Origin of the sequence: Flavobacterium sp. (genome assembly GCF_044369455.1) — a bacterium.
Taxonomy (GTDB): Bacteria; Bacteroidota; Bacteroidia; order Flavobacteriales; family Flavobacteriaceae; genus Flavobacterium.
In genome coordinates this window covers 1-41,936 of sequence record NZ_JBIPLW010000016.1, presented here as the reverse complement: position 1 = coordinate 41,936, position 41,936 = coordinate 1, and the positions used below count along the sequence as shown (strand labels likewise).

At 34.1% G+C, this 41,936-nt stretch carries 33 protein-coding genes and 1 other RNA gene; 22 read left to right on the top strand and 12 right to left on the bottom strand.

The genetic code is table 11. The features are described from left to right. Window positions 1-4,500, bottom strand: a 4,500-nt coding sequence (locus ACIQ2L_RS12490) for an Ig-like domain-containing protein (RefSeq protein ID WP_396159296.1), incomplete at its 3' end; no start/stop codon positions are given. 14 nt (window positions 4,501-4,514) lie between these two features. After that, entirely contained in the window at window positions 4,515-5,054 is a 540-nt protein-coding gene (locus ACIQ2L_RS12485; RefSeq protein ID WP_396159294.1) for a hypothetical protein, read from the bottom strand. 666 nt (window positions 5,055-5,720) lie between these two features. Between ACIQ2L_RS12485 and ACIQ2L_RS12480 the strand changes: the two genes are divergently transcribed. From ACIQ2L_RS12480 to ACIQ2L_RS12470, 3 genes are read left to right on the top strand one after another with little or no spacing between them, the layout of a single operon-like run. Next, window positions 5,721-6,206: a SixA phosphatase family protein gene (locus ACIQ2L_RS12480; RefSeq protein WP_396159292.1), complete on the top strand. Its 486-nt coding sequence runs from the start codon at window positions 5,721-5,723 to the stop codon at window positions 6,204-6,206. A gap of 2 nt (window positions 6,207-6,208) precedes the next feature. Continuing rightward, window positions 6,209-8,344 (top strand): polyphosphate kinase 1, encoded by a 2,136-nt coding sequence (ppk1, locus tag ACIQ2L_RS12475; RefSeq protein ID WP_396159290.1) that lies wholly within the window; start codon window positions 6,209-6,211, stop codon window positions 8,342-8,344. A gap of 13 nt (window positions 8,345-8,357) precedes the next feature. Continuing rightward, a complete protein-coding gene (locus ACIQ2L_RS12470) occupies window positions 8,358-9,248 on the top strand; it encodes a Ppx/GppA phosphatase family protein (RefSeq protein ID WP_396159288.1) in 891 nt (296 codons plus the stop codon). 11 nt (window positions 9,249-9,259) lie between these two features. Here ACIQ2L_RS12470 and ACIQ2L_RS12465 read toward each other — a convergent pair whose 3' ends face one another. Continuing rightward, window positions 9,260-11,080 (bottom strand): DNA polymerase III subunit gamma/tau, encoded by a 1,821-nt coding sequence (locus ACIQ2L_RS12465; protein ID WP_396159286.1) that lies wholly within the window; start codon window positions 11,078-11,080, stop codon window positions 9,260-9,262. 141 nt (window positions 11,081-11,221) lie between these two features. Between ACIQ2L_RS12465 and rnpB the strand changes: the two genes are divergently transcribed. Then, an RNA gene (rnpB, locus tag ACIQ2L_RS12460) (RNase P RNA component class A) lies at window positions 11,222-11,599 on the top strand. Between the two features lie 152 nt (window positions 11,600-11,751). On the opposite strand, the gene rsmD is transcribed toward rnpB, so the two are convergent. Together rsmD and ACIQ2L_RS12450 are read right to left on the bottom strand one after the other, a co-directional pair. Next, window positions 11,752-12,330: a 16S rRNA (guanine(966)-N(2))-methyltransferase RsmD gene (gene rsmD, locus ACIQ2L_RS12455; protein WP_396159284.1), complete on the bottom strand. Its 579-nt coding sequence runs from the start codon at window positions 12,328-12,330 to the stop codon at window positions 11,752-11,754. Further along, complete coding sequence (locus ACIQ2L_RS12450) at window positions 12,327-13,139, bottom strand: DUF3822 family protein (protein WP_396159282.1); 813 nt, start codon at window positions 13,137-13,139, stop codon at window positions 12,327-12,329. Before ACIQ2L_RS12450 ends, rsmD begins: the two co-directional genes overlap by 4 nt. Window positions 13,140-13,356: 217 nt before the next feature. On the opposite strand from ACIQ2L_RS12450, the gene ACIQ2L_RS12445 reads away from it, so the two are divergent. Both ACIQ2L_RS12445 and kdsB read left to right on the top strand, forming a co-directional pair. Then, the gene (locus tag ACIQ2L_RS12445; RefSeq protein WP_396159280.1) at window positions 13,357-14,778 is read left to right on the top strand and encodes an ATP-dependent RecD-like DNA helicase; all 1,422 of its coding nucleotides are present in this window, start codon (window positions 13,357-13,359) and stop codon (window positions 14,776-14,778) included. Between the two features lie 41 nt (window positions 14,779-14,819). Then, window positions 14,820-15,545, top strand: a complete 726-nt coding sequence (gene kdsB / locus ACIQ2L_RS12440; protein WP_396159278.1) for a 3-deoxy-manno-octulosonate cytidylyltransferase — start codon at window positions 14,820-14,822, stop codon at window positions 15,543-15,545. On the opposite strand, the gene ACIQ2L_RS12435 is transcribed toward kdsB, so the two are convergent. After that, window positions 15,542-16,264 carry a potassium channel family protein gene (locus ACIQ2L_RS12435; protein ID WP_396159276.1) on the bottom strand — a complete coding sequence of 241 codons (723 nt, stop codon included), beginning with the start codon at window positions 16,262-16,264 and terminating at the stop codon, window positions 15,542-15,544. The genes kdsB and ACIQ2L_RS12435 overlap by 4 nt on opposite strands. Beyond that, window positions 16,261-16,923 (bottom strand): spermidine synthase, encoded by a 663-nt coding sequence (locus ACIQ2L_RS12430; RefSeq protein WP_396159274.1) that lies wholly within the window; start codon window positions 16,921-16,923, stop codon window positions 16,261-16,263. Before ACIQ2L_RS12430 ends, ACIQ2L_RS12435 begins: the two co-directional genes overlap by 4 nt. Before the next feature lie 58 nt (window positions 16,924-16,981). Between ACIQ2L_RS12430 and ACIQ2L_RS12425 the strand changes: the two genes are divergently transcribed. The 5 genes from ACIQ2L_RS12425 (at window position 16,982) to ACIQ2L_RS12405 (ending at window position 22,414) form a co-directional block, all read left to right on the top strand. Further along, entirely contained in the window at window positions 16,982-17,533 is a 552-nt protein-coding gene (locus ACIQ2L_RS12425) for a 1-acyl-sn-glycerol-3-phosphate acyltransferase (protein ID WP_396159273.1), read from the top strand. A gap of 10 nt (window positions 17,534-17,543) precedes the next feature. Next, window positions 17,544-18,683 carry a M14 metallopeptidase family protein gene (locus ACIQ2L_RS12420; protein ID WP_396159271.1) on the top strand — a complete coding sequence of 380 codons (1,140 nt, stop codon included), beginning with the start codon at window positions 17,544-17,546 and terminating at the stop codon, window positions 18,681-18,683. 56 nt (window positions 18,684-18,739) lie between these two features. After that, entirely contained in the window at window positions 18,740-19,222 is a 483-nt protein-coding gene (locus ACIQ2L_RS12415; RefSeq protein ID WP_264521043.1) for an Lrp/AsnC family transcriptional regulator, read from the top strand. A 77-nt stretch (window positions 19,223-19,299) separates the two neighbouring features. Beyond that, complete coding sequence (locus tag ACIQ2L_RS12410; protein WP_396159268.1) at window positions 19,300-21,885, top strand: phosphoenolpyruvate carboxylase; 2,586 nt, start codon at window positions 19,300-19,302, stop codon at window positions 21,883-21,885. Between the two features lie 10 nt (window positions 21,886-21,895). Continuing rightward, entirely contained in the window at window positions 21,896-22,414 is a 519-nt protein-coding gene (locus ACIQ2L_RS12405) for a DinB family protein (protein ID WP_396159266.1), read from the top strand. Window positions 22,415-22,539: 125 nt separating this feature from the next. On the opposite strand, the gene ACIQ2L_RS12400 is transcribed toward ACIQ2L_RS12405, so the two are convergent. The 5 genes from ACIQ2L_RS12400 to aroB all read right to left on the bottom strand — a co-directional run bounded on the left by ACIQ2L_RS12400 (window position 22,540) and on the right by aroB (window position 26,821). Next, the gene (locus ACIQ2L_RS12400) at window positions 22,540-22,959 is read right to left on the bottom strand and encodes a DNA primase (RefSeq protein WP_396159264.1); all 420 of its coding nucleotides are present in this window, start codon (window positions 22,957-22,959) and stop codon (window positions 22,540-22,542) included. Window positions 22,960-22,970: 11 nt separating this feature from the next. After that, window positions 22,971-23,945, bottom strand: coding sequence for a deoxyhypusine synthase family protein (locus tag ACIQ2L_RS12395; RefSeq protein ID WP_396159298.1), 975 nt, complete (start codon window positions 23,943-23,945; stop codon window positions 22,971-22,973). 117 nt (window positions 23,946-24,062) lie between these two features. Continuing rightward, window positions 24,063-25,463, bottom strand: coding sequence for an arginine decarboxylase (locus ACIQ2L_RS12390; RefSeq protein WP_396159262.1), 1,401 nt, complete (start codon window positions 25,461-25,463; stop codon window positions 24,063-24,065). A gap of 53 nt (window positions 25,464-25,516) precedes the next feature. Continuing rightward, window positions 25,517-25,696: a hypothetical protein gene (locus ACIQ2L_RS12385; protein WP_396159260.1), complete on the bottom strand. Its 180-nt coding sequence runs from the start codon at window positions 25,694-25,696 to the stop codon at window positions 25,517-25,519. Window positions 25,697-25,753: 57 nt separating this feature from the next. After that, window positions 25,754-26,821 (bottom strand): 3-dehydroquinate synthase, encoded by a 1,068-nt coding sequence (gene aroB, locus ACIQ2L_RS12380; protein WP_396159258.1) that lies wholly within the window; start codon window positions 26,819-26,821, stop codon window positions 25,754-25,756. Between the two features lie 115 nt (window positions 26,822-26,936). Between aroB and ACIQ2L_RS12375 the strand changes: the two genes are divergently transcribed. From ACIQ2L_RS12375 to ACIQ2L_RS12325, 11 genes are all read left to right on the top strand, one after another. Beyond that, entirely contained in the window at window positions 26,937-27,227 is a 291-nt protein-coding gene (locus ACIQ2L_RS12375) for a TIGR03643 family protein (protein WP_396159256.1), read from the top strand. Between the two features lie 24 nt (window positions 27,228-27,251). Then, complete coding sequence (locus ACIQ2L_RS12370; protein ID WP_396159254.1) at window positions 27,252-27,671, top strand: DUF2452 domain-containing protein; 420 nt, start codon at window positions 27,252-27,254, stop codon at window positions 27,669-27,671. Window positions 27,672-27,695: 24 nt separating this feature from the next. Further along, window positions 27,696-28,340: a flavin reductase family protein gene (locus ACIQ2L_RS12365; RefSeq protein ID WP_396159251.1), complete on the top strand. Its 645-nt coding sequence runs from the start codon at window positions 27,696-27,698 to the stop codon at window positions 28,338-28,340. Further along, a complete protein-coding gene (locus ACIQ2L_RS12360; RefSeq protein WP_396159249.1) occupies window positions 28,337-29,887 on the top strand; it encodes a deoxyribodipyrimidine photo-lyase/cryptochrome family protein in 1,551 nt (516 codons plus the stop codon). Before ACIQ2L_RS12365 ends, ACIQ2L_RS12360 begins: the two co-directional genes overlap by 4 nt. 2 nt (window positions 29,888-29,889) lie before the next feature. Next, entirely contained in the window at window positions 29,890-30,624 is a 735-nt protein-coding gene (locus ACIQ2L_RS12355; RefSeq protein WP_396159247.1) for a YqjF family protein, read from the top strand. Further along, window positions 30,611-30,754: a DUF2256 domain-containing protein gene (locus ACIQ2L_RS12350; protein ID WP_396159245.1), complete on the top strand. Its 144-nt coding sequence runs from the start codon at window positions 30,611-30,613 to the stop codon at window positions 30,752-30,754. Before ACIQ2L_RS12355 ends, ACIQ2L_RS12350 begins: the two co-directional genes overlap by 14 nt. Before the next feature lie 64 nt (window positions 30,755-30,818). Next, the gene (locus ACIQ2L_RS12345; protein WP_396159243.1) at window positions 30,819-32,354 is read left to right on the top strand and encodes a cryptochrome/photolyase family protein; all 1,536 of its coding nucleotides are present in this window, start codon (window positions 30,819-30,821) and stop codon (window positions 32,352-32,354) included. Between the two features lie 90 nt (window positions 32,355-32,444). Next, the gene (locus ACIQ2L_RS12340) at window positions 32,445-33,737 is read left to right on the top strand and encodes a DASH family cryptochrome (RefSeq protein ID WP_396159241.1); all 1,293 of its coding nucleotides are present in this window, start codon (window positions 32,445-32,447) and stop codon (window positions 33,735-33,737) included. A gap of 21 nt (window positions 33,738-33,758) precedes the next feature. Beyond that, window positions 33,759-35,186 (top strand): SDR family oxidoreductase, encoded by a 1,428-nt coding sequence (locus ACIQ2L_RS12335; protein ID WP_396159239.1) that lies wholly within the window; start codon window positions 33,759-33,761, stop codon window positions 35,184-35,186. A gap of 58 nt (window positions 35,187-35,244) precedes the next feature. Then, entirely contained in the window at window positions 35,245-36,414 is a 1,170-nt protein-coding gene (locus ACIQ2L_RS12330) for a proline dehydrogenase family protein (RefSeq protein WP_396159237.1), read from the top strand. A gap of 152 nt (window positions 36,415-36,566) precedes the next feature. After that, a partial coding sequence (locus ACIQ2L_RS12325; protein ID WP_396159235.1) for a beta strand repeat-containing protein occupies window positions 36,567-41,936 on the top strand: 5,370 nt, incomplete at its 3' end.

Sequence of the window (41,936 nt, the reverse complement as noted above, 5' to 3'; positions counted from 1 at the left end):
AGCCAAACCAGTAACATCACTACATTCAAATGTTCTATTTAACGAATTAGCAGCAGTTGTCCATGCAGGTGGAGTAGTATCTTGAATAGTGATTACTTGTGTAAACACAGAAGACGTATTATTACAAACATCTTTAGCCACCCACGTATTGGTATAGGTTCCATTATTAGGACAAGAGCCAGCCGTAAAAGCACCCGATGTTTTGGTATATGTTACGGTTCCGCCACAATTATCAGTTGCAACAGGCGCTAACGCTTGAGCCGCAGCCAAACCAGTAGCATCGGCGCATTGAAAATTAGCGTTCAAAGCATTAGCAGCAGTTGTCCATGCAGGTGGAGTAGTATCTTGAATGGTGATTACTTGTGTAAATACAGAAGATGTATTAGTACAAACATCTTTAGCCACCCAAGTATTGGTGTAGGTTCCATTATTAGGACAAGAGCCAGCAGTAAAAGCACCCGAGGTTTTGGTATACGTTACGGTTCCACCGCAATTATCAGTTGCAACAGGTGCTAAAGCTTGAGCCGCAGCCAAACCAGCAGCATCGGCACATTGAAAATTAGCGTTCAACGCATTAGCAGCAGTTGTCCATGCAGGCGGAGTAGTATCTTGAATAGTGATTACTTGTGTAAACACAGTAGATGTGTTATTACAAACATCTTTAGCCACCCACGTATTGGTGTAGGTTCCATTATTAGGACAAGAGCCAGCAGTAAAAGCACCCGAGGTTTTGGTATACGTTACGGTTCCACCGCAATTATCAGTTGCAACAGGTGCTAAAGCTTGAGCCGCAGCCAAACCAGCAGCATCGGCACATTGAAAATTAGCGTTCAACGAATTAGCAGCAGTTGTCCATGCAGGTGGAGTAGTATCTTGAATAGTGATTACTTGTGTAAACACAGTAGACGTATTATTACAAACATCTTTAGCCACCCACGTATTGGTGTAGGTTCCATTATTAGGACAAGAGCCAGCCGTAAAAGCACCCGAGGTTTTGGTATACGTTACGGTTCCAACACAATTATCAGTTGCAACAGGTGCTAAAGCTTGAGCCGCAGCCAAACCAGCAGCATCGGCGCATTGAAAATTAGCGTTCAACGCATTAGCAGCAGTTGTCCATGCAGGCGGAGTAGTATCTTGAATAGTGATTACTTGTGTAAATACAGTAGATGTATTATTACAAACATCTTTAGCCACCCACGTATTGGTGTAGGTTCCATTATTAGGACAAGAGCCAGCCGTAAAAGCACCCGAGGTTTTGGTATACGTAATATTAGAGGGACCATCAGTATTAGAACAATTATCAGTTGCAATAGGTGCTAAAGCTTGAGCTGAGGCCAAACCAGTGGCATCACTACATTGAATGGTTCTATCTAATGAACCAGCATTTGTAGTCCATGTAGGAGGCGTAGTATCCAAGATAGTAATTACTTGCGTAAACACAGAGGATGTATTGTCACAAGCATCTTTCACAGTCCAAGTATTGGTAATTGTACCTGAGTTAGGACATGACGATGAGGGAATGAAAGCCCCATCAACTTTTATCGGAGCTTCTAAATTGGTATCACAATTATCAGTAGCAACTGGTTCTAAAGCTTGAGCCAAAGACAGACCTTGGGCATCATTACATTGAAGAGTAGTATCTAAAGCATTTGGAGAAGTTATCCAAGTAGGAGCTGTAGAATCTTGAACGATAATGGTCTGTGAAGCCGTTGCCGTATTTCCTGAAGCATCAGTTGCTGTCCAAGTTCTAGTTATAGAATAGGAATTAGGACAATCGCCATTTGTTATAACATTATTTGATGTTAACGTTACAGTACCACATGTATCAGTTGCAGTTGGAGTTGCAAAACTAGGAGTTGCAGGGCAAGAAATTGTAGAAATTCCGGGCAACGCAGAGATTACAGGCGCTGTTGTATCAACAACAGTTATTGATATAGTTGCTATATTACTACAGTTTAATGGATTTAATACTTGACAAATTTTATAGGTAAATGTATACACTCCTGCAGCAATACCTGGTGTAAGATTTACTTCTCCATTTGAACTAAAAGAAATATTTGGATGGCTTCCTGAAAGCAATGTGAAATTTACCAAATTAGCTGGAAATGATACACCATTTAAAGTATCATTTGATAAAACATTACCAATTATTCCCAACGTTGTACAATTTATGTTCGTAAAAGAATCGTTAACAGCAACAATAATTGGAGCACTGACAGTGATTGTTAGCGTTGCTGGGTCACAATTTGTTGTTGGATTTAGTTCTTCGCATAAGTTATACACTATCGTATAAGTTCCAGCAGGTGTTCCAGCAGGTATAGAAACTTGACCTGTATTAGTATCGATAAAAGGAACTGGATTTCCACCAATTGAAGTTGCTGGCGTTGTAACAGTTATGATAACTTGATTTATAGTCGCTTGTATATTATTTAAAGTATCAGAACCACTCCCATTATTGTTTAAAACGTTTCCTGCATTTGGATTTCCTATTGTGCCATTGCCTCCCACTAAAGCATCATCTTGAGCTATAATTAAGGGACATTTTGTAATTGTGAAAGGGAAATTACATCCACTTCCTCCATTTGAAGGAACAGCATAATATGTAATTGTTGAACCCAAGACTAAAGGAATAGGGTTGGCGTCAGTATATTGAATTGAGTCAACAGTTACAGGAAAAGTATCGTAGAATAATGAACCAACCGGAAAATTTGAAGCAATTTGTGATGTTCCTATACTATTGCTAGCACTACAGTAAGAAAAGTGTCTTGTATAATCAGTATTTGTACAGTTTTGAATTTCGTAATTGGTGCTATTAATTGTTATATTAATGGGAGTTGGAATAGGCTCTCCAGAACAGCTACCATTTTGTGTATACCCTTGAATCAAATTTGAATTATTTAGGACTACTTGAGTAATAGCGCCAATGCCAGTGGAATTTCCAACAACAGCTATACTATTTGCACAAGTATCATTATGTAAGATAGAACAATCAGTAGTAGTTAATAATTTAAATGTTAATCTAGCTAACAACGAACTTGAATTAGCAGGCAAAACTAAGGTTCCAAAGTCCCATACTATAGATCCAGTGGCTCCTAAACTAGGATTAAATGAAATATTATTTGGAGTTGGAGTTGTTTGCGGACTAAATATTGTACCCTCAGCACTACCTTGTACATAGGTTGCATTGTATGGTATTGGTACAATTAATTTATAATTATTAATTACTTCTGTCCCTATATTTTTTATATCGACACTATAACCTGCCTCTTGTCCGGGTAATATTGTATAGGGCTGAACCGCTGGTGTACCATTAATACTTGATACCGTGATTACTCCTTCAACTTCCGGTATACTGGCATCAACCGACATAGCAAACATATAAATAGAAAAAGTATCTCCGCTGGTACCATACAAAAAACTAGTTGATGTTTGACTATTTCCAATAATACTGTTGTTAGCATTCGGTATGTTAACAATGCCAATATCAACACCTGTATTATTTACTAAATTTGGATTTCGAATACCTGGTGCTGTTATTGAAGAATTAAAAAAGTTGTCTGGAATTGGGACAACTCCGTTGGTATTTCGACTTAAAGTAGTATAATTATTTGTAGCAAGATTTCTTATTTTAAAAAAATCACCATAAAAACTTACGTCCCCCTCACTAGCCATGAAACCAATTTTCATACCTACGTTTCCAGATTGAACAGTATTAAAGCCTGATAAAGGCAACTCAAAACCTGTAGCCGAATTGCCAGCAGCAACATATGCATATCCATCAAAAATAGTTACATCCCTCCATTTCATTTTATAGTTTTGGTATATGACAATCATACCCCATCCTCCAGAAAAACCAGTTCCGATGGTTTGTCCTCCTTCTAAAAGTGCCATATCAGCAACAGTATATCGGCCTATACCATTCTGTCTTACATAATCAGTTACCTCTGCATATGCTGAATAAATATTGTCTTCTGTACCCGAAGGATAATAAATATCTGAAGCTGCTGCGGTAATATCAGTATATGAACTAGCATTTGGACCTTTAAGTTTAACAATTCTTTTATTAAAAGTTTTTGTGACATTATTTTTTGTTACATTAAATGTTAAGTCTGGTGAACCAGCACCAGTCCAATACAAACCAGCAAAAACAACTGTTGAGCATGATGGGACCGATCCATTTTCAGAAGCATATGTTAAGGTAGAAGACGATGAGTTGAATGTATTTGCATCATTATCTGTATCAACATAAACCATTGCTTGGTTATTATTATTTTGAGTAGCAGAGTAAAATTGAGGTGTTAATGAAGTATTACCTAACATAGCAAAATCTCCTTTCACATTATAAATTGTTCTAGTTGGAGAAGCCGCTGCGGTTCTTTGGGTAAATGCTTTTAATACTTGAGCGTTAATTGTAATAGAAAATCCAAAAAGGATAACTAATAATACAATTATTTGCCTAAGCTTTTTTGCGATTGAGTTGAAGTATAAATTTTCCATAAATTTGCTTTTTATCAATTTCTATCCCCTTTGTCTATTTTATAAAAGAGATTAAATCTACTATCATAATGACCAATGTGACTAGCTATATATTCGCTACTTGTATTGACGTTATATATAAAATAGAGGTATTTCAAATTAGGAAAATTTGAAAAAGGAGCTAAGTCAATAACCGAATTTAATTCATGTTCCGTATTGATTAAAATGGTTACGATTTCAATATTCTGTTTTTCGGTGATGGAATTATTAATTTGTCCCAACGAACTTGCATCTGTGTAGAGATTTGTCGGCGAGTTTCCAAATGTTTTTACTTCACTTTTATAAAAATAGATAGAAGATTGAACTTGAGTTACCAAATCATTTAAACGTTGAAGTTCAATGTTTTTAGAAGGAATAGCAATTGTGCGAGCAGAGCCCGAAGTTCTTGATGATGCTAGCAATGAATTTATTTCAGTCACAACAATTGTTTCATTTTGAACTGATTTTGTGTCTTGTGAAAATACACTAGAATAAATGAAAACTAGCACTACAATGAATAATACTTTTTGTTTCATAGCTTGAGTTGTTTTTTCAAACAAAGAAATTGTTTGATGGTTACTTATTTAGGTTAAATATAAACATTTATTTTATAAAGTCTAGCAAAATCGCTTTAGAATGATAATTTTTTGTTTGATTTTTGGCGCTTATATATTTTGGGCTAAACTATTTTTTCTAAAAATTAATGACAAATTATTAAAAAATAAAATTTTATTCTAAGACATAAATCAAAATGAGAAAAGCATTTTTTTAAATTCTTGAGCATTTTCAACTTTGTTTTTGTGCAAAATTTGCTTGTTTTTTGACATAATAATTTGGGTATTTGGGTTTTTCTTTTTTTTTCTTTCTTATTTTAATACATCGAAATTAAGTCGTTTTATTTAATTGACAAAATAAAACATCGATAAAATGTACAATTATATAGATAAAGTGCATTAATAGGTTATTTTTACAAGAAAAATACTTCAAAAATAAAGAAAATTGTAAACGTTTGTAATATTTTTTATTTATTAACAATACTGATATATACACTTTTTTTTTCAATAAGTTTTTTAAAAGTTTAATTTATTCGAATTTCGATTACTAACATAATAAAATATAATTCAGCACTATTCTTAATGATAGCACTTCATAATAAATATTAATAACCTAAATTTATACTTTCAAAATAAATTAATCAAATCATGAAAGAATTAATTCTTGTTCGGCATGCCAAATCTAGTTGGGAAGCCCCACTTCGAGATTATGATAGACCATTGACAAGCAAAGGTATTCAAGAGGCGCATTTGGTTTCTACATACATTAGTAATCAAATCCCAAATACTTTTTTGATTTGGAGTAGTGCCGCAAAAAGAGCTGCAGAAACGGCAATGATTTTTGCTCAAAACATTTCCTTTCCCTATGAAAGTATTATTTTTAAAGAGGAGTTGTATACTTTTGACGAGATAAAGTTAGAGCAAATCATAAAATCATGTCCTGATCATTATGAACATTTGATTATTTTTGGTCATAATGAAGCGATTACTAATTTTGTCAATAAATTTGGGAGCAGTTTTATTGAAAATGTTGCTACTTCAGGTTTTGTAAGCATTCTATTCGAACAAGAAAGTTGGAAATATATCAGTAACGGAATTACCAAAAAAGTTGTTTTCCCAAGAGATTTAAAATAAGTATGAGCACAGAAAGAGGTTTTCGATATATAGATCGAGAAAAAAGTTGGTTGGCATTTAATGCCAGGGTTTTGCAAGAAGCAGCTGATGAGTCAGTTCCACTATTAGAAAGATTGCGCTTTATTGGTATTTTCTCCAATAATTTAGATGAGTTTTTTCGGGTTCGATTCGCAGCGATTCGGCGTTTAAATTTATCAGGTATTTCAGGAGAAAAAATATTGGGCGGAATTTCGGCACCTCAATTAATCAAAGACATTACGGAAATAGTAATCAAACAGCAAACTGAAAGCCTTAAAATTTTAAATGTAATTGAAAGAGAATTAGTCAAACATAATATTATTATTATAAACGAGAATGAGGTTCTTAGTCAGCACGAGAACTATATAAAAGATTTTTTTATCCAAAAAATAAGCCCTGAACTCGTTACAATCATCTTAAACGACTTAGCAGAATTTCCATTATTAAAAGATGCTTCAGGTTATTTAGCTGTGAAGTTGGTGATGAAAGCAGAATCAAAATCTAAAATGTTAGGTCTGTTGAAAAAAGCTAAATCTGAAACTCGTTATGCTGTTATCGAAATTCCAAAAACCACCAATCGAATAGTAGAACTTCCTCAAATTGAAGGCAAGCAATATTTGATGATGCTCGACGATTTAATCCGTTATAACTTGAGCAGTATCTTCAATATTTTTGATTACGAAAGCATTTCTGCTCATATGATAAAAATTACTCGTGATGCCCAGTTGGATATTGATAGTGATATGAGTAAAAGTATGCTCGAAAAAATTGCAATATCAGTAAAAGATCGACGAATAGGAGAACCCGTTCGCTTTGTTTATGACGAGCATATAGAAAAAGACACACTCAAATTTTTCCTTTCAAAGATGGGAATCGATGCCTCCGATGGAGTAATTCCTGGAGGAAGATATCACAACCGTCGCGATTATATGAACTTCCCAAACTTGGGTAGATTTGACTTATTGTATCCGCCCAGAATGCCACTTCCTGTAGAAGGGTTGTCCTTAGATGGCAGTCTTTTGAATAAAATTGCCCAAAAAGATTATTTGATAAACGCGCCCTTTCAGTCATTTTCCTATTTGATAAAATTTCTTCGTGAAGCCGCTTTAGACCCCAGGGTTACTGCCATAAAAATTACTTTATATCGTTTAGCAAAGAATTCTCAAATCATAAGTTCACTCATTAATGCAGCTAAAAACGGAAAAAAAGTTACCGTTCAAATAGAGCTCCAAGCACGTTTTGATGAAGCTAGTAATATTTCTTATGCAGAACAAATGCAACAAGAAGGGATAGAACTCATCTTTGGTATCAAAGGATTAAAAGTACACAGTAAAATATGCCTGATTGACCGAATAGAAGAAGGCAAACTAAAACGTTATGGCTTTATTTCTACTGGAAATTTTAACGAAACCACGGCCAGAATTTATACCGATTTAACCCTTTTTACAAGCCATCAGCAAATCTTGAAAGATGTTGCTAAAATCTTTGATTTCTTTGATGTTAATTATAGAATTCATCGGTACAAACATTTAATTGTTTCACCTCATTATACACGTTCAAGGTTTAGTAAGTTAATTGATAGAGAAATAAATAATGCAATTATGGGCCGTCCAGCTTACATTAATCTTAAAATGAATAGCATTTCAGATTATCCATTTATTGACAAGTTATACGAAGCAAGTAATGCTGGGGTAAAGATTAAATTGCAAGTTAGAGGTATTTGTTCTCTTATTCCAGGGGTGAAAGGCATGAGCGAAAACATCGAAGCGGTGAGTATCGTAGACTACTTTTTAGAACATACCCGTTCTTATATTTTCTGTAATAATAATAATCCGGAAGTATTCATTTCATCAGCCGATTTTATGACTAGAAACCTAGATGGTCGCGTAGAAGTTACCTGTCCTATTTATGATGACGAGATTAAAAAACAAATTATAGACACTTTCAATATTGGCTGGAAAGGAAATGTCAAAGCACGCTATCATTCAGAAAAATTTGAAAATAAATACCGAATTCGAGAAGATGGAGAGCCTGTTTACCGTGCCCAACACGAAACGTATAATTACTATCGTGATCGTTTGGATTTTTGTGAAATTCCACCCCAAGAAAAAAAGCAATAAGCATTATTAAAGAATGATATCTATAAAAAAATATGCAGCGATTGATATAGGTTCCAATGCTATGCGATTGCTCATCACTAATATTGTTGAACAACAGAACAAAGAAACTCAATTCAATAAGAGTGCTTTAATTCGAGTACCTATTCGTTTGGGGCAAGATGCGTTTACTGTTGGTGAAATCTCAGAAGAAAACATAGACCGAATGGTTGATGCAATGAAAGCATTCAAGTTACTAATGAAAGTTTATAAGGTCGAAAAATACAAAGCGTGCGCTACATCAGCCATGCGTGAGGCCTATAATGGGAAAGAAGTTGTTGGCATAATAAAAGAGCAGTGCGATATAGATATAGATATTATTGACGGAAAAATAGAAGCTACAATAATTGCTTCTTCTGATTTGCACGATTTCTTAAAAACAGACAAAACCTACTTATATGTTGATGTTGGAGGCGGTAGTACCGAATTCTCCTTGTTTACGGATGGTAAAATGATAGCATCCAAATCGTTTAAAATTGGAACTGTTCGTATGTTGAATAATATGGTAACCGACATTGTTTGGGATGAAATAGAAAAATGGATAAAAACAAAAACGGAAGAATTTGAAGAAGTGATTCTTATTGGTTCGGGTGGAAACATAAACAAGCTATTTAAACTATCAGGTAAATTACAAGATAAACCACTTTCATATTTATACTTGAACTCGCAATACCAATATTTAAATTCGTTAACCTACGAACAGCGTATTGCTGAGTTGGCAATGAATACCGATCGTGCCGATGTAATTATTCCGGCAACAAAAGTTTATCTTAATGCTATGAAATGGAGTAAAGCAAGGCAATTATTTGTTCCAAAAATTGGTTTGGCAGACGGAATTGTAAAAGCGATGTATCAAGGAAAGTTGTGACAGAAACTACTTTACTCATTGACCTCCAACCCAAACAAATTACGCATCAATTCCAAATTAGGATTCAGTTCTACCAATCGATTGTATTTTTCCTGAGTGGTATACCTTTTTTTATCAACTAAAGTTTCATTCACTTTAACATGGATGCTAATTTCATGATTGTGTAATTTCCCTCGAAGATAGCCTAATAATTCAGGTTTCTCTTTTTCAAAATCTATTTTAGAACTTTCATTAGGCAATTCATGAATGATGGTTGTACCATCAAGAGTAGGGTCGTTAATTGTTAATAATGATGCTATAATACGAAGCCCTTTGTCTTCCATGCGTTGCGCATATTTTATCCATTGTTCCAACATTTCCGTTTCGCTAAACGGTTCATTTGGCAAATGGATTACCTCTTTCGCTTCCGATTTTTGTGCTTCAGCCATTTCTTTTCTAACACGAATGCTAGCTAAGGATGTAGCGGATACTTTTGCAGTAGTTACAGTAGTGTCGGGTTTCGGGTTTCGGATTTCAGGTTCTTGTACTTTTACAGTTTCGGCTTCTTCAATTCTCAACTCGGAACTTTCAAATCGAATCTCGGAACTCGAAACTTCCAACTCGGAACTTGCAACTTCTATAATTTCTTCAACTTTTGCTGAAGGAGTTTCTGTCGTTTCTTCGACAACAATTTTGGAATTTGGAATTTGGAATTTGGAATTTATTTCAGAAATGGAATAATCATTTCTGCGATAATACGTAGGTGGAATTATAAAGTCAGACTTTTTTTTTTCTCCATCAAAGTTGATAGAGGATATTTGCATCAGCGTGAGTTCAACCAACAAGCGTTGGTTTTGCGAAACTTTGTATTTTAAATCGCAATCATTAGCCAATTCAATTCCTTTTAAAAGAAAATCTTGCGATACTTTTTGTGCTTGTTGTCCGTAGAGCTGTTGTGCCGCTTCACCCATTTCTAATAACGAAAGTGTGACAGGATTTTTGGCAACCAATAAATCTCTGAAATGCGATGCCAAGCCAGCAATAAAATGGTGTCCGTCAAAACCCTTGGCCAATATATCGTTATAGCCCATTAAAACTTCCGGAATTTTATTTTCCAAAATCAAATCGGTCATATTGATATACGTTTCATAATCCAGAACATTCAAGTTCTCAGTTACCGCTTGACGGGTTAAATTGTTCCCACAAAAAGAAACTACTCGGTCAAAAATGGATAAAGCATCACGCATCGCACCATCGGCTTTTTGGGCAATAATATGCAGGGCATCGTCTTCAAATGCTACACCCTGACTTTTCGCTACTTCAGCCAAATGTTCTCTAGCATCTTTCACCGTAATGCGTTTGAAGTCAAAAATTTGACAACGCGATAATATAGTAGGAATGATTTTGTGCTTTTCGGTCGTAGCCAAAATGAAAATGGCGTGCTTTGGTGGTTCTTCTAAAGTTTTCAAAAAGGCATTAAAAGCCGCTAATGATAACATATGTACCTCGTCAATAATGTAAACTTTGTATTGACCCATTTGTGGTGGGATACGAACTTGGTCAATCAAATCCCTAATTCCATCTACACCACTATTAGAAGCGGCATCCAATTCAAACACATTAAAAGCAAAATCTTCATTGGGATCATCATAACCGGGTTGGTTAATTTTACGCGCTAAAATTCGCGCGCAGGTTGTTTTCCCAACGCCTCTCGGACCCGTAAATAGTAGGGCAGAAGCCAAGTGGTTACTTTCTATAGCATTAAGCAAAGTATTCGTAATAGCCTGTTGTCCCACAACGTCTTTAAACGTTTGCGGACGATACTTTCGGGCTGATACTACAAATTGTTCCATAGATTTTTATTGGTTTACAAATATAGAATTTTCAATGACAAATTCAATATCAAAAATCAATAACAATAAGAGAAATTCATATAGTAAATTTTGACTTTGCAATTGTTCTTTGTTATTGCTATTGCAATTGATTACCTTTGCCCCGCAGACCGCCTTATCGTTTTATGCTGAACTCGTTTCAGCATCTTGTGTTTTTAGTTTAATTTCATAAGATTCCGAATCAAGTTCGGAATAAAGAGGAAAGTCCGGACACCACAGAGTAGCATAGCGGGTAACACCCGTCTCTCGTCTTTCGGGACGAGAAGGACCAGTGCAACAGAAAGCAAGTACAGTTCGGCTGTAGTGAAACCAGGTAAACTCTATGCGGTGAAATTCCAAGTATATCGGCATTTAAGGGCTACTCGTCTGTTGTCGAAGGGTAGGAAGCTCGATCTCGTTGGTAACAACGAGACTAGATAAATGATAAGGTCTCGTCCCAAAAGACGAGAACAGAATCCGGCTTATAGGTCTGCTTTTTTTTATATACTACCTCAGTTCGCTGCGCTCGGTTAGGAGCACACGATTTGTCTTTCTTTCATTCATGCTCCCGCCATCCGCACTACATGCCTGCCTGCCGGCAGTCAGGGTAGCTTGCTTCTGTCGGGGCTAAAGAGACGTTTTTTAAACTATCATTATTCCTCTTCATTCTCAACTTCCGTCTGTTCGAGAGCAGTCGAGAACTCAAAAAAAGTAAAAACTGAACCGCCATAGTTTTTTTGGAAAGAATAATTTGCCATGTGGTTTAGCTTTGAATATTTGGAATGTTCTACTACCAGCATTCCTTCTTCGTCCAATAATTCGCTTTCAAAAATCATTTCGATCATTTTTTCAAAATCCTTTTGCGCTAAATTATATGGCGGATCGGCAAAGATAATGTCATAATTACCATGATGCTTTTCTAGAAATTTGAACACATCACTTTTGATGGCAGTAATATCAAACTCAAATTCCTTTGCCGTTTTTTTTATAAAGTTTACGCAACCCATATCGCCATCAACGCACAGAATTGGCGAACAACCTCGTGAGGCAAATTCATAACTTATACTACCAGTTCCTGCAAAAAGCTCCAAAACTTTTAGTTCCGAAAAATTAAAATGATTGTTCAACACATTGAATAACGCTTCTTTGCTCATATCGGTCGTAGGCCTAACGGGGAGGTTTTTGGGAGGTGTTATTCTTCTGCCTTTGTATTTACCCGAGATAATTCTCATGAGTGTAACAAAATAAAATGCTCGCGCTTTTCGGCATCGGTTAAACTACTTTGCATAAAACTCACATCAAACAAATTGGTGTTTCGAACGTATTTATAAGCCATTTTATAAAGTGAATCGTCTACAGCAATTTTGCCTAAAAGCTCTAATTTAAAACTCTCTGGATTCAAATGTAATTGTTCAGCAGTAAATAATATATAGTAAATAAAATCTTCTGGAGTTTTATACTCAAACGTATTGTATAGCTGCAGTTTTTGGTTTTGAATGACTACAATTTCAAAATGAGAATCACTAACGTGAACAAATAGCTGAAGTTCTTCGTTGTTTTTCGAAAAATCTAAAAGTTTGTTCACCAAAATAGTATTGGCATGCTTATAATCAAAAGTACCAAACTGATCAATAAAATAGTTGTTCATATTCACATATGGAATATAGACATTATTCATTTCGTAATTATTCAATTCATCAAAAGCAAAAAAATCGGTTTCAAAAACTTTCGTGTTAAACTGTAGATAACTACCCAAATATTCGGCATCAAACAATGCCGTGGGCACAAAAGTGGAAAGGTTGTTACTATGAATGATAATCACTTGATCATAATCTGCTTTTAACTCTGGATAATTATGAAAAGCTTCTGCAAACAAATCTTCAATTTTAGTCGTAACATTAATTTTGCCCAAGTCAATTTTTTGCAACACCAAAGGCTTATTCATTAAAGTGTCAAACGTAACAAAAGACAAACCGTTCAGCGAAACCTGAATCGCCAGTTTTTTATACATTTTATCAATAACACTGGAGTTTTGCCACATAGTTATTTTGAATTAGTGCGTATGGCAAACTTACAAATTTATACTGAAGCAACATAAGAATTTTAACCACAAAGCGCACTAAGTCATTACACGAGGCGCACAAAGTTTCTTATTGCTTAGTGGCCATTGTGCCTTCTTTGTGTTCTTAGTGTTTAAATTTAGATTTCATTCATTCAAAAAAACTATATTTGAAATTCAATTTCCAGCATAAATCCAAATGACTTCCAGCCAGTTTTACAGTGTATTACAAAAACAGTTTCCGTTTCAACCGACTGTAAAACAGGATATTTTTTTTCAAAAAATTGCCGAATTCTTAACCAATTTAAATTCTGATGAAATTTTTGTGTTAAAAGGATTTGCAGGAACTGGAAAAACAACTGTAATTTCTACCATTGTCAATAATCTGGTTACAATCAATAAAAAGTATGTTTTATTAGCACCTACAGGTAGAGCAGCCAAAGTCATTGCTAATTATTCGAACAAACCTGCGTTTACGATTCACAAGAAAATTTATTTTCCGAAGAAAGGGAAATCGGGTGGCGTTTCGTTTACAATGAAAGATAATAAACACACCAATACGATTTTTATTGTCGATGAATCTTCGATGATTTCGGATGTCAATACCGAATCGAAGTTGTATGAAAACGGATCGTTGCTCGATGATTTGATTTCGTATGTATATAACGGAAATAACTGTAAAATGATTTTGCTTGGCGATACCGCTCAGTTACCGCCAGTGCAACTCGATGTTAGTCCGGCGTTGGATACCGAAAAACTGGCATTACAGTACAATAAAGAAGTTTTTTCTATTGAACTGGATGAAGTGATGCGTCAGGAAGAGTTTTCTGGAATTTTATATAACGCAACGGAATTACGTGAATTAATGAAAAGTCATTTTTTAGATGATTTCAAATTCAACCTCAAAGGGTATAAAGATATTGTTCGACTAACAGATGGTTTTGATATTCAAGACGCCATACAGAGTGCGTATAGCAACTACAGTATTGAAGATACGTGTTTTATCGTTCGTTCTAATAAAAGAGCCAATCAGTACAACCAACAAATCCGCACCAAGATTTTAGACAAAGAAAGTGAACTTTCTGTGGGAGATTATTTAATGGTGGTAAAGAACAATTATTTTTGGTTAAAAGAAACCGATGAAGCTGGATTCATAGCTAACGGAGATATTATCGAAGTGTTGGAAATTTTTGGCTTTAAGGAATTGTATGATTTTAAGTTTGCGAAAGTCAAAATCAGAATGGTTGATTATTCCAATCAGAAACCTTTTGAAACAGTGTTACTGTTAAATACTATTACCAGCGAATCACCATCATTAACCTTTGATGAAAGCAATCATTTGTACCAAGAAGTGATGAAAGATTATGAAGGCGAACCACAATATCGGAAATTTTCAAAGGTAAAAGAAAACGAATATTTCAACGCGCTTCAAGTTAAATTTTCATACGCCATTACCTGTCACAAATCGCAAGGCGGACAATGGAATACTGTTTTTATTGAGCAACCGTATTTGCCCAATGGCGTTGATTTGGATTATATCCGTTGGCTATACACCGCTGTCACGCGTGCTAAGGATAAGTTGTATTTGATTGGTTTTAAGGAAGAGAGTTTTGACAATTAGATTTTACAGGGAATTAATTATATTTGAAGAAATAAATTGTAATGAAAACCATCGCCGTCATTCCCGCTCGCTATGCTTCTACTCGATTTCCTGCCAAACTCATGCAGGATTTAGGCGGAAAAACAGTCATTCTAAGAACCTATGAAGCGGCGGTAAACACCCATTTGTTTCAGGATGTTTTTGTAGTAACCGATTCTATTTTGATTTATGATGAAATCATCAATAACGGTGGCAAAGCAATTATGAGTGTTAAGGAACACGAAAGCGGAAGTGATAGAATAGCCGAAGCAGTTGAAAATTTGGATGTAGATATTGTAGTGAATGTGCAAGGTGATGAACCTTTTATTAATGCAGCACCTTTAGCCAAACTCTTGGAGGTTTTTAGAAATGATTTTGAGCATAAGGTGGATTTGGCTTCGTTGATGTTTCAGATAACAGCTGTTGCCGAAATCGAAAATCCGAATAACGTTAAAGTCGTAACCGACCAAAGTGGTTTTGCTTTATATTTTTCGCGTTCTGTAATTCCGTATCCAAGAGATACAAATGCGGGAGTTCGCTATATGAAACACATCGGAATTTATGCTTTCCGAAAACAAGCCTTATTAGATTTTTATCAGCTGCCAATGAAATCCTTAGAAGCTTCTGAAAAACTAGAGCAGCTTCGCTATTTAGAATTTGGAAAACGAATTAAAATGGTCGAAACCGATGAGGGTAGCATCGGAATTGATACACCAGAAGATTTGGATCAGGCTCGAAAAATGCTTTAAAACTCTTCACTTTCTTGGTCAAAATATCCTTTGTTTTTCATTTTATTCGAAAAGAAATTCAAGAACAAAACCACAAAGGAAAGAAAGAATAATGCTTCAATGCTTACCAAGACTTTTGCATAAGTAGTAACAGGAAAAAAATCACCATAACCAATAGAAGAAGAGGTAATCATACTAAAATAGATTGGGTCAAACCAACTCACAAAAGGCTTGTTCATATGATTGCCGCAGGAATATAATACGCCAAATGAAATTACAATTTCTAAATAATTAAAGAATAATAAAAGCATCGACCTCTTGTAGGAACGTGGTCTCGAAAGCATATCAGAAGCAAAAATTAGAGTTGGAATGTATAACACGGTTTCCAAAAGGAGATAAATCATCAGCCAAATAATGATTTGATAATCTTGCCATCCATTCATTAAAATTAATATAGGAAAAGCAACTTTTAGTAAGATATAAAAATCCATGGCTAGATCTTGATAACCTAACCCTCTTTTTTCTGCTAAATATTTGATATAAACACCCGGGAAGACCAGTTGTGTGATAGCAAGAAATAATCTCATTATTTTTTCAATACCATTATCGTCTTGATGATCGTTATTCCAAATCGCTCGAATATTTAGAATTCGCTTCTGAATTGGGTTCAAATTGAACTTAACTTTATCTTTTTCGGTGATTTTGCCTAGTAAAAGTTTTTTAATAAAAGTCTTCATCATGCTAGTTTTTTTATCGTGAACAACTCGTTATGCACTTCTACTTTCGGATACATTCGCAACGAATAATTTCCTTTAAATTTTGATTTGTAAAGTAAATTTCGGTCTTCTTGAAGTTTACTAATGACCATTGTATTGAACAATATAAATCCATTAAGATTCAGTAAAGAATTGATTCGATTAATAAAAAAATCCTCAAACAAAAAATTAGGCATATTCGTATCCTGAAAAATATCAATGATAATTAAATCATAGGTTTTTTTAGTTTTCAAAACATATTCAAAAGCATCGTCAATTACGATTTCTATATTTGGAATTTTATACAATTCAAAATACTCATTGGCAATTTTTATAACTGCTTCGTCAATTTCAACACCTGTAATTTTCCCTTTAAACTGCACTTCATCAACCAAAGTTTTAATCACACTTCCACCTGCAACACCAAGAAGTAATACACTTTCAAAGGTTCGAATTCGTTCAAAACCTATATATTTCAATCCTTTTCTAAGAATTCTTTGTAGACTTCCATACGAATAGTTGGTACTTTTGCTGTCTAAAACCAATTCGCCATTATTCCAAGTGACTTCTAGCGATTTGCTTATAGCTGAGTTTTTCTTGTATACATTAATTGGAATAAAATAGCTAAACAGTTTTCGTACCATCAATAAATATTTTCTCAAAAGTAAGTCAGAAACACTAAATTTACGAAAAATATTCCAAATGAAAAAGTGGCTTTATCAATTTATTTTTTTAAAATTAATGGGATGGAAAATTATCGGCACTATGGACGGAAACGTCAAAAAAAGTGTTTTGATGGTTATGCCACACACTTGTAATTTTGATTTTTTCCTGGGGTTGTTTTCCCGAGGCATTATAGGATTGGAAATGAATTTTGTTGGCAAAAAAGAATTGTTCAGGTTTCCTTTTGGTTGGTATTTTAGAAGTGTTGGAGGTGCAGCTTTGGACAGAAGTGGTGGAAAAAACAATGTAGATGCTACGGTTGATATTTTTAATTCTAGAGAAGTATTTAGGTTAGCCATAGCTCCCGAAGGTACACGCCAAAAAGTAACCAAACTAAAATCAGGGTTTTATTATATTGCATTAAAAGCCAATGTTCCTGTAATTCCAGTTGCTTTTGATTACGGTAAAAAAGAAGTTAGAGTAGGTGATCCAGTTCCTGTTACAGGTAATTATGAAGAAGATATGAAAATTATATTACCGCATTTTAAAGGCGTTATTGGAAAAATCCCTGAACGAAGTTTTATAGTTTAATGATAAGACAATGAATTATATACACCTACATCAGGATTATAAAGAAGAATCACTTTTTGGACGTTATATTACGCTAGAGGAAATAGAACCATTATTAGCAAAATACGCTACTCAAATAGTGGGTCAATCCGTTTTAGGAAAACCGATTTATACATTAGAAATCGGAACTGGAAAAATCAGAATATTAATGTGGTCTCAAATGCACGGTAACGAAAGCACTACGACCAAGGCACTTTTTGATTTTATGAATTTGTTACATTCCAATTCTGATTTGAGTGTAAAACTAAAGAGTGAATTTACTTTTTGTCTGATTCCGATGCTGAATCCTGACGGAGCAGCATTGTATACACGTGAAAACGCAAATGCAATTGATTTAAACCGTGATGCACAAGAGCAATCGCAACCCGAAAGTGTAGTTCTGAGAAGCGTTTTCGAAACGTTTAAACCAAATTTTTGCTATAATCTTCATGATCAGAGAACTATTTTTGGTGCTGGAAATACAGGAAAACCTGCTACCGTTTCATTTTTGGCACCTGCTTATAATGACAATCGAGAGGTTAATGAAGTTAGAATAAAAGCAATGAATGTGATTGTTGCCATGAATGCAACTTTGCAAAAATATATCCCAAATCAAGTAGGACGCTTTGATGATTCTTTTAATCTTAATTGCGTTGGTGATACGTTTCAGCATCTTAATATACCAACTCTATTATTTGAGGCCGGACATTTTCAAAATGATTATAATCGAGAAATAACTAGGAAGTACATTTTTATTGCATTGCTTTCGGGATTACATTATCTGTACGAAAACGATATAGTTCACAATAAAATTGAGGATTACATGAAAATTCCGCAAAATAAAGTCGTTTTTTATGATTTTGTTTATAAAAATGTTAAAATAAATTATGAAGGTATTGAAAAAAATAGCAACTTTGCAGCTCAGTTCAAAGAAGTTCTAAATAATAAAGAAATAACTTTTGAAGCAGTAATTGCTCAAATTGATACTTTAGATAATTATTTTGGTCATGTTGAGATAGATGCACAAGGTGAACGCTATCATGATGGAAAAAATAATATACCAATTATCGACACAAAAGCTACTTTTAATTTAGGAACAAACATCAAAATAGTTAACGGTACTATAAAGTAGTTGAATTTTCTATTTGAACTCTAAATGATTAAATAAAATGTAATAAAATAAATTTTATGAGCAAGTTTAAATTAGACGAAGTAGACCACCAAATCTTAGACATGTTGATTGACAACACTAGGATTCCTTTTACTGATATTGCAAAGAAATTATTGATTTCAGCTGGAACGGTTCACGTTAGAGTTAAGAAAATGGAAGATCAAGGGATAATTATGGGTTCTTCATTATCTTTAGATTACGAAAAACTGGGGTATTCTTTCATCGCTTATGTAGGGGTGTTTTTAAACAACACCTCACAAACCAAATTTGTATTAGAGAGAATTAATGAAATTCCATATGTAACTGTGGCTCATGTAACTACAGGAAAATTTAATATTTTCTGCAAAATCCGAGCAAAAGATACTAAACACGCCAAAGATGTTATCTTTATGATTGATGATATCGAAGGTGTTTATAGAACAGAAACGATGATTTCGTTAGAAGAAAGCATTAATGATAAAAAACGTTTGATGCATACTATTTTTCAGGAATTAGACTAATCATCACAAAAATATCTTTTAAACCTCAAGTGAAAATTTGAGGTTTTTTTGTACATTTAAAATTCAATTAAACGACCATGTACACTTTACCAAAAATTGAACAGTTCAACCAAGATGTATTGTCAAAATATCACATTTACAATAGTGTGTTTATTACATTACCCTTTGATGCAATTGATAATACAGGAGTTTTACTGCCATTATTCTCAGAAGTTTGTGATACAGGTTTTAAAAATAATTGGTCCCCGAAGCAAATTGTAGATTTCTTTGCCGATAAATATCTAGATAAAGCAACTGAAGATAAAAAAGTAGATTTGATGTTTCGCTTTATACAATATGTAGAAAGACAAATTGTACTTTTTGATGCTATTGAAGATGCTGCTTTCTCGATAATTAATAATCTTGAAGGAAGAGGTTCTTTACGTGATATTAAAGAAAAGGCAGAAGCCAAAGACAAGCATGCTGAATTGGTTAATTTTTTAGACACTTTCAATGTTAGAACCGTGTTAACAGCACATCCTACGCAGTTTTATCCAGGTTCTGTACTAGGAATTATAACTGATTTGACCGAAGCGATTCGTCAAAATGATTTGTTGCAGATTAAGCAATTATTGGCACAATTGGGAAAAACACCGTTTATCAAAAAGGAAAAACCTTCACCATATGATGAAGCGGTAAGTTTGATTTGGTATCTCGAAAATGTATTTTATCAAACTATAGGTGATATGATGCAGTATTTGCAAAAAAATGTTTTTAACGGAAATATAATCGAGAATCCGATCATTAATCTAGGTTTTTGGCCAGGTGGTGATAGAGATGGAAATCCATTTGTAACTCCAGAAATTACCGAAAAAGTCGCAAACAGATTGCGAACTTCGATTCTCAAATGTTATTACTTTGATATTAGAGCACTGAAACGTAAATTAACATTTAACGAAGTCGATACCATTATTGCAGGTTTGGAATACCGATTGTATCGCTCGGTTTTTTATTCGCAAGGGGATATTTTTATTACGCTAGATGAATTGTCAAGTGAATTAAATGTTGTTCGACAAATAATAATTAACAAGCATCATTCATTATATTTAGATGATGTAAATCTGCTTTTACAGAAAGTGAACCAGTTTGGTTTTCATTTTGCTTCTTTAGATATTCGTCAAAATAGTCGCATTCACAATCAGGTTTTTGATGATATTATTGCTTTCTTAAAAACAGAAAAGATGGCATTTTTCCCAGATGATTTTGATGCTTATTCTATTGATAAAAAAATGGATTTCATTTCAAAACTTCATTTTGATTTGACTCAACATACTTTTGAAAACGAAATTACGCGTGCTACTTTAGATACTATTAAATTGATGCGCGAGATTCAGAATAAAAATGGAGAAAAAGGATGTAATCGTTACATCATCAGTAATAACGAAAGCGCGTTAAACGTTATTGAAACTTTTGCCATGTTCCGTTTGTTACATTGGGAAAATCCAACGGTTGATATTGTTCCTTTATTTGAATCGGTTGAAGATTTGCAAAATGCCCATGAAATTATGGAACAATTGTATCAAAATGAAGCCTATCGATTTCATCTTAACCAACGAAAACAAAAGCAAACAATAATGCTTGGCTTTTCAGACGGAACCAAAGATGGGGGATATTTGATGGCCAATTGGAGTATATTTAAAGCCAAAGAAACCATAACCGAAGTTTCTCGTAAATACGGAATCAAAGTAATTTTCTTTGATGGTCGTGGTGGACCTCCAGCCCGTGGTGGCGGAAAAACACACAAATTTTATGCTTCGTTAGGTTCTACTATTGAAAACCAAGAAATTCAGGTTACGGTTCAAGGGCAAACCATTAGTTCTAATTTTGGAACTTTAGATTCCTGTCGCTATAATTTAGAAAATCTATTGAGTGCTGGTGTTGCCAATGAAGTTTTTAATAAAGATGAAAATAATCTTTCGTCTTCTGATAAATATATTATTGATAAATTAGCAACTATCGGGTATCAGAAATATTTAGATTTTAAATCGCACCCGAAATTTATTCCCTATTTAGAGCAAATGAGCACGCTGAAATATTATGCTAAAACTAATATTGGTAGTCGACCTTCGAAAAGAAATACGGATGAAAAATTAAACTTTGCCGATTTACGGGCGATTCCGTTTGTGAGTGCGTGGAGTCAATTAAAGCAAAATGTACCTGGTTTTTTTGGAGTAGGAACGGCACTAAAATATTTTGAAGATGCTAACCAATGGGATAAAGTACAGACACTGTATGATGATTCGTTATTCTTCCGAACCTTATTAGAAAACAGTATGATGTCATTGGCTAAATGTTTTTTTCCGTTAACGGCATACATGAAGGAGGACAAAGAATTTGGCGCCTTTTGGCAAATCATTTATGATGAATTTTTGGAAACAAAACGTCTATTACTAAAAATTGCAAGGCACAAAACCCTTATGGAAAATTATCCCGACGGAAAAGCTTCGATTGATATTAGAGAACAAATTGTTATGCCTTTATTGGCAATTCAGCAGTATGCTTCTTCTCAAATAATTGAAATGAAACGAACCAATATGGTTAACGAAAAGTTAGTTAAAGTATATGAAAAATTGGTAACGCGTTCGTTGTTTGGAAATACCAATGCCAGTAGGAATTCGGCGTAAAAAAAATAATATGAAATCAACCGAATTAAAACCCGATGAATTCCCAGCCTATTTTGCTAATTACTTGAATCAAGTTTCAGATGAATACACCTTGGTAGAAGAGCTAGAAATATCCGTACATCGTTTAATAAAATTTGTACAAAACATTCCGTTAGACAAATTTGATTATCGTTATGCCGAAGGAAAATGGACGATTAAGGATATTCTTCAACATCTAATTGACGCCGAAAGAATATTTGCGTACCGAGCATTGCGCTTTGCTAGAAATGATACAACCGAATTAAAAGGTTTTGAAGAAAATGATTATGTCGACGAAGCCAATGCCAACAAAAGAAGTATTCAGGAATTACTGACGGAATTGGCTGTGGTCAGACAAGCTTCATTGTCACTATTTAAATCATTTTCGGAAGAAGAATTCCTAAGAAAAGGAATTGCTTCTAATAATCAAATATCCGTAAGAGCGTTGGGATTTGCTATTATTGGGCATCAAAATCATCATCAGAGCGTTTTTGAGGAAAGATACCTTTGATTATTTTAAATTAAATTCTTGATTTAGATTTGAAGACTTAAATTTTGTACAATAAAAAAATCCCAAATTCTTTATAGAACTTGGGATACATTTATAATTTAAAATTCAAAATTTATAATAATTTATTACTCCTCGTCGTCTTCATCAGCAAAATTATCAGAAACTTCAAATTCATCCTCATCGTCATCATCGTCATCATCATCTGAACCTCCTTTATCTTTTAATAAATCGTCATCGTCATCTTCATCTATATCGGAAGGAGCGTCTTCATCATCGTCCAGTCCTTTTATAGGCTCTATTGGTTCCACCACGGAGTCAATATCTTCTTCTTCGTCAAATTTTTCCATACGACTGGCCAGTTTTGTACTTACTTTTACTAAGTATATAGTGTCTTCTGTTTTTACTTCCACGGCTTCGACTAATTCGTTCTGAGCATTTCTAAAACGAATAATATCACTATCATCATAACCTTCAGGAAACTTATCGACCAATAAGTTAAGAATGTCTCCAGTTAATTTAGCATAGTCTACGATAATTCTTCTCATAAAAAAATCTTTTATAAATCTAGTAAGTAAGCAAATATTAATGGCGCAACAATGGTTGCATCCGATTCGATAATAAATTTAGGTGTATGTATATCAAGTTTTCCCCAAGTGATTTTTTCGTTTGGAACCGCACCAGAGTAGGAACCATAACTTGTAGTGGAGTCGGATATTTGGCAAAAATAACTCCAAAATGGAACATCGTGTATTTCCATATCTTGGTATAACATGGGTACCACACAAATTGGAAAATCTCCAGCAATTCCTCCGCCAATTTGGAAGAAGCCTAATCCTTTTCCTGTTGAATTTTTTGGATACCAATCGGCCAACCACATCATGTATTCAATGCCACTTTTCATGGTGGTTGGTTTAAACTCTCCTTTAATACAATAGGAAGCAAAAATATTTCCCATGGTACTATCTTCCCAACCTGGAACTACAATGGGTAGGTTTTTCTCTGCGGCAGCTACCATCCAAGAATCTTTTGGATCAATTTCGTAGTATTGTTTCAGTACACCAGAATTTATCATTTGGTACATAAATTCATGCGGAAAATAGCGTTCTGCATTTGAGTCAGCATTATTCCAAATATCATATAAATGTTGTTGTAATCTTCGGAACGCTTCTTCTTCGGGAATACAAGTGTCAGTAACTCTATTAAAATGGTTTTCTAATAAATCCCATTCGTCTTGTGGACTCAAATCACGATAATTGGGTACTCTTTTATAAGAATTGTGAGCTACCAAGTTCATGATATCTTCTTCTAAATTGGCTCCAGTACACGAAATTATGTGTACCTTATCTTGTCGAATCATTTCTGCCAATGATTTACCTAGCTCGGCTGTACTCATGGCACCAGCCAAAGTTATCATCATTTTACCGTTGTCAAGTAAATGTTGTTCATATCCTTTTGCAGCATCAACAAGTGCTGCAGCATTGAAATGCAGATAGTTATTTTCTATAAACTGACTGATTGGTCCTTTGCTCATTTTGTTATTGGGTGCTTTAATTTGCTTCTCAAAGAAAATCTTTTTTTCTAATACTGCAAACAATTTTTTTAAATTAAATTGTATAAAATAGTTATAAATTTATTTAAAATTTTCTTGTTATAGTTTTTTGTAGCCTAATATTTTCAACACATCATCTGCATTCTGTTGTTCAGAGAAAACTTCGGTGGCTAATATTCCATTTTCATCGCGGTCAATTAAAATATGTTTTGGTTGCGGAATTAAGCAGTGATGTAATCCACCAAAACCACCAATGGTTTCTTGATAAGAACCAGTATTGAAAAATCCTATATATAATGGTTTTTCTTTATTGTATTTAGGCAAATAAATAGCATTCATATTTTGTTCAGAATTGTAATAATCATCGCTATCACAAGTTAATCCGCCAAGTAAAACCCTTTCGTATGTATCATTCCATCTATTAACCGCTAACATCACAAAACGTTTGTTAATTGCCCAAGTATCAGGTAAAGTAGTGATAAATGAACTGTCGATCATGTTCCACTTTTCTCTATCATTTTGTTGTTTTTGATATAGAATTTGATAAATCGCACCGCCACTTTCACCAACGGTAAACGAACCAAATTCGGTAAAAATATGAGGAACATCTACTTCGGCCTCATCACAAGCAATTTTTACTTGGTTGATAATTTCGTCAATCATGTATTGGTAATCAAATTCAAAAGCCAATGAATTTTTGATTGGAAATCCACCACCAATATTCAAACTATCCAGAGTTGAACATTCTTTTTTTAAGGCAACATATACTTTAATACATTTTACCAATTCATTCCAGTAATATGCTGTGTCCATAATACCAGTGTTGATAAAAAAGTGAAGCATTTTTAGTTCTACAGCTTTATTTTCTTCAATTTGTTTTCTGTAAAAGGGTACAATATTTTTATATCCAATACCAAGGCGCGAAGTATAAAATTCAAATTTTGGTTCTTCTTCTGCTGCAATTCTAATTCCAATTTTGAATTTGCCATTTATAGATTCTTGCAATAAATCAAGTTCTTCATAGTTATCAATAATTGGAATAGTTTTATGATGTCCACCGTTAATTAAACGGGCAATGTTTTCAATATATTGTTCTCTTTTGAAACCATTACAAATAACATAAGTGTTTTTATTAATTTTTCCTTGAGCCATTAAATTCTCCACAATATTAATATCAAAAGCAGAAGATGTTTCGATGTGAATATTGTTTTTGAAAGCTTCATCCATTATAAAACTAAAGTGCGAACTTTTTGTACAATAGCAATAGTAATATTTTGCTTCATACTTATTTTTTTCCATGGCTTTTCTAAACCAACCTTTTGCCTTGTTAATATTATTAGAAATCTGTGGTAAGTAGGTAAACTTTAATGGCGTTCCATATTGTTCTACGAGTTTCATCAAATCGATGTTGTGAAACTGAAGATTATCTTTATTTAGAGTAAATTCTTCTTGTGGGAAGTAAAACGTTTGATTTATTAAGTCGAAATATCTAGTATTCATTGAGGATGTAAAATTGAAGATTAATTAATTGTATAAAAAAAGTAATCTCGAATTCAAACCCTAATGTTTGCATAAATAATTGGTAGTTTCTCTTGAAACAAAAAAGTAACTGTTGGATGCAAAGCAGTAAATTCATTTTTTTGAATAAAAAAATGAGGTGAAAAAGTAAAGAAAATGTTTGTTCTTTCTTGACTGTAAATACTGTAATTTGAAGTGTTGTCACTTTTTTTCATTAGGGCAAATGTAAAAAATAAAATTTGCGTATTCCAACTATTCTTGCGAAAAAATCATTAGCATTTGTAATCTTTGAAAGATTTTAAAATTAATTCATTATCAACTTCTTGATTGATTGTAATAGCGCCAATTCTGTCAAGTAAGGCAAACTGTACTTTTCCATATTCATTTTTTTTGTCATGGATGAGTAAATCCAAAATGGGTTGAAGATCTTTTTCTTCAAAAAGAATGGTTTCAAAAATAGCTGCTATTACATTTTTAATCTCGGCATATTCAGTTTCTGAAATTAATTTTTTTTGCCAAGAAATATAACTTTCCAAAATCATTCCTACAGCAACAGCTTCACCATGCAATAAGGGAGTTTTATTTTCATTTTCCAGAAAATAACTTTCAATAGCATGACCTAAGGTATGTCCAAAATTGAGTGCTTTCCGTATCCCATTTTCTGTTGGGTCTTGAGTGACGATTTCGTTTTTAATTTCAATAGAGCGATGAATTAAAACATCAAAGTCAGCAAAGTCAGATTGTTTTAAATCTCTAAAATGTTTCCAGTAATTAGCATCTGCAATCAATCCATGTTTAAGCATTTCGGCCAATCCAGAACGCATTTCGTTTTGAGGCAAAGTATTTAAATAGTCTGTGTCTACCAGCACCATTTTTGGTGAATTAATAACTCCAATTTGGTTTTTTAAATTTCCTAAATCCACACCATTTTTTCCTCCTATAGAGGCATCAACCATGGCCAATAAAGAAGTTGGAATATTGATAAAATCAATACCTCTTTTGAAAGTTGAAGCCACAAAACCGCCAATATCAGTAATAACGCCACCGCCAACATTGATTAACAAACTTTTTCTATCAGCACCAAGTTCTGTTAGTATTGACCAAATTTCGACACAAGTTGTGATGTTTTTTTCGCTTTCGCCAGCTTCAATTTCAATGATTTCAATGTTTTTATCGGTCGCTAAATAGGATAAAAACCGCATCAAGCATTTTTCATTTGTGTTAGTATCAACTAAAATAAATAGTGAGGAATAGTTGTTATCAGCAATAAATTTATGGAGTAAATCATATCCATTCTCATTAAAATAGACTTCATAACCGTTGGCTTGTATGGTTTGCATAATTCAAAAGGTATTTTATGCAAAATAACTGTTTTTTTGGTTTTGATTAACAATTGGTTTAATTTATTTGAATTACATTTGTTTACTTTTTATACGTAATTGTTAAACAGAATTTATGCTCAAAGAAAAACATAAAATGCTTGATGCAATCGCTATTGATAGAATTATTGAAATGGCTTGGGAAGATAGGACCCCATTTGACGCTATTGAATTTCAATTTGGTTTAAAAGAAGCCGATGTCAAAGCTCTTATGAAAAAAGAATTAAAGTTTAGTAGTTACAAACTTTGGCGCGAACGGGTTGAAAATTGTAAAACAAAACACAGTGCCAAAAGAGTTGAAGGAATAGATCGTTTCAAATGCAAATTGCAACGAGCTATTTCTAATAATAAAATTTCAAAACGATAATTAAAGCTTATTAAACAGATTAAAATGGAGAATAAAAAACCTGATAATATAGTTTACTCAGAAGATAAGGGATATAATGCTAGTATGTTGCCATATTCTACTAGTGTTGGTGCACCTGTGATTCGAATTGATGACTTGGTTTCTTGGAAAAGTAGAGGTATTAGCAACGTAAACAAACAGTTTGAGAATAAGTTCAATGAGCTAAAACTTCAATATGAAAATTTAATGAAAGAATACGAGTGGAACGAACTAGTATATAATTCTAAGTTTTCATTTGAACCTGTTATCGGAGAAATCTATCATATGTACCGAGCAAATGATGGCATGAATTTTCTTTCGCTTATCGGACCTAACGAATGGAATAAAGAACACATTGGCACTTTCAAATTAAACAGCGATAAAAAGTGGATAGCACTTCATGAAAAAGAAAAAAACTTATTTTAATTTTTCCAAAACCAACCAGAAAATATGCAGAAATTCATCACTTCAAAAGCACTAAATGCCATGGAAAAACAATTCCGCGTGCATCTTATTAATAGCTTAGGTGGATTTAAAAGTGTGTCTCTTGTTGGAACTGCTGATCAAAATGGAAACCCCAATTTGGCCATTTTTAGCTCGTTTTTTCATGTTGGAGCAAATCCACCTTTGGTTGGGTTAATTTTTCGTCCAAGTCCGCCAGAACGAGATACTTTGCGAAACATAATTGAAACAGGTTTTTACACCATTAATCACATCAATGAGAAGATTTATGAACAAGCGCATCAAACCTCGGCGCGCTATGAAAAAGATATTTCTGAATTTGATGTAACGGGCTTGAATGCCGAATATAAAAATGATTTTTTTGCGCCTTTTGTAGCAGAAAGTAAGGTGCAATTGGGAATTGAATTTAAAGAAAAATTGGAAATTTCTATCAACAATACTACCCTAATTATCGGTGAAATTGTTCAGATTTATGTACCTGAAAATTGTATGTATGACGATGGTTTTATCGATTTAGAAAAAGCCAATACCCTCACTTGTTCCGGTTTGGATAGTTATCATAAAACCATTCAGTTGGACCGATTGAGTTTTGCAAAACCCGATAAACCCCTAACTTCATTACTTCAAAATTGAAAAAAAAAGCTGCAAATATTGTTTGGCTCAAACGTGATTTACGTTTTACTGATCATGAGCCCCTTTATTTGGCACAACAAGAAGATATTCCATTTTTACTGCTTTACTTTTTTGAACCCTCTGTCATGAATTATGATGATGCCGATGTGCGACATTGGCGTTTTATTTATGAGTCCATTCAAGAAATGCAATCAAAGTTAGCCGCCATTTCAGCTAAATTATATTTTTTTCATAACGAAGTTCCATTCGTTTTTGAAGAATTACTCAAAATATATGATGTTAAAACTGTTTTTTCACATCAAGAAATTGGTAATAAAGTCACTTATGATAGGGATATTGCGATGCAATGTTTTTTTGATGAAAAAAGTATTCAATGGAAACAATCTCAAATGCATGGTGTCATCCGAAAATTGAAATCAAGAAAAGATTGGGACAAGCGTTGGGAAAATGTAATGCGCGCTGCACCTAAAATGATTGAAATAAAGTCATTAAAAATAGAAACTCTAAATGAAAATGATTACAATACATTAAAAGGAGAAAACTTATCGAATGAAATTACTATACGAAATAACAACTTCCAGCAAGGAGGCGAAAATTTTGCTTGGCGGTATTTAGACAGTTTTGTGAAAGAGCGTTATGTGAATTACAGCAAACATATTTCAAAACCCAATTTGAGTAGAAAAGGGTGTAGCCGATTGTCTCCTTATTTGTCTTACGGAAACATCAGTATGCGAATGATTTATCAATATACCAATCAGCATTACGAACAAGCTTCAAACAAAAGAGCTGTTTTAAATTTTGTTTCACGATTGCATTGGCATTGTCATTTTATTCAAAAATTTGAGGATGAATGTCGCATGGAATTTCATAATATAAATGCCGCTTTTGACAGTATTGTAAAACCAAAAAATGAACGCTATATCAACGCGTGGCAGGAAGGAAAAACGGGCGTTCCTATTGTTGATGCGTGTATGCGGTGTTTAGTCACAACAGGTTACATCAATTTTAGAATGCGTGCTATGGTAGTTTCCTTTTTTGTTTTTAATCTATGGCAAGATTGGCGCGAATTACATTTTTTAGCCCGACAATTTCTAGACTACGAACCTGGAATTCACTATCCACAACTCCAAATGCAATCGGGAGTAACGGGGATCAATACGATTAGAATTTACAATCCGATTAAAAATTCTGAAGAACACGATACCGATGGAATATTTATCAAAAAATGGGTACCCGAGTTGGCCAATATTCCACCACATTTAATACATGAGCCATGGAAACTAGGATTAATTGACCAGCAATTATATGGTTGCGAAATCGGAAAAGACTATCCTCATCCTATTGTAGATATTGATGCCACAAGAAAGTATGCAAGCGATAGTATTTGGGGTTTCCGAAAAAGTAAAGAAGTGAAAGAGGAAGGAAAACGAATTTTAAAAAAGCACGTGAGTAGAGCGCCAATTTTACAAAGTAAAATTGTGCAAATCACTCATTCCGATCTTGCTCCGGAATCTAATCCCAATAAAAATTTAAAAAAGAGCGATTAGTAATGGCCATTTTTTTAAAAGCAAACTGGGAAAACATCATTATGGTTAATTATGAAATTGACCCAAAAGTGTTGTTGCCCTTTCTTCCAAAAGGACTGGAACTAGACTTTTATAATGGAAAAACATACATAAGTTTGGTAGGTTTTATGTTTAAAAATACCAAATTATTTTCTATTCCAATTCCAAAATTAGGTACTTTTGAAGAAATCAATTTGCGATTTTACGTAATTAGAAAAGAAGAAAACCAAACAAAACGAGGGGTTGTTTTTATCAATGAAACCATTCCATACAAGATTGTTGCATGGATGGCTAATTTCTTATATAAAGAACATTACACTGTAGTTCCAACAAAGCACACTATTATCAAAAAGGAGAAAAACCAAAAAGTAACCTTTGAATGGAGGGTCAACCAAAAGTGGAATAGTATTTATGTTGAAAATGAAATTCGAGCCCAACAAATGCAACAAAATTCTCTTGAAAAATTTATCTACGAACACTATTATGGATACACCAAAATAAATGAAAATAAGACAGAAGAATACCGTTTGCATCACCCGAGTTGGAAAATTCATCACGTAACTAATTATCAAATCTCCTGTGATTTTGAAGCCATGTATGGCGAAACTTTTTCGTGTTTGAACCATAGAAAACCAGCAGCAGTTTTTATTGCAGAAGGTTCCTCGGTAGCTATAGATTGGGAAAGAACTAAACTAAAACTAGATTATGAAAGGAGTTAAGAAACAAAACTTACCCAGGAAAATGTGTATTGTGTGTAACCGACCTTTCTCATGGCGAAAGAAATGGGAGAAAGTTTGGGATGAGGTAAAATATTGCAGTGATAAATGTAGAATGAATAAAACTAAATAGCCACAGATTCACAGATTTATAATTAATCGAAAAAATCTGTGAATCAATGGCAAATAAAATATAAATGCTAAAAACTCTTAGATTAATTCTTGGTGACCAACTCAATAGCAATCATTCTTGGTATAAATCCGTTGATGATTCAGTAACTTATATTTTGATGGAAATCAGAACCGAAACCGATTATGCAACGCATCACATTCAAAAAGTGGTTGGATTTTTTGCGTCGATGCATTCTTTTGCAGCGGAGTTAAAAGCACAGGGACATAACGTAATTTATTTTCACCTTAACGATAAAAACAACCAGCAGTCATTTGAAAAAAACATAAACACAATTCTAGCTGAAAATTCTTTTTCTAAATTCGAATATCAATTGCCAGATGAATATCGATTAGATGTTTTACTCAAAAAGTATTGTTCTCAACTATCAATTCCATTTCAGGTTTTTGATACAGAACATTTTTATACCACTCGAGAAGAATTAGGTTCTTTTTTTGAAGGAAAGAAAACATTTTTGTTAGAAAGCTTTTATCGTGCCCTCAGAAAAAAACATCACGTTTTAATGGAAGGCGACAAGCCTTTAACAGGTCAGTGGAATTATGATGGCGAAAACCGAAAAAAACTACCCAAAAATCACAAACCAACGTCGCCATTGGTTTTTGATAATGACGTTACTCAAATCGTTTTTGAACTAAAGTTAACCGATGTTAAAACTATCGGAACTATTAATGCTACCCATTTTGTTTGGCCGATAAATAGAAAACAGTCCTTAGCTTTATTGGAATTTTTTGTTACTGAATGTTTACCCTTATTTGGAAGTTATCAGGATGCGATGACACCAAACGAATGGTCGTTATATCATGCGCGAGTTTCATTTTCAATGAATATTAAAATGATTTCTCCCCAAGAAGTAATTAACAGAGCGATCAAGGAATGGGAAAATAGAAAAGAGGAAATCGAATACCATCAACTAGAAGGATTTGTCCGACAGATTATTGGTTGGCGCGAATACATGCGCGGCATTTATTGGCTGAAGATGCCCGAGTATGAAACTATGAATTTTTTCAACAATCAAGAAAAATTACCTGCTTGGTTTTGGACAGGAAAAACCAAAATGAATTGCTTGAAAGATGCCATCTCGCAGTCTTTAGATTATGCCTATGCTCATCACATCCAACGGTTAATGATTACGGGAAATTTTGCGTTGTTGGCTGGAGTTCATCCCGATGAAGTTGATGAGTGGTATCTCGGAATTTATATTGATGCTATTCAATGGGTAGAAATTACCAATACACGCGGCATGAGTCAGTTTGCCGATGGGGGCATTGTAGGAACAAAACCGTATGTGAGTTCGGCAACTTACATTGACAAAATGAGCCATTATTGTGGAAGTTGTTTTTATGATAAATCTCTTAAAACTGGAGTGAAAGCTTGTCCTTTCAATAGTTTGTATTGGAATTTTTATGATAAAAATGAAGATAAATTGTCCAAAAATCCAAGAATTGGTATGATGTACAATGTGTGGCGTAAAATGCAACCCGAAGCAAAAGTTGCGCTTTTAGAACAAGCCGATTATTATTTAAAAAATATAAATGATTTATGAAATCGCCATTAACAAGAAGTTTGCGTAAGCAAACACCAATGAAGATTGAGCGATTCCATATGACCTTAAAAAAACAAATATTATCTACATATGAAAAAAGCGATAGTTTGGTTTAAAACGGATTTACGTTTGCACGACAATGAAACCTTAGTGACAGCTATAGCCAAAAGTGATGAAATTATTCCAGTATATTGCTTTGATGAAAAACAGTTTGAAGAGACGGAATATGGTTTTAAAAAAACAGGAAGTTTTAGAGCCCAATTTTTACTAGAAGCTGTTGCCGATTTAGATAAAAATCTACGAGCATTAGGTTCGGGATTGATGGTGCTAAAAGGCAAACCAGAAATTGAAATTCCAAAAGTAGTGTCTCTTTATAAAGTAAATAAACTATATGCAAAACGCGAAGTTACTTTTGAAGAAAAACAAACCGAACAGTTAGTGCAAATTGAACTTTGGAAACAACAATGTGAAATGATAACGTATAGCACAAGTACACTATATCACGCTCAAGACTTGCCTTTTTCTATCAAAGACATTCCGGATGTGTTTAGTAATTTCAGAAAAAAAGTGGAGAAAGACGCTAAAATCAGAACCGTTTTTGAAAAACCTAAAAGCATTTCCTCACCGGAATTTCCTGCTGCGCAATTTCCAACGCTAGAAGAACTCGGATTATCATTTTCAAAAATTGACAAAAGAGCCGCTATTAATTTTGTGGGTGGCGAAAGTGCCGCATTAAAAAGAATGAATCATTATTTTTCAGAAACAAAAGCCATTTCCCAATACAAAGAAACCCGCAACGGATTGATTGGTGCGGATTATTCATCAAAATTCTCCGCATGGCTAGCTTTGGGATGTTTATCTCCAAGGGAAATTTATTTTGAATTGAAAAAGTACGAAACACAATTTGGCGCAAACGAGTCAACCTATTGGTTGGTTTTTGAATTGTTGTGGAGGGATTATTTTAGATTTATGATGAAAAAATATTCCAATAAGTTTTTTCAACAAAGTGGTATTCAGGATAAAGGGATTAGTGTCAATAAGCACAATATCCAACTATTAGAAAGTTGGATTGATGGAACAACAGGCGTTGATTTTGTTGATGCCAATATGCTTGAATTAAAATTAACTGGATTTATGAGCAATAGAGGAAGACAAAATGTGGCCAGTTATTTGTGCAACGATTTAAAACTCGATTGGCGCTATGGTGCTGCCTATTTCGAACAACAATTAATTGATTATGATGTGTCGAGCAATTGGGGAAATTGGGCGTATCTTGCAGGTGTTGGAAATGATCCAAGAGGCAATCGTTATTTTAATATTGATAAACAAGCTCAGGATTATGATAGGGACAAATCCTATAGAAAATTATGGTTAAAAGAATAGAAATAACCTAAAAAGACAATCATGAAAATTCTATTAACAGGAGCGAATGGTTATGTAGGCAGAAGACTTTTACCCGAATTATTAAACCAAGGTCACGAGGTTGTTTGTGCCGTTCGCGATAAAACAAGATTCGGTCTTGATACTGAAACCCTGTCATTGATTTCAATTTGGGAAGTTGATTTTTTGGATGAATTTAATCCAATTGATTGCCCAATAGATATTGATATAGCTTATTACTTGATTCACTCCATGTCAAGTTCAGTAGATTTTTTTGACAAGATGGAGGCAAAATCAGCTCATAATTTTAACTTGTATTCTTCCTGCATGAATGTGAAACAAGTTATTTATCTGAGTGGTATTGTTAACGACCCAAAATTATCCAAACACATGATGTCTAGAAATAGTGTTGAAAAAATACTAATGGAAGGTAAACCAAGTGTAACCGTTTTAAAAGCGGGAATAATTGTAGGTTCGGGTAGTTCTTCTTTTGAAATAATTAGAGATTTATGCGAAAAATTGCCCATTATGATTACCCCAAAATGGGTATTGACTAAAACACAACCTATAGCAATTCGAGATGTAATTACATATTTAATAGGTGTTCAAAACAGAATTGATTGTTTTAATCAATCCTTTGATATTGGTGGTCCAAACATCATAACCTACAAACAAATGATGCAATTGTATGCCAAAACAAGAGGTATAAAATTGGCTATTTTTACAATTCCTGTAATGACCCCAAAATTATCGTCTTATTGGCTTTATTTTGTAACTTCAACGTCCTACAAATTAGCAATAAACTTGGTCGATAGTATGAAAGTTGAAGTGGTTTGTAAAGATAAAAGATTGCAAGAAATGCTCGATGTAAAACCTATTTCATATGTAGATGCCATAAAATTAGCTTTCCAAAAGATAGAACAAAATTTAGTAATCTCTAGCTGGAAAGATAGTTTGACAAGTAGCCGATTCAAAAAAGATTTATCCCAATATGTACAAGTACCTAATTTTGGTTGTTTGAAAGACAGTAAATCAATAAAAATTCTAAATTCAGAACAAGTTTTAGATAATATTTGGACTATTGGTGGTGATAAAGGTTGGTACTATGGCAATTGGATGTGGCAGTTAAGAGGATTTATCGATAAGCTCTTTGGAGGTGTAGGGTTGCGTAGAGGAAGGACAAGTCCAACTCATCTAGATAATGGTGACGCACTCGATTTTTGGCGGGTTTTATTAGCTGATAAAGAGGGTAAAAGGTTATTACTTTTTGCAGAAATGCGAGTTCCAGGCGAAGCTTGGCTCGAATTTAGAATAGATGAAAACAATGTGCTACATCAAATTGCGACATTCCGACCGATTGGAATTTTTGGACGATTGTATTGGTATAGTATGATACCGTTTCACTTTTTCATTTTTAACGGAATGATAAATAAAATTGCTACGCAAAACTAGTTTTTTTAAATAGTCTATTCCTAAAAGTCTTTTTATATTTGCCTCGCTAAATAACATTATGGATACTATTTTCAACAACACTCAAGTTGCTTTTGCACTAAAAACAGATACCGAATTAGACCGGGCTTATTTTTTATTCAAAATGATTGATAATGAGCCATTAGTGCGAATTGGTACTGCGGTTACCAACTTTGCTTTGAAGGCACATTTACCCGTTGAAGGTTTGATTAGAGCTACAGTTTTTGACCATTTTTGTGGTGGTACCACCGAAGAAGATTGTTTATCAGTTGTAGATAAAATGTTTACTAAAGGCGTTTCTTCCGTTTTAGATTATTCTGTGGAGGGAAAGGAAGAAGAAGATCAGTTTGATGCCGCTTTAGAAATGACCATAAAAACTGTAGAGTTTGCGAAAGAACGAAATGCTATTCCGTTTGCCGTTTTTAAACCAACGGGTTTAGGTCGATTTTATCTTTATGAAAAAATAGGTGAGAAACAACCATTAACCCTAGAAGAACAAAAAGAATGGAATAGAGTGGTTTCTCGTTTTGATTTAATTTGTAAAACGGCTTTTGAAAAGGATGTAGCATTATTGATTGATGGAGAAGAAAGTTGGATGCAAGACGCAGCCGATGATTTGGTTACCGATATGATGCGCAAGTATAATAAAGAAAAAGCTATTGTTTTTAATACCTTGCAATTATACCGCTGGGACAGATTGGACTATTTGAAACAATTACAGCATCAGGCCAAAGAAGAAGGATTTTTTATTGGGATGAAATTGGTTCGTGGTGCTTATATGGAAAAAGAGAACAAGCGTGCGGAAGAAAAAGGATATCCAACCCCAATCTGTGAAAGTAAAGAAGCTACCGATAGTAACTATGATACAACGATGGCGTATATGATGGATAATTTAGATTCGATGTCTATTTTTGTAGGAACCCACAATGAATTAAGTTCATACAAAGTTATCGAGTTGATGAAGGATAAAGGTATTGCTAAAAATGATAACAGGATTTGGTTTGGACAATTATACGGTATGAGTGATAATATCAGTTATAATTTGGCTGCCCATGGTTATAATGTAGCCAAGTATTTACCTTTTGGGCCAGTTCGCGATGTGATGCCTTACCTTATCCGAAGAGCCGAAGAAAATACTTCGGTAGCTGGTCAAACCAGTAGAGAACTAAATTTATTGAAGACAGAACGAAGTAGAAGAAAAAATCAGTAAATAGATAAAAAAAACATCTTTTGTTGAGTTTTTTTATAGGTCAATTTCCTTTAAAAAAATACACTACTGATATAAAAACAATATCTTTGTTTTTTGTTTTTTAAACAAATCCCAAAGATAAATTCGAAGTCCTACTCAAAAGATATTTTAAGATGAAGTTAAATCACTTTTTATTTAAATTATTATTAGTTGTACTATCATTATTCTGTTTTAAAGGGTTTTCACAAAATTTACTGAATAATGGAAATTTTGAAACAGGTACAGTAATTGGTTTCTTTTCAAATGGGGCTGGTTATGTAAGACTTACTCCGCCTTTTTCGGGCAACACTAATTCAGGGAATTGGGCTTTAGTTACTAATCCACAACTTATAAATACGGCATCCTTTGTTTCTGTTGGAGATCATACTACAGGAACTGGGATTATGATGGCTGTAGATGGAAATACTACAGGTGGTCAACAAAATTTTTGGGAAGCGGGCAATGGCGGAGGAGGTGTATGCGGATTAACAGTTGGTTCAGTTTACACATTTAGCTATTGGATTAGATCTATTTATGGACCTGTATCGGGTACACCAACACCAGCTGATATTAGGGTTGATATGCCAAATGCAAATTCAGTCACTCTTATCTCGGGTAGCTTAATAGCTCCACCAACCGCAAACGGATGGCAACAAGTGGTTTACACATTTAGACCCAATTTTTCTTGTGTAAACATTAAATTGTTTAATAACAATACAGGTTTTGATGGTAATGATTTTGCCATTGATGATTTATCGGTTACCGCTGCACCCTTACCTTTATCATTATCAGTTTCTTTTTCAAATGTTACCTGTCCCAATGCTAACAATGGTACTATAGTAGTTTCAGGAGTTAATGGAGTGCAACCTTATGTAAATTATTCATTATCTGGTACTGCCTCTCAAACCAATTCAACGGGAATTTTTTCTGGGTTAGCTCCAGGAACTTATGCTGTTTCTGTCTCCGATAGCAATAGTCCTCCATCAGTTGTTTCACAATCAAATATTATTATCACTCAACCAGTCAATTTAAATGTAAGTGCTTCACCAACATCTATTTGTGCTGGTAGCCCAACAATTTTATCGGTAAGTGGGAGTGCAAATCCCTATACTTGGACAGCATCTCCAGCTGATCCAACTCTTGTAGCTCCTAACAGTGCTTCACCCACTGTTAGTCCGACTCAACCTACAACCTATACAGCATCATCTACTTCAACTTCGACTTCAACTCAATTAATTACTAATGGTAATTTTTCATCAGGAAATACCGGATTTACTACAGATTATCAATTCTTAACAGTAACGGTTCCAGCTGGTGCGCAACGAACCTATGGTATTGTCACTAATTCGAATAGTTGGTTTGGCGGATTTTCTCCTTGTACGGCAAATGGAGGCTCAGGAAACATGATGGTTGTTGATGGTTCTACCTTAAATGGGGGAAATGACAGAGTATGGTGTCAAACAGTTACCGTAGTTCCTGGGCAGAATTATACGTTTAGTTATTTTATTCAGACAGTAGCTACTCCTAATCCTGCCAATATAGATGTTCTTATCAATGGTGTTTCAATTGGTTCTGCATTTGCTCCAACAACATCTTGTAGTTGGGTGCAAAGAACCTATACTTGGAATTCTGGTGTAAGTACTATAGCACAAATTTGTATGTATGACAGAACAACTACAACTTCTGGAAACGATTTTGCTTTAGATGATATATCATTTACAGGGGCATTAACTTGTAATTTATCAAATTCTGTAACAGTTACAGTTACTCCATCACTATCTCCTATAATCTCATGTGGTATTCCTACAGCTAATTCAGTAACCTTTAATTGGCCTGCAGTTGCAGGAGCAACTTCTTATACAAGATCCTATAGTATTAATGGAGGTCCTATAGTTAATCTTGGGACTTTACTTTCTTCAACTCAAATAGTAAATTCCTTAAGCCCTGGTGATTCTGTTCAAATTTTTGTCACCCCAGTGGGAACAGGTTGTTTTACGCAATCAACTCAAACTTGCCTTTCGTTGTTACCTTGTTCGCTTCCGAATCCTGTTGTAAGTGTAACGCAGCAACCAACATGTACAATTTCAACAGGAACAATAGTGTTTACGAGCCCATTAAATACAACACCTATTTCGGTTCCTTCCGATTTGTTTATTTCTGAAGTAACCGATGAAAGTACTGGAGCATTATCCTATATTGAAATTTATAACGGAACTGGTGTGTCTAAAAATTTGGCAAATTATAAGTTAAAAATATATAATAACGGAAACCCCGGTCCGTCTTTGAATTGTGATTTTCCATTGGTTGGAACTCTTGCTAATAATGATGTTTATGTTGTTTCCATTGGTAGTGCTACGAATCAAGGTGGAGTAGTGCCAGATTTGGTAGTAAATTTATGTTCAGGTTTTAATACCAATGATAATGTTCGTTTGACCACAAGTACCGATGTAGAAATTGATTTATGGGGAAGAACAGATGGAGTAGATTTTACACCAGGTAATTTAGATGGTTATACCTACAGAAGATTGGCAAATGCTCCACATCCAAGTTTGATTGGGAATCCAGCAGATTGGTTAGCGTTAGACCCTCAAGAGTATACGAATATTGGAACCTATCAATTTGTAATATATGAATATAGTGTTAACGGTAGTAGTTATCAGTCGAGTCCAACTTTTACTAGTTTGGCTTCTGGAACTTATAATGTTACCGTTAAAGATATAATTTCTGGTTGTATTTCAAACTCAATTGCTTTAGTTGTTAATCCAGCACCATCTGCACCAAATGTTTCAGGTTCCACATTTAATCAAGCGGATTGTACGGTTAAACTAATTGGAAATTCGACAAACTTAGGAGTTACGATTACATGGAATGGACCTGGTTTAGCATTAAATACCCCAAATCCAGGTACTGCAAACCAGTCTGGAACATATACAGTTACTGTTTTTGATTCAGTTTCTGGATGTTCAAGTTCGACTTCTGTAAATGTTACTATTACCCCACCGCCTTCACCAGCAGTTACAATTACGCAACCCACTTGTGTAGTCACAACAGGTTCTATTGCAATTACATCACCTTTGGGAGGAAATTTAGAATATAGTATTGATGCTATTACGTATCAATCAAGTCCAATTTTTTCTAACTTAACACCTGGAAACTATAATGTTACCGTTAAAGATTTGACTTCAGGATGTATTTCTGCACCTATCCAAAGTACAATAAATCCAGTTCCTGATGTGATTACACCAACATTTAATCCAATTTCCCCAATTAATGTTGGTCAGTCTTTATCCCCATTACCTACAACTTCGATTAACGGTATTACTGGCACTTGGAGTCCAGCTTTAAATAATACCACCACTATCCTCTATACATTTACACCTGATCCGGGGCAATGTGCTACCACTACCACCTCAACCATTACAGTAAATGCAAATTATTCTTGTTCCCCAAATGGTAATCTTTTGATTTTTTCAAATTATGATGGAGGCATTTTAAACATTGAAATAGATCAAAATATACCAAATATTAAAATTGGAGTAACGTCTTATGAACCAGTCAGAATAAATATAACTGGCCCTTTTGCTGGGAATGTTACTCAGCTTATATATGCTGGTACTAATTCTTCTGCAAACAATAATAATTGTGGGTTTCCTATAGCAACAACAACTGTAAATGGAATACCAATTGGGAACACTACTATTTTAACCCAACCTGTTTTGGCTAATGGGAACATTTTAAATTGCGCCTATAGTTGTACTACAGCTGCGGGAGGTTGTAATACAATAGACGAAATCTATGATTATTTTGCAACCAATTTAGGAGGGGTACTCTATTCGTTAAAGGTTCAATATTGTTGTTGGTTGGGCTCAGATACCTTTCAAGTTTCTCAATTGGCTGGTAGTTGTTGCAATAGTAGTAATAGTACTATAACCTTGACATCTGCAATTAATACCGATAATCAAATAGTTTGTAGTAACAATCCTATTACTACTATAACATATAGTTACAATAATGCTACACCAATAGTATCCGGTCTGCCCAATGGAGTAAACGCTTCTGTTAATAATGGTATAGTCACAATTAATGGAACACCAACAATAGTGGGTATATTTAACTATAATCTATCAGTTCCTGCCAATTGTGGTACTGTACAAGCTACAGTAGGATCGATAACAGTAAATAATTGCAATATATCACTTACACTGACCTCTCCTCCAACAACTATTTCTCAAACCGTTTGTATTAACACTGCAATAAATAATATTACCTATAATGTTGTTGGTGCAACAGGAGCAACTGTCTCAGGATTACCATCAGGAGTTACAGGATTTTATAACTCAGGTGTTTTTACAATAAGTGGTACATCAACTCAATCGGGTACGTTTAATTATACAATTACTACAACAGGAGGTTCAGGACTACCAGCCACTGCCAATGGAACTATAACTGTGAATAACGAAGTTTCACCAACCTTTAATTATACCACTATTACCACCTGTATTCCTGATTTTCTTCCTACTGTGATGTTAATCACCACATCTAATAATAATATTGTCGGTACTTGGTTTCCGGATCAAATTTTAATTGTACCCGGAACAACTACTTATACTTTTACACCAAACGCCGGACAGTGCGCAACCACTTTTTCTTTTCAGTGGACAATGAACCCTTTAGTTACGCCAACATTCAACTCAATACCCGCTCTTTGTTTTGGATCAACACCACCTATTTTAGCAACAACTTCATTAAACGGTATAACTGGATCTTGGTCACCATCTACTATTGACACAAGCGTTTCAGGTACAACAATTCACACATTTATCCCTGATGTTGGTGAATGTGCAAATTCTATTACATTACCAATTACAATAGCACCTCAATTAACCCCTGTGATTTCCATCGTTCAATTGTGTTCATCCAATTCTGTAACGGTTACCAGTCCTATTGGCAATAATTATCAATATGCTATCGATGGTGGTCCTTTTCAAATAAGTCCACTATTTTTGAATATAGCCCCCGGTAATCATAACATCGTTGTGAATGAAACCAATGCTAATTGTTTTTCTAATCCAATAAATTTTACTATCAACCCTTTTATCAACGATGTATTTGTTAACACGCCACAACCATTGAATTATTGCGACCCAAACAATGACGGATTTGGGACATTTGATTTAACGCAAACTATAAATTCTATTACAGGAGGTACTTTATATACAGTAACTTTCCACAAAACCATTACAGATGCTAACGTTGATGAAAATGCTATTTCAAATACTACTGCTTATCCTAATATTAACCTTTGGACACAAATTATTTATGTAAGAGTCGAATCTATTATTACAAGTTGTTATGAAGTAGTCCAACTCCAATTAAATGTTAACCCAACCCCCGAAGCGACAGCACCAGCAGATTATAAATTATGTGATTTTAATCAATCCGCTGGAAATATTGGTTTTGAGAATTTTAATTTAAATTCGAGAGTTAATGATATATTGGGCAGT

Bases quoted from the DNA above. Each gene is read 5' to 3' on its own strand.
- ACIQ2L_RS12485 (WP_396159294.1), bottom strand. From the start codon at position 5,054: ATGAAACAAAAAGTATTATTCATTGTAGTGCTAGTTTTCATTTATTCT.
- ACIQ2L_RS12480 (WP_396159292.1), top strand. From the start codon at position 5,721: ATGAAAGAATTAATTCTTGTTCGGCATGCCAAATCTAGTTGGGAAGCC.
- ppk1 (WP_396159290.1), top strand. From the start codon at position 6,209: ATGAGCACAGAAAGAGGTTTTCGATATATAGATCGAGAAAAAAGTTGG.
- ACIQ2L_RS12470 (WP_396159288.1), top strand. From the start codon at position 8,358: ATGATATCTATAAAAAAATATGCAGCGATTGATATAGGTTCCAATGCT.
- ACIQ2L_RS12465 (WP_396159286.1), bottom strand. From the start codon at position 11,080: ATGGAACAATTTGTAGTATCAGCCCGAAAGTATCGTCCGCAAACGTTT.
- rsmD (WP_396159284.1), bottom strand. From the start codon at position 12,330: ATGAGAATTATCTCGGGTAAATACAAAGGCAGAAGAATAACACCTCCC.
- ACIQ2L_RS12450 (WP_396159282.1), bottom strand. From the start codon at position 13,139: ATGTGGCAAAACTCCAGTGTTATTGATAAAATGTATAAAAAACTGGCG.
- ACIQ2L_RS12445 (WP_396159280.1), top strand. From the start codon at position 13,357: ATGACTTCCAGCCAGTTTTACAGTGTATTACAAAAACAGTTTCCGTTT.
- kdsB (WP_396159278.1), top strand. From the start codon at position 14,820: ATGAAAACCATCGCCGTCATTCCCGCTCGCTATGCTTCTACTCGATTT.
- ACIQ2L_RS12435 (WP_396159276.1), bottom strand. From the start codon at position 16,264: ATGATGAAGACTTTTATTAAAAAACTTTTACTAGGCAAAATCACCGAA.
- ACIQ2L_RS12430 (WP_396159274.1), bottom strand. From the start codon at position 16,923: ATGGTACGAAAACTGTTTAGCTATTTTATTCCAATTAATGTATACAAG.
- ACIQ2L_RS12425 (WP_396159273.1), top strand. From the start codon at position 16,982: ATGAAAAAGTGGCTTTATCAATTTATTTTTTTAAAATTAATGGGATGG.
- ACIQ2L_RS12420 (WP_396159271.1), top strand. From the start codon at position 17,544: ATGAATTATATACACCTACATCAGGATTATAAAGAAGAATCACTTTTT.
- ACIQ2L_RS12415 (WP_264521043.1), top strand. From the start codon at position 18,740: ATGAGCAAGTTTAAATTAGACGAAGTAGACCACCAAATCTTAGACATG.
- ACIQ2L_RS12410 (WP_396159268.1), top strand. From the start codon at position 19,300: ATGTACACTTTACCAAAAATTGAACAGTTCAACCAAGATGTATTGTCA.
- ACIQ2L_RS12405 (WP_396159266.1), top strand. From the start codon at position 21,896: ATGAAATCAACCGAATTAAAACCCGATGAATTCCCAGCCTATTTTGCT.
- ACIQ2L_RS12400 (WP_396159264.1), bottom strand. From the start codon at position 22,959: ATGAGAAGAATTATCGTAGACTATGCTAAATTAACTGGAGACATTCTT.
- ACIQ2L_RS12395 (WP_396159298.1), bottom strand. From the start codon at position 23,945: ATGAGCAAAGGACCAATCAGTCAGTTTATAGAAAATAACTATCTGCAT.
- ACIQ2L_RS12390 (WP_396159262.1), bottom strand. From the start codon at position 25,463: ATGAATACTAGATATTTCGACTTAATAAATCAAACGTTTTACTTCCCA.
- ACIQ2L_RS12385 (WP_396159260.1), bottom strand. From the start codon at position 25,696: ATGAAAAAAAGTGACAACACTTCAAATTACAGTATTTACAGTCAAGAA.
- aroB (WP_396159258.1), bottom strand. From the start codon at position 26,821: ATGCAAACCATACAAGCCAACGGTTATGAAGTCTATTTTAATGAGAAT.
- ACIQ2L_RS12375 (WP_396159256.1), top strand. From the start codon at position 26,937: ATGCTCAAAGAAAAACATAAAATGCTTGATGCAATCGCTATTGATAGA.
- ACIQ2L_RS12370 (WP_396159254.1), top strand. From the start codon at position 27,252: ATGGAGAATAAAAAACCTGATAATATAGTTTACTCAGAAGATAAGGGA.
- ACIQ2L_RS12365 (WP_396159251.1), top strand. From the start codon at position 27,696: ATGCAGAAATTCATCACTTCAAAAGCACTAAATGCCATGGAAAAACAA.
- ACIQ2L_RS12355 (WP_396159247.1), top strand. From the start codon at position 29,890: ATGGCCATTTTTTTAAAAGCAAACTGGGAAAACATCATTATGGTTAAT.
- ACIQ2L_RS12350 (WP_396159245.1), top strand. From the start codon at position 30,611: ATGAAAGGAGTTAAGAAACAAAACTTACCCAGGAAAATGTGTATTGTG.
- ACIQ2L_RS12345 (WP_396159243.1), top strand. From the start codon at position 30,819: ATGCTAAAAACTCTTAGATTAATTCTTGGTGACCAACTCAATAGCAAT.
- ACIQ2L_RS12340 (WP_396159241.1), top strand. From the start codon at position 32,445: ATGAAAAAAGCGATAGTTTGGTTTAAAACGGATTTACGTTTGCACGAC.
- ACIQ2L_RS12335 (WP_396159239.1), top strand. From the start codon at position 33,759: ATGAAAATTCTATTAACAGGAGCGAATGGTTATGTAGGCAGAAGACTT.
- ACIQ2L_RS12330 (WP_396159237.1), top strand. From the start codon at position 35,245: ATGGATACTATTTTCAACAACACTCAAGTTGCTTTTGCACTAAAAACA.